At 59.9% G+C, this 50,667-nt stretch carries 36 protein-coding genes (1 of these 36 cut by a window edge); 8 read left to right on the top strand and 28 right to left on the bottom strand.

What is annotated here, in order from left to right:
- Nucleotides 1-159: 159 nt before the first annotated feature.
- The 3 genes from DW189_RS11245 to asnS form a co-directional block, all read right to left on the bottom strand.
- Nucleotides 160-768: a hypothetical protein gene (locus DW189_RS11245; RefSeq protein WP_117508199.1), complete on the bottom strand. Its 609-nt coding sequence runs from the start codon at nt 766-768 to the stop codon at nt 160-162.
- A 126-nt stretch (nt 769-894) separates the two neighbouring features.
- Nucleotides 895-2,316: an RNA polymerase factor sigma-54 gene (gene rpoN, locus DW189_RS11240; protein WP_087401013.1), complete on the bottom strand. Its 1,422-nt coding sequence runs from the start codon at nt 2,314-2,316 to the stop codon at nt 895-897.
- 182 nt (nt 2,317-2,498) lie between these two features.
- Nucleotides 2,499-3,887 carry an asparagine--tRNA ligase gene (asnS, locus tag DW189_RS11235; RefSeq protein ID WP_022332467.1) on the bottom strand — a complete coding sequence of 463 codons (1,389 nt, stop codon included), beginning with the start codon at nt 3,885-3,887 and terminating at the stop codon, nt 2,499-2,501.
- 116 nt (nt 3,888-4,003) lie between these two features.
- Here asnS and DW189_RS11230 point away from each other — a divergent pair, with 116 nt between their 5' ends.
- The 8 genes from DW189_RS11230 (at nt 4,004) to DW189_RS11195 (ending at nt 13,663) form a co-directional block, all read left to right on the top strand.
- A complete protein-coding gene (locus DW189_RS11230; RefSeq protein ID WP_117508197.1) occupies nt 4,004-5,365 on the top strand; it encodes a glycoside hydrolase family 2 TIM barrel-domain containing protein in 1,362 nt (453 codons plus the stop codon).
- A 3-nt stretch (nt 5,366-5,368) separates the two neighbouring features.
- A complete protein-coding gene (rlmH, locus tag DW189_RS11225; protein ID WP_055211372.1) occupies nt 5,369-5,842 on the top strand; it encodes a 23S rRNA (pseudouridine(1915)-N(3))-methyltransferase RlmH in 474 nt (157 codons plus the stop codon).
- Between the two features lie 4 nt (nt 5,843-5,846).
- Nucleotides 5,847-6,434, top strand: coding sequence for a helix-turn-helix transcriptional regulator (locus tag DW189_RS11220; protein ID WP_022332470.1), 588 nt, complete (start codon nt 5,847-5,849; stop codon nt 6,432-6,434).
- Nucleotides 6,435-6,508: 74 nt separating this feature from the next.
- Complete coding sequence (locus DW189_RS11215; RefSeq protein WP_390613258.1) at nt 6,509-8,938, top strand: TonB-dependent receptor; 2,430 nt, start codon at nt 6,509-6,511, stop codon at nt 8,936-8,938.
- Between the two features lie 13 nt (nt 8,939-8,951).
- Nucleotides 8,952-9,464, top strand: a complete 513-nt coding sequence (locus DW189_RS11210; RefSeq protein WP_117508195.1) for a hypothetical protein — start codon at nt 8,952-8,954, stop codon at nt 9,462-9,464.
- 24 nt (nt 9,465-9,488) lie between these two features.
- Nucleotides 9,489-10,343: a carboxylating nicotinate-nucleotide diphosphorylase gene (nadC, locus tag DW189_RS11205; RefSeq protein ID WP_117508193.1), complete on the top strand. Its 855-nt coding sequence runs from the start codon at nt 9,489-9,491 to the stop codon at nt 10,341-10,343.
- Nucleotides 10,344-10,389: 46 nt separating this feature from the next.
- Entirely contained in the window at nt 10,390-12,288 is a 1,899-nt protein-coding gene (locus DW189_RS11200) for an LTA synthase family protein (protein ID WP_117508191.1), read from the top strand.
- The gene (locus tag DW189_RS11195; RefSeq protein ID WP_117508189.1) at nt 12,281-13,663 is read left to right on the top strand and encodes a GNAT family N-acetyltransferase; all 1,383 of its coding nucleotides are present in this window, start codon (nt 12,281-12,283) and stop codon (nt 13,661-13,663) included. The genes DW189_RS11200 and DW189_RS11195 overlap by 8 nt, the downstream gene beginning before the upstream one ends.
- 109 nt (nt 13,664-13,772) lie before the next feature.
- Here the strand turns inward: DW189_RS11195 and DW189_RS11190 are convergent, their stop codons facing one another.
- The 25 genes from DW189_RS11190 to pyrB all read right to left on the bottom strand — a co-directional run.
- A complete protein-coding gene (locus DW189_RS11190) occupies nt 13,773-14,624 on the bottom strand; it encodes a fimbrillin family protein (RefSeq protein WP_117508188.1) in 852 nt (283 codons plus the stop codon).
- Nucleotides 14,625-15,105: 481 nt separating this feature from the next.
- Nucleotides 15,106-15,960 carry a bifunctional methylenetetrahydrofolate dehydrogenase/methenyltetrahydrofolate cyclohydrolase FolD gene (folD, locus tag DW189_RS11185; protein WP_117508186.1) on the bottom strand — a complete coding sequence of 285 codons (855 nt, stop codon included), beginning with the start codon at nt 15,958-15,960 and terminating at the stop codon, nt 15,106-15,108.
- 14 nt (nt 15,961-15,974) lie between these two features.
- Entirely contained in the window at nt 15,975-17,222 is a 1,248-nt protein-coding gene (gene purD / locus DW189_RS11180; RefSeq protein WP_117508184.1) for a phosphoribosylamine--glycine ligase, read from the bottom strand.
- Between the two features lie 270 nt (nt 17,223-17,492).
- Nucleotides 17,493-19,022, bottom strand: coding sequence for a bifunctional phosphoribosylaminoimidazolecarboxamide formyltransferase/IMP cyclohydrolase (gene purH / locus DW189_RS11170; protein WP_117508180.1), 1,530 nt, complete (start codon nt 19,020-19,022; stop codon nt 17,493-17,495).
- Nucleotides 19,023-19,029: 7 nt separating this feature from the next.
- On the bottom strand, nt 19,030-19,593 hold the full coding sequence (gene purN, locus DW189_RS11165; protein WP_055202500.1) for a phosphoribosylglycinamide formyltransferase: 564 nt from the start codon (nt 19,591-19,593) through the stop codon (nt 19,030-19,032).
- Between the two features lie 4 nt (nt 19,594-19,597).
- Nucleotides 19,598-20,623, bottom strand: coding sequence for a phosphoribosylformylglycinamidine cyclo-ligase (gene purM / locus DW189_RS11160; protein ID WP_117508178.1), 1,026 nt, complete (start codon nt 20,621-20,623; stop codon nt 19,598-19,600).
- A gap of 22 nt (nt 20,624-20,645) precedes the next feature.
- The gene (gene purF, locus DW189_RS11155; protein WP_018695107.1) at nt 20,646-22,067 is read right to left on the bottom strand and encodes an amidophosphoribosyltransferase; all 1,422 of its coding nucleotides are present in this window, start codon (nt 22,065-22,067) and stop codon (nt 20,646-20,648) included.
- Entirely contained in the window at nt 22,067-22,783 is a 717-nt protein-coding gene (gene purC / locus DW189_RS11150) for a phosphoribosylaminoimidazolesuccinocarboxamide synthase (protein ID WP_022332483.1), read from the bottom strand. The genes purF and purC overlap by 1 nt, the downstream gene beginning before the upstream one ends.
- A 30-nt stretch (nt 22,784-22,813) precedes the next feature.
- A complete protein-coding gene (locus tag DW189_RS11145; protein ID WP_117508176.1) occupies nt 22,814-26,521 on the bottom strand; it encodes a phosphoribosylformylglycinamidine synthase in 3,708 nt (1,235 codons plus the stop codon).
- Between the two features lie 16 nt (nt 26,522-26,537).
- A complete protein-coding gene (purK, locus tag DW189_RS11140) occupies nt 26,538-27,644 on the bottom strand; it encodes a 5-(carboxyamino)imidazole ribonucleotide synthase (protein WP_117508174.1) in 1,107 nt (368 codons plus the stop codon).
- Nucleotides 27,645-27,663: 19 nt separating this feature from the next.
- Nucleotides 27,664-28,131 carry a 5-(carboxyamino)imidazole ribonucleotide mutase gene (purE, locus tag DW189_RS11135; RefSeq protein WP_018695103.1) on the bottom strand — a complete coding sequence of 156 codons (468 nt, stop codon included), beginning with the start codon at nt 28,129-28,131 and terminating at the stop codon, nt 27,664-27,666.
- Nucleotides 28,132-28,536: 405 nt separating this feature from the next.
- On the bottom strand, nt 28,537-30,855 hold the full coding sequence (locus tag DW189_RS11130; RefSeq protein WP_117508172.1) for a GH92 family glycosyl hydrolase: 2,319 nt from the start codon (nt 30,853-30,855) through the stop codon (nt 28,537-28,539).
- 13 nt (nt 30,856-30,868) lie between these two features.
- On the bottom strand, nt 30,869-33,097 hold the full coding sequence (locus tag DW189_RS11125) for a GH92 family glycosyl hydrolase (RefSeq protein ID WP_117508170.1): 2,229 nt from the start codon (nt 33,095-33,097) through the stop codon (nt 30,869-30,871).
- Nucleotides 33,098-33,114: 17 nt separating this feature from the next.
- Nucleotides 33,115-35,388, bottom strand: coding sequence for a GH92 family glycosyl hydrolase (locus DW189_RS11120; RefSeq protein ID WP_117508168.1), 2,274 nt, complete (start codon nt 35,386-35,388; stop codon nt 33,115-33,117).
- Nucleotides 35,388-36,395 (bottom strand): glycoside hydrolase family 130 protein, encoded by a 1,008-nt coding sequence (locus tag DW189_RS11115; protein ID WP_117508166.1) that lies wholly within the window; start codon nt 36,393-36,395, stop codon nt 35,388-35,390. The genes DW189_RS11120 and DW189_RS11115 overlap by 1 nt, the downstream gene beginning before the upstream one ends.
- 1 nt (nt 36,396) lies before the next feature.
- Complete coding sequence (locus DW189_RS11110; RefSeq protein ID WP_117508164.1) at nt 36,397-37,698, bottom strand: MFS transporter; 1,302 nt, start codon at nt 37,696-37,698, stop codon at nt 36,397-36,399.
- 224 nt (nt 37,699-37,922) lie between these two features.
- On the bottom strand, nt 37,923-39,413 hold the full coding sequence (locus DW189_RS11105; protein WP_117508162.1) for a BACON domain-containing protein: 1,491 nt from the start codon (nt 39,411-39,413) through the stop codon (nt 37,923-37,925).
- Between the two features lie 81 nt (nt 39,414-39,494).
- A complete protein-coding gene (locus DW189_RS11100) occupies nt 39,495-40,946 on the bottom strand; it encodes a BT_3987 domain-containing protein (RefSeq protein WP_117508160.1) in 1,452 nt (483 codons plus the stop codon).
- Nucleotides 40,947-40,973: 27 nt separating this feature from the next.
- Entirely contained in the window at nt 40,974-42,149 is a 1,176-nt protein-coding gene (locus DW189_RS11095) for a DUF1735 and LamG domain-containing protein (RefSeq protein WP_117508158.1), read from the bottom strand.
- An 8-nt stretch (nt 42,150-42,157) separates the two neighbouring features.
- A complete protein-coding gene (locus tag DW189_RS11090) occupies nt 42,158-43,300 on the bottom strand; it encodes a glycoside hydrolase family 18 (protein ID WP_117508156.1) in 1,143 nt (380 codons plus the stop codon).
- 25 nt (nt 43,301-43,325) lie between these two features.
- A complete protein-coding gene (locus tag DW189_RS11085) occupies nt 43,326-44,927 on the bottom strand; it encodes a RagB/SusD family nutrient uptake outer membrane protein (protein WP_117508154.1) in 1,602 nt (533 codons plus the stop codon).
- A gap of 14 nt (nt 44,928-44,941) precedes the next feature.
- Nucleotides 44,942-48,322: a SusC/RagA family TonB-linked outer membrane protein gene (locus DW189_RS11080; RefSeq protein ID WP_117508152.1), complete on the bottom strand. Its 3,381-nt coding sequence runs from the start codon at nt 48,320-48,322 to the stop codon at nt 44,942-44,944.
- Nucleotides 48,323-48,485: 163 nt separating this feature from the next.
- Nucleotides 48,486-49,424 carry a FecR family protein gene (locus DW189_RS11075; protein WP_117508151.1) on the bottom strand — a complete coding sequence of 313 codons (939 nt, stop codon included), beginning with the start codon at nt 49,422-49,424 and terminating at the stop codon, nt 48,486-48,488.
- Nucleotides 49,425-49,518: 94 nt separating this feature from the next.
- Nucleotides 49,519-50,094: an RNA polymerase sigma-70 factor gene (locus tag DW189_RS11070; protein ID WP_117508149.1), complete on the bottom strand. Its 576-nt coding sequence runs from the start codon at nt 50,092-50,094 to the stop codon at nt 49,519-49,521.
- 250 nt (nt 50,095-50,344) lie between these two features.
- A protein-coding gene (pyrB, locus tag DW189_RS11065; RefSeq protein ID WP_117508147.1) for an aspartate carbamoyltransferase crosses the window boundary here: on the bottom strand, nt 50,345-50,667 show its end. It continues 763 nt past the right edge of the window; 323 of the gene's 1,086 nt are visible here — the last part of the coding sequence; its start codon lies beyond the right edge, outside the window; the stop codon is at nt 50,345-50,347.

The following is a 50,667-nucleotide window of genomic DNA, read 5'->3' as shown; positions in this document are numbered from 1 at the left end:
GATTATCTTTTGCTTTACACTTTTTTATACCTCTGTTTTTTATCCCCGGAACTCTCTTGGAAGCCCGGGATTTTTTATTGTCCGTGCGCGAAGGGTATCGTGCCGAGGAGGGATTCGTGCGGAGACCCGCACCGGAAGCATATCCGGCCCGAAAACGGATTACAGGAACAGCACAGCCAGCGTCGCGACGGCAAAGCCGCCGCAGAAACCCGCAAGCACCTGCGATCCGTTATGGCAGCCCAGGTAAAGGCGTGCGGAGGCCAGTGCACCCGCACAGAGAATGGCGACCATCAGCGGCACCATCATGTTGCCTACGCCCGCAACGTTCATCACCACCAGCAGCGCCACGGCAGCGCCCATGGCCGTAAGGTGCAGGCTGATCTTCCAGTAGAACGACACGACGAAGCAGAGCACTTCGCAGCACGCCGCAGCGATCATGAACTTGCGCAGGAAGATCGCCGACGGGATCTTGGCGATGGTGATGGCGCAAAGCACGTAGCAGACGGCCCCGACCAGCAGCGGCAGCAGCCGCTCGCGCCGGTTGTCCACCTTAAAGTCGGAAATGCGTCCCAATGAGCGCAGCACGCCCAACGCCAGCAGGGGGATGATCATCGCATAGAGCACGACAACCCACAGCAGGTAGAACTTCACATTGGCGGGATAATGCGCGAAAACGGTGAGCGTCAGCAACACGACGATCAGGTAGAGGGGCAGCAGGAACGGGTGCAGCACCCACGATATTCCGTTCGAAAGTTTCTTATACATCATTCAAATTTATCACGGCCTCCCGCCCCGCAGCTGTCCGGCAATTGTCCATCCGGCGGGAAGGCATATTTCCGGCAGCACGGCCGCCCGGTAAAAGGGCGTACGCGAAGCCGCCGGGTCAAAACTTCGCTATATCTGTTTGCGGAGCCGGGCGACGGGAATGCCCAGCATCTCGCGGTATTTGGCCACCGTGCGCCGGGCGATGCGGTAACCCTTGCCGTTGAGGATGTCCATCAGCGTCTCGTCCGTCAGCGGATGGCGCTTATCCTCGTCGTCGATACACTCCTGCAGGATATTCTTGATCTCGTAACTCGACACTTCCTCGCCGCTGTCGGTCTGCATCGCCTCCGAGAAGAGCGACTTCAGCAGGATGATGCCGAACTGCGTCTGCACGTACTTGCTGTTCACCACGCGCGAGATGGTCGACACATCCAGCCCCGTGCGGTCGGCGATGTCCTTGAGGATCATCGGCCGCAGTTTCGACTTGTCGCCGTCCTTGAAATATTCCTGCTGGTAGTCCAGGATGGTCTGCATTGTACGCATAAGCGTATCGTGGCGCTGTTTGATGGCCGAGATGAACCATTTGGCCGAGTCGATCTTGTTCTTCACGAACTGGATCGCCTCCTTGTCCTTCTCGCGGACAAGGCCGTCGGCACCGACCATTTCGCGGATCATGTCCATATAGCGGCGGTTGACGCGCACCTCGGGGACGTTATACGAATTGAGCGACAGCTGGAAATGCCCGTCCTGATAGTCGAGGATGAAGTCGGGGATGATGTAGGGCGTCGTGTCGGTTCCGCCCTCGGCATAGAGGTTGCCGGGCTTGGGCGACAGGTGCCTGATCTCGGCGATGGCCTCGCGGAAATCGTCCTCGGAAACCTGCAGGCGCGACATCAGTTTTTCGTAATGCTTCTTGACGAACTCGTCGAAATAGGCAGTCAGTATCTTGCGCGCCAGCCGGCGGGGGCGCGAATTGATAGGGATCTGCGCCATTTGCAGCAACAGGCACTCCTGGAGATTGCGGGCGCCTATGCCGGCGGGTTCCAGTTCATGGATGATGCCGAGCAGTTTCTCCAGCTCCTCGGCCGAGGTCTCGATCCCGACCGTGAAGGCGATGTCGTCGGCCACGGACTCCAGGTCGCGGCGCAGGTAACCGTCCTCGTCGATGCTCCCGACCAGGTATACGGCCAGTTTCATCTCGCGCTCGGAAAGGTTGCGGAACCCCAGCTGCTCGATCAGGTACTCCTGCAACGAGCGGCCCTCGGTCAGGAAGACCGGGCGCTGCTTGTCGTCCTTCGAGTAGTTATTGATACGGCTTTTATAGGAAGGGGTGTCGTCTTCACGCAAATATTCGTCGACCGAAATCTGCTGGGGCTGTTCCTCGTCCTCGGCAGCACGATCCTCTTCCTCCAGCACGATATTGTCTTCGATCTCCTGTTTGATGCGCTGTTCGAGCTGCACGGTGGGCAACTCCAAGAGCTTGATCATCTGAATCTGCTGGGGCGAAAGCTTCTGCTGAAGCGACAGTACCTGTTTCTGATTAATAGCCATACTTTTTCCAAATTAAGAATTAAAGGATTCTGAATTTGGTTTCTTCTTCGGGGTTAATATACAACACAAACGGCCGCAACCGGAAAATCGTATGGGGAAGAGCGATTTCGGGGGTTCGCCGCACGGCCCGGACAGGTAAATATCCGGGTTATGCGCCGGTACGAAACAGCCTTCCCGGGCGGTTAAAATTCGGCGTTCTTCGGCGTGCGCGGGAAAGGCTGCACGTCACGGATGTTGGTCATGCCCGTCACGAAAAGCAGCAACCGGTCGAAGCCCAGGCCGAAGCCCGAGTGCGGGGCCGAACCCCAGCGGCGGGTATCGAGATACCACCAGAGTTCCCGTTCGTTCATACCGAGCTCCCGCACCCTTGCACGAAGCTTGCCATAATCGGCCTCGCGCTCCGAACCGCCGATGATTTCGCCGATTCCGGGGAATAATACGTCCATGGCGCGTACCGTCTTGCCGTCGTCGTTCTGCTTCATGTAGAAGGCCTTGATATCCTTGGGGTAGTTGATCAGGATGACCGGGCGCTTGAAATGCTCCTCCACGAGGTAACGCTCGTGCTCGGACTGCAGGTCGCACCCCCAGTCGCAGGGGAATTCGAACTTGCGGCCCGAAGCCTTCAGGATCTCGACGCCTTCGGTGTAATCGAGGCGCTTGAAATCGTTGTGCAGCACGAAGTTCAAACGTTCCAGCAACCCCTTGTCCCACATCTTGTTCATGAACTCGAGGTCTTCGGCACAGTTGTCCAGCGCATATTGGATCAGATACTTGAGGAAATCCTCGGCCAGTTCCATGTTGTCCTCCAGTTCGTAGAAGGCAGCCTCGGGCTCGATCATCCAGAACTCCGACGCATGGCGCGGGGTGTTCGAGTTCTCGGCGCGGAACGTGGGGCCGAACGTATAGATACGTCCCAGCGAGAGGGCTCCCAGTTCGCCTTCGAGCTGGCCCGAGACGGTCAGGTTGCACGACTTGCCGAAGAAATCCTGCGCATAGTCGACCTTGCCCTCATCGGTCTTGGGGACATCGTTCAGGTCGAGGGTCGTCACCTGGAACATGGCGCCTGCGCCCTCGCAGTCCGAAGCCGTGATGAGCGGCGTATGGAAATAATAGAAGCCCTGTTTGTTGAAATACTCGTGGATGGCATACGCCATGGCGTGGCGGATGCGCAACACGGCACCGAAGGTATTGGTTCGCGGACGCAGGTAGGCAATTTCGCGCAGGAACTCCAGCGAGTGCCCCTTCTTCTGGAGGGGATAGGTTTCGGGGTCGGCCGTGCCGTACACCTCGATCTTCGCGGCCTGCACCTCGACCCGCTGCCCCGACCCGAGCGATTCGACGAGCCGTCCGTCGACGCGGATGCAGGCGCCCGTGGTAATCGGCTTGAGCTGCTCCTCGTCGAATTTCGAAAGGTCGACGACCACCTGTATGTTCGCAACGCACGATCCGTCGTTCAGGGCGATGAACGCCACGTTCTTGTTTCCGCGCTTGGTGCGCACCCATCCCTTGACGACAATGTCGGTGTCCACGACGCCCGACTTCAGAATTTCTACGATTCTCTGCGTTTTCATATGATCAATTTTATCTATGCCTTTAACGGCTCTTTTTCCATCTTACAAAGATACCCATTATTTGCGATTTGGCAAAAAAAAAGTACCTTTGCCTAACCTATATTAAGAACACACGCATGAAACGTACGATACTGCTGACGGCGGCCATCCTCTGCGCCGCAGGCGCCCGGGCGCAGGAGGCATACGACCTGCTGATCCCCGAACCCGAAACCCCGGTAGCGCTCCGCCCCGTCGAAGGGGGCCGCATTTACCGCACGGAGGTCATTCCCTACGACAAGCGCCATGACGCCGATGCCCGCAACTTAGCGGGCGCCGACGCATATATGGCCTACACGCCCGAACCGTTCGCCGCATCGGGCGACGCGGTTGCCGTCGGGCAGGTGGTCGAAATACCCTACGTGTGGACGGACGGGGTCGTCTACCTGCATCTGGAAAACATAGGCACGGCCTACACCCTCACGGTCAACGACAGCAAGGTGGCCGAAGTCGAAGACCCTTCGACGCCCGCCGAATTCGCATTGACGCCCTACATCCGCGAAGGCAAGAACGCCATCGCGCTGACGCTGCGCCGCAGTGCCGCCGACCGGATCAACGCCGTCCCCGCCTCGCGCAAGGCTTTCGAGAACTGTTACCTTTACACGCAGACCAAACGTTCGATCCGCGATTTCGAGATCGCGCTCGTGCCCGACTCGACACGCAAATTCGGCGTGCTGGAGCTGGCGATCGTCGCGCAGAACGGTTTCAACTACGACGAACCCGTGACCGTAGGCTACGACATCTACTCGCCGCAGGGCAAGCTGCTCGAGTTCAACATGCAGGAGGTCACGATTCCCGGACGTTCGACCGACACCGTGCGCTTCACGCCCTTCATCTACGGCACCAACGCCAACAAGTGGGAGCCGGGCGCCAAGAACCCGCCGCTCTACAAGGTGATGCTCTTCACGCGCCGCGACGGGGCTTACCGCGAATACATGCCGCTGAAGATCGGCTTCGGCAAGACGGAGCTCGTCGACGGGCGCCTCACGCGCTTCGGCAAGGAGCTGAAACTGGTCAAGGCCGGGTACAACGCCGCTGCCGACCGCAAGACGACCCTCGCGGAGCTGAAAACGCTCAAGGCCAAGGGCAATAATACGATATGCCCCGACTATCCGCAGCCGGGGTGGTTCTATGACCTGTGCGACGAGCTGGGGCTTTACGTCATCGACTGCGCCAACATCAACGCACCCGAAAAGCGTGACGACCGGAAGGTCGGCGGCACGCCGTCGAACGACCCGTCGCTGGCGGACGAATACCTCGAACGCGTGAAGGCGATGTACTACCGTTCGCGCAACCATTCGTGCGTCATCGCATTCGCGCTGGGCGGCGAATCGGGCAACGGATACAACATGTACAAAGCCTATGAGTGGCTCAAGTCGGTGGAGAAGTCGCGCCCGGTGATCTGTGCGGATGCCGACGGCGAGTGGAATTCGGATTTGTAGGCAATGACCGTCGAACTGATCGTCATAGGTAAAACCGATTCGAAGGAGGTCGCAGCGCTGGTCGAGATGTACGCCCGGCGTGTGAATTTTTACTGCAAGTTCGCGGTCACGGCCCTGCCCGACGTCCGAAACACCAGGAACCTCACGGTAAAACAACAGCGTACGGCCGAAGGCGAGGCCATCCTGCGCCAGACAACGGACGGCGACTACGTCGTACTGCTCGACGAGCGGGGCGAGGAGATGCGCTCGGTGGAATTCGCCTACTGGCTTCAGAAACGGATGAACAGCGGCGTGAAACGCCTGGTACTGGTGATCGGCGGCCCCTACGGATTCTCGGACGAGGTTTACAGGCGCGCCGATGCGAAACTGTCGCTCTCGCGCATGACCTTCTCGCACCAGATCGTGCGGGCGATCTTCGCCGAACAGATATACCGCGCCTTCACCATCCTCAACAACGAACCCTACCACCACGAATAGACCGATGCAGCAGCGCCCCGCCATAGCCGTCGTAGCCCCCAACGTCCTGATGGGCGTCGGGCTGAAAGCCATCCTGGAAAAGATCATCCCGATGGCCGACGTGGAGCTTTTCGGCGATTTCGAAACATTCGCGCAAGCAACCCCGGAACGGTTCTTCCACTTCTTCGTCGCGGCACAGCTGTTCGTCACGCACAGTTCGTATTTCCGCCCGCTGCGCCACAAGACGATCCTGCTTTGCAACGGGCAGCCGCAGCCGGCCTATGCGGACATGCACAGAATCGACGTCTGCACCAGCGAAGAGACCGTCGTACGCGATATCCTGCGTATGCACCACGGGGCGCACCACCACGAGCACGACATCGCAGGCGCCGCTCACCCCGCAATCGCACAGCTCTCGGGACGCGAGGCCGAGGTACTGGCCCTCATCGCCCGGGGCTATATGAACAAGGAGATCGCCGACCGCCTGCAAATCGGGCTGACGACGGTCATCTCCCACCGCCGCAACATCATGGAAAAGCTGGGCATTCGCTCGGTGGCCGGGCTGGCAATCTACGCCATGACGGCCGGATATGTCGCGGGCGACGAACTCTGAGCGCCTCCTCACAAATTAGGATTGCAGCTTCCGAAATAATTCCGTTACTTTGCAGCTGAATTAAACGTCTTATCGTGCACCTCAAACAACTGTTCATAGCACTCCTGCTGCTGCCGCTCCTTTCGGCCGCCGCGGGAAGGCATTCGTCTGCGCCACTCCCGGCAGCGGGAACCGCGGCGGGACATGCGGCCGCCGGAGAACGGACGCAGACCGGAGAAATCACTGCGGCCGCAAGGCTGGACGGGAACGGCGGACAGGCGGAAACGGAAGGGGGCACGGCAACCGGGGAGTTTGCGAACGCGGGCGAGGCCGACCCCGCGGGCGTCGACACGGTGATCGTGGTGGACAAGGTACAGGTAACGGCCATCAAACAGGGCATGGTGCTGCGCTCGCAGCCCGTGGCGGCAGCCATCGTCGGCAGCCGCGCCATCGAACGGGGGCATGTCGACGCCCTGAAAAACCTCTCGCAGAACGTCCCCAACTTCTACGTCCCCGACTACGGGTCGCGCATGACCTCGTCGATCTACGTCCGCGGGCTCGGGGCGCGGATCGACCAGCCTGTCATGGGGCTCAACATCGACAACGTCCCGGTGCTGAATAAGGACAATTACGACATGGAGCTGGCCGACGCCGAGCGCATCGAAGTGCTGCGGGGGCCGCAGTCGACGCTCTACGGACGCAACACGATGGGCGGGGTCATCAACGTCTACACGCTCTCGCCGCTCGCGTACGAGGGTATCCGCCTGAGCGCCGAATACGGCAGCGGCGACAGCTACCGGTTCAGGGCTTCGTCCTATTACAGGATAAACCCCGACCTGGGCATGGCCGTGACGGGCTATTACACGCATACGGGCGGGTTCTTCGAGAACCTCGCAACAGGCGAGAAATGCGACTGGGAGCGGATGGGCGGCGGACGCTGGAAGGCGCAGTGGCGCAACCGTGCGGGGCTGCGGATCGACAATACGCTGTCGTTCTCGGTGCTCGAACAGGGCGGGTATCCCTATGCCTATGCCGGCGAAGAGATCGTGCACGACGGGCAGACGGTCATCCGCCCGGGCGAGATCCGCTACAACGACCCGTGCTCCTACCGCCGCACGACCCTCAGCGACGGGCTCACGGTGCGCTACGACGCCGGCAGTTTCTCGGTGGCCTCGATCACCAGCTACCAGTATTCCGACGACGAGATGATCCTCGACCAGGATTTCCTGCCCCTTTCGTATTTCACGCTCAAACAGGCGCGTACGGAACACGCCCTCACCGAGGACATCGTATTCCGCTCGCACGAGCAGGGGGCGTACCGCTGGCTGCTGGGCGCATTCGGATTCTACCGCCACGGCACGATGAACGCCCCGGTGCATTTCAAGCAGACCGGCATCGAGGAGCTGATCCTCAAGAACGCCAACGAACACGACCCGCAATACACCTACGACGCATGGGACAACGACGAGCTGCTGCTGGGCAGCCGCTTCCGCAACCCCTCGGCAGGCGGGGCGCTCTATCACGAATCGAACTACACGGCCGGGCGCTGGCGCTTCACCGCGGGCCTGCGCTTCGACTACGAACACACCCGCCTGCGCTACCGCAGCTCCACGCAGACCGGCTACACGGCGACCAACCGCGTGAGCGGCACGACGGGGCACTACCCCCTGTCGATCGACATCCGCAATACGCTCAAGCGGAATTTCACCGAAGTACTGCCGAAATTTTCGGTGCTCTATGCCTTCGACGAGATCCACAACCTCTACGTTTCGGTGGCCAAAGGGTACAAGGCCGGCGGGTTCAACACGCAGATGTTCTCCGACGTACTCCAGCAGAAGATGATGAACGAAATGGGGTTCGGGACGGTCTACGACGCGGATAAAGTCGTGAGCTACGAACCCGAATACAGTTGGAACTACGAATTGGGCGGGCACTTTTCGTGCATGGAAGGCGCCGTGCGGGGCGATTTCGCACTCTTCTACATCGACTGCCGCGACCAGCAGCTCACGATCTTCCCCGAGGGGACGACTACCGGGCGCATGATGACCAATGCCGGACGCACGCGCAGCTTCGGCGGCGAGTTGTCGCTGCAGGTATCGCCGTGGCAGAACCTCGACATCAATGCGGCCTATGGATACACAAATGCCAAATTCGTCCGTTATAACGACGGGAAAACCGATTACAAGGGCAACTACCTGCCCTACGCGCCGCAGCATACGCTGTCCGCAAATGGGGCGTGGACGATCCCCACGGGGGTGCAGTGGCTCGGAAATATCGTCCTGCAGGCCGGTGTCCGCTGCGCGGGGCGCATCTGGTGGAACGAGGAGAATTCGCTCTCGCAGCCCTTTTATGCGCTGGTCGAAGCCTCCCTGCGTTTCGAACAGAAACACTATTCGGTCGACATATGGGGGCGCAACCTCGCGGACGCGGGTTACAACGTATTTTATTTCAAGTCCATCGGCAACGAATTCGTACAGCGCGGACGTCCCAGGACATTCGGCATAACACTGAATATTAACCTATAACGACAATAAAACAATGAAAAAACTCCTTATCCTGCTCGCCCTCGCGGCCTGTGCGGCATGCAACACCGAAGACGACAACGATAACCGGCAGACAGCCACTTTCGGGGGCACGCTCACCATTACCAGCAACCAGACCCCGTCGGCGACACCCTTTGTGACAAACAACATAAGTTTCGAACTTACGGAAGACAACAGCGGCCTATTCAAGCTCACGATGTACAACGTGCGTTTCGCGCAGTCCATGCCGATGTCACTCAATATCGTTATCCCCGAACTGAAATACGAGGACTCGGACGGCGACGGCATCTACGAACTGACGAGCACGGCCGATCCGATCATCCCCTACATCGGCGGCAAACCGTATTACAACCCGCAAACCGGCAAGGGATTCGCAATCCCGATGTTCACCGGCAGGCTCGCCAACGGCGGCCTGGAGGTGATCTTCACCTGCCGCAACGCGCAGATTCCCGTGGGCGACGAGACACTCGACCACAAGGCCGTGTACAAGGGAACGATTCTTTTGTAACTTTGCACCGAAAAACGTAACGATATGAAGGCAGAATACAAACCATTCGTAGACGAGCTCATCGAGCTCTGCATCAAGGAGGACATCGGCGACGGCGACCACACGTCGCTCTCGTGCATCCCCTCCGACGAACACGGCCGCATGCGCCTGCTGTGCAAGCAGGAGGGAATCATCGCCGGCATCGAGATCGCGCAGGTCGTATTCCACCGTCTCGACCCGGAGATGGAATTCGAGCAGGTACTCAGCGACGGCGACCGCGTGAAGCCCGGCGACGTGGCGTTCTACGTCTCGGGATGCCTGCGCTCGCTGCTGCAGGCCGAACGCATCATCCTCAACATCATGCAGCGCATGAGCGGCGTGGCTACGCAGACCGCCGTTTACGTCGACCGCCTCGCAGGGCTGCATACCCGGGTGCTCGACACGCGCAAGACCACGCCCGGCATGCGCGTGCTGGACAAGATGGCCGTGAAGATCGGCGGCGGCGAGAACCACCGCATGGGACTTTTCGACATGATCCTGCTGAAGGACAACCACATCGACTTCGCGGGCGGCATCCGCAAAGCCATCCACGGCGCCCGCGAGTACCTCCAGGCCAAGGGCAAGGATATTCCCATCGAGTGCGAAGTACGCTCGCTGGAGGACATCGACGAGGTGTTCGCCGCGGGCGGCGTCGACCGCATCATGTTCGACAATTTCACGCCTGCGATGACCCGCGAGGCCGTGAAGAAGGTCGCAGGCCGCTGCGAGACCGAGTCGAGCGGCGGCATCACGCTCTCGACGATGCGCGACTACGCCGAATGCGGCGTCGACTTCATCTCGGTCGGTGCCCTGACACACCAGATCAAGTCGCTCGACATGTCGCTCAAGGCCTGCGAATAATCAGGACGCGCTGTCGTCACAGAATCGTCCGGACAACGGTTAATCCATGAAACGCCTGCTCCATACCCCGCTGGCCCTGTTGCTGCGGCGCATCGCACTGCTCTACGCGGTACTGATGCTCTGCCGCGTGGTTTTCTATCTCTACAACGCGCAGTTGCTGGGGACGATCGGCCGGGGTGAGCTGTGGCAGCTGCTCGCCGGGGCGCTCAAGTTCGACACGGCATCGGTCGTCTATGCCAACGGGATATTCGTCCTGCTGGCGTTGCTGCCCCTGCATGTGCGCGAACGCGGCTGGTACCGCAAACTGATGTACTGGTACTACGTCGCAGTGAACGCCGTGCTGGTCGTGGCTGTCAACATGTCCGACTGCGTCTATTTCCGGTACACGCAGAAACGGTTCACCGCCGATGAAATCTTCTTTGCCGACAACAGCAATTCGGTGCAGCTCGTCGGTAAGTTCATGGCTGAAAACTGGTACCTGGTACTCGTCGCCGCAGCCCTCGTGGCGCTGCTGGCATGGGGTTACGGCCGCAAGGTGCGCGAGGAAAGCCTGCTGAGCCGCGGCTGGGCCTACTACGTCGGAAGTACGGTGATCTTCACCGCAGGTGCAGGGCTCTCGATCGCAGGCATGCGCGGCGGCATGACCCGCATGACACGACCGATCACCCTTTCGAACGCCACCCTCTATACCGACGACAGCGGCAAGGCGAACCTCATCCTGAGCAACCCGTTCTGCATCCTGCGGACGATCGGCAGCGCGGGAAGCGTCAATTACAAAAAATATTTCACCCCCGAAGAGCTGCCGCAGCATTTCACGCCCGTACACCAGCCCGCGGACAGCGCGGCGGTGAACCTGACAGGGCGCAACGTCATGGTCTTCATCATGGAGAGCATGTCGGCCGAGCATTCGGCCTACCTGATGCCGGAGGTTTATGCCGGGCGGGAAACCAAGGGCTTCACGCCGTTCCTCGACTCGCTGATGCGCGGCGGACTCTGTTTCAAACGCATGTATGCCAACGGCACGCGCTCGATACAGGCCATGCCCTCGGTGCTGGGCAGCATCCCTTCGTTCCGGACGCCGTTCGTACTGATGCCGCAATCGCTCGGTGAAAGCCGGCAGTTGCCGGCCATGCTCCGCGACCAGGGTTATTCGACGGCATTCTTCTGCGGCTCGGAATACGGCTCGATGGGATTCGGGGCTTACGCCCGCTCGGCAGGCGTCGAACGGCTCGTCAGCCGCGAGGACTACGAGGCGAAGTACGGCAAAGGCGATTTCGACGGGTACTGGGGCATTTGGGACGAACCGTTCCTGCAATTCACCGGCGAGGAGCTCTCCCGGATGCCGGAACCTTTCTTCGCCACGCTGTTCACCCTCTCGTCGCACCACCCGTTCGTCGTCCCGGCACAATACGAAGACAAACTCCCGGACGGATACACGAAGATACACAAGGGCGTGGCCTACGACGACAACGCCTTCCGGCTCTTCTTCGAGCGTTTCGGAAGCGAAGAATGGTTCCGCCGCACGCTCTTCGTATTCGTAGCCGACCATGTGTCCTCCGAAAAATTCGCCGCCCAAACCCGCAGCTATCCGGGCAACTACCATATCATCGGCTTCATGTATACCCCCGACGGCGCCTTGCGGGGCGAGGTCAGCGAGGTCGTGCAGCAGCTCGACATCATGCCCACGCTCCTGGGGCTGCTGGGCAACAGGGAGCCCTATTTCGCATTCGGGCGCGACGTGCTGAACGAACCGCAGCGACCGCAATGGTCGGTGAGCTGGGACGGGGCGTTCCAGGCCGTGACGAACGACGGCACGATCCGGTTCGACGACGCGCAGGAGACACCGGCGGCGGGTGCCGGGGACTCCCTCCTGCAGGACTTCCGCGCCCTTGTCCAGCAATACTATTCCCACGCAGAAAAAAAGAGTTACATCGTCCATGATTGAATTCAAACCCGTGCGCCTCGAGGATAAACAGACCATCGAGCGCTATACCATGCCCTCGGGCATCTATAACTGCGACCTCGCATTCGCCAACATGTACTGCTGGCAGGCGATGTATCGCAGTGCCTGGGCCGAGATCGACGGCTTCCTGGTGATCCGCTTCCAGATCGGGGGCGGGGAGAAGATCGGGTACATGCAACCCGTCGGCGAAGGGGATTTCGCCCGGATCATCCCCGCCCTGCGCGAAGACGCCCATGCGCACGGCCAGCGGCTGCGCATCATCGGCCTTACGGACGAGGGGCGCGAGATGGTTCGCAACATGCACGCCGGGCTGTTCGCGTTCGAATCCGACCGCGGGATGGAAGATTACGTTTACAACGCCGACGACCTGCGCAACCTCACGGGACGCAGGTACCAGCCCAAACGCAACCATATCAACCGTTTCATGGCGGAGTACCCCGATTTCCGGTACGAGCAACTCACGCGCGAGCGGTTCGGGGAGTGCATGCAGCTCGAACGCGAATGGCGCCGGGCCCACGAAGGGCACACCTCGGAGCTGTGCGCCGAACAGCGGGCCATGCAGCGGGCTTTCGAACATTTCGAAGAACTGGAAATGCTCGGCGGCTGTATCTACGTAGGCGACAGGCTGATCGCGTTCACATACGGTTCGGCGGTCAACGACCATACGTTCGACACGCATGTCGAGAAGGCGGACACCGACTACGACGGCGCCTTCACGATCATCAACAAACTCTTCGCACAGCACCTTCCCGCGCGTTTCACGATGATAAACCGCGAGGAAGACCTCGGGATCGACGGGTTGCGCCAGTCGAAGCTCTCCTACCACCCCGCCGTCATCCAGCACAAATATGCGGCCATCCACCTGCACCCGGACGAAATCGCCTGCAAGGAGCTGTGGACGGCTGCGTTCGGCGACGACGAACAGTTCGTCGACTCGTTCCTGATGCGCTATTACAGCCGCCGCAGGATGCTGACGGCCGAATGCGAAGGGCGTACGGCGGCCATGCTCCACCTTGTGCCGTTCGAGAGCGAGCTGGGACGGTCGACCTACATCTACGGCGTAGCGACAGCGCCCGAATTCCGCCGCCGGGGACTGGCCGGCAAGCTGATGCGCGAAGCGATGCGGCTCATCGGCGAGCAGGGCGACGAGGCGGCCTTCCTGATCCCGAGCGAGGAGTGGCTGCACGGGTTCTATGCAAAATACGGCTTCGAAGGCGCTGTCCCGGTGACATTCTCATCGCAAGACGGCTTCGATTTCGGGACGGGCAACGCCTCGAAAGACAGGGCCATGGTCTGGCGGCGAGCCCCCGGGGCTCCGCTGCCCGAGGCACTGCACTGCACTTACGCCAAGAGGTAGCATCGCCCTGCTGCGCCGCAACGCAAGGTGCGATATCGCATCCACGACAGGAAAGCCGCAGACTTTACAGTCTGCGGCTTTCCGTTTTGCATATCGTCACCCAAAGTCGTTAAGATATGGTTCCGCCGTCCACCTTGGTCGTAGTCCAGGGGACTTCTTTCACCGAAGATATCACGGCCTCCTGACCGACAACCGTCAACGTAATTTCGTACTCCACGCCAGCCAGCAGCGACGGCATGGTATCGGCCTTAATGTTTGCTGTGAATTCTTTGCCGTCGATCGTGCAGGTCACGGCAATGGTAGGCTGACCGGCCATAGGTACTACAAGCGCCTTTTCGCCGGCGGCCAGGGTAAGCGTCCCCGTCGCCGTTCCGACCGGATCCACCTTGCCGTCTACCATGTTAAGCGTGCCGGTCGCATAGATTCCACCGGTAATCTGTACCTGGGTGAGATTGGCAGCACCTGTGTATCCATTGCCGGCCGTTGCCAGAAATGAGAGTTTGGAATAGGCGTGCCCCATCTCAATGGCGACAGCTCCCGCATTGGCAGCATTGACAGACTGGTGCTGGTAGATCAAATCCTGTGCGGCCGCATCCTTTTGCGCCGTCAGCGTATATTCAGCACCACTCGCGGAGGTAGTCACGGCCAAAGCCGCAGGCGCCCATGCCACCAGCGTACCGCCCGTACGATCCACCAAAATAGGATCGCCCTCGACAGTCCATGCATCGGCACTATATTTCACCAGTTTCGTTGCAGCGGTAACGCCGGGAATAAAAACATTGAAATCGGCTGCGTACGGTTTCGCCTCGGCACGCGTAACGACATCGAGTGTCGTCACACCTACGAAATGTACAGGCGCGATTTCAGGCTGGGGGGGGGTAACTTCGTCCTGTTTATCGCAAGAACAGAAAACGGCCGAAGCCATGGCTGCAGCGGCAGCGGCATAGTAAAAAAGTTTCATTTAGATAGTTTATTAAATTGTTATACATTTTTTGGACGGCCTGCAACCCGCTCAAACGAATTCAACCGACAGCCCCAATTATCCTCTCTTACAGAACGAAATCATTTACACAACACATAATTGTTTACTTCGCAACACACAATTTCGCTCTTTAATGACATTCAAAGTTAAATAAAAACCATCACATTGTACCATATGAACCGCAGAAGCATACATAAAAAGCATTTTTGTATACCATATCGAGCTACTTAATATAGCTCGTGGGCGGATATGATTACAGCTTCCTAAAAATCGACGGGAAAGGCGCCTGAACCCGGCAAAATACCGGACATGCATTGCTCGAAGCAGGCCGCAGAAAAACCGCCCCCCCCAACGGCAAAGGCCGGAAAAAGGCAAGGCACTAAAAAACCCGAAGTTTTCACTTCGGGTTTTGCGGGGGAGAGCCCGGAGGCGAACAACGCCCGGGTCAGGCGATTCGGGGCTATTTCCGTGCGATACGCCGCAGGAAGCACTCGATCGTATTCTCCATCAGGCAGCAGATCGTCATCGGCCCCACGCCGCCGGGAACAGGGGTGATGATCGACGCCTTGGGCTCGATAGCAGCGAAATCGACGTCACCGCACAGCTTGCCGGTTTCGGGATCGCGGTTGACCCCCACGTCGATCACCACGGCACCGTCACGCACCATATCCGCCGTTACGAACTTCGGGCGGCCGATCGCCACGACCAGGATGTCGGCGCGGCGCGTCACCTCGCCCAGGTTACGCGTACGGCTGTGCGCCATGGTCACGGTGGCATTGGCATCCAACAACAATTTCGAGACGGGAAGCCCGACGATATTGCTGCGGCCGATCACCACGGCCTCCTTGCCGGCGATCTCCACGCCCGCAGCCCGCAGCATTTTGAGGATACCTTTCGGCGTACAGGGCAGCGTACAGGGCTGTTTCTGCCACAAAGCCGCCACATTGAGGGGATGGAAGCCGTCGACATCCTTCTCCTTGTCGATCGCGGCGATCACCTTGTCCTCGTCGATATGCTTGGGCAGGGGCAGCTGCACCAGGATTCCGTCGACGCCTTCGTCGGCATTCAGGTCGGCGATGATGCCGAGCAACTCGGCCTCGGAGACCGACTCCGGCTTACGGATCGTCGTATTGCGGATGCCGACCTCGGCCGAGGCCTTGGCCTTGCCCGTCACATAGGAGACGCTGCCCGGGTCTTCGCCCACGAGGATTACGACCAGATGCGGCACGCGTCCGTATTTCGCGCCGAAGGCAGCCACTTCGGCGGCCATTTCGGCCTTGAGTTTTGCTGAGAGTTCTTTTCCGCTGATAACCATACCTTAATATATAACTATTTTTCAAATGCCCAATGTCCGATGTCGGTGCGATGGAAGAGGTTGTCGCATTCGATGCGTGCGACATCCCGCAGCGCATTGGCGTGCGCCTCGGCGAGCGTGGCTCCTTTGCCCACGACGAACAGCACGCGGCCGCCCGAGGTGAGGATGCGGCTGCCGTCGGCCTTAGTCCCCATGTGGTAAAGGGCGCCTTCCACCCGGTCGAGCCCCCTGATCTCGCAGCCCTTTTCATAGTCTCCGGGATAGCCTTTCGAGGCGAGCACGATGCCGAGCGTGGCGAAATCGTGCCATACGAGCTGCGTATCGCCGCCGTCGGCCACAGCGCAGAAGATATCCACGATGTCGCTTTTCAGGCGCGGCAGCACGACCTCGGTTTCGGGGTCGCCGAAACGGGCGTTGAATTCGATGACCTTGATCCCTTGCGGGGTCTTCATCAGGCCGCCGTAAAGCACGCCTTCGAACGGGCAGCCCTCGGCGACCATCGCGTCGGCGGTCGGTTGCAACACCTTCTCGAGCGCATAGCGTTCATCCTCGGCCGTGATGAACGGCAGGGGCGAATATGCGCCCATACCGCCCGTATTGGGCCCCTTGTCGCCGTCGAATGCCCGCTTGTGATCCTGCGCCAGCACCATCGGCCATACCTTATGCCCGGAGACGAAGCACATGAACGAAAATTCAGGCCCCGTGAGGAAATCCTCGACGACGACCTTGCCCGCGCCGAATTTGTCGTCGAGCAACATGTCCTTCAGGGCGGCATCGGCCTCCTCCATCGTCTCGGCGATCACCACGCCCTTGCCCGCGGCCAGCCCGTCGTATTTCAGCACGGCAGGCAGCGGACGCGAAGCGACATAGTCCATCGCCGCGGCATAATCGGTGAAGGCCCGGTAACCGGCCGTCGGAATGGCGTATTTGGCCATCAGGTCTTTGGCGAACTCCTTGCTCGACTCGATACGCGCGGCAGCCTTCGTAGGGCCGAAAGCCCGCAGCCCGGCGGCCTTGAACGCATCGACCACACCCGCCGCCAACGCCACCTCGGGGCCGACGACCGTAAGACCGATGCCGTTCTGCGCCGCAAAATCGCGCAGCCGCTCCACCTCCGTCTCGCGGATAGCCACGCACTCGGCCTGCGCCGCAATACCCGCATTGCCGGGGGCGCAAAATATCTTCTCCACCCGGGGCGAGCGCGACAGCGCATCCACAATTGCATGTTCACGGCCACCGCCGCCAATAACCAAAACTTTCATACGAATACGAATTAACAGTTTTCACCGCCGTTATGCCGCCGGACGATGTATGCACGGCCTGCCGCCGCTCACAAGTCCGGCACTCTCCCCAAGCCCCTCCCTCGGGAGAGGCTTGTCGCAGCGGCAAAAGTTTTTATTTATACCGTCCGATTTCCGATCGCCACGGAAGCGGATTTCACCTTGGCGAAGTCCGCTCCGGGCGGGAAACAGGATGCTGTGCCCCGCCCGAAGCGGGCACGGTGAGGCGAAAGGTGCCGCGATAATCGAAAATCAATGTTTGAAATGGCGCTCGCCCGTGAATACCATGGCGATGCCCTTCTCGTCGGCCTTCCGGATCGAGTCCTCGTCACGTACCGAACCGCCCGGCTGCACGATGGCCGTCACGCCGTATTCGGCAGCCAGCGTCACGCAGTCGTCGAAGGGGAAGAAGCCGTCCGAAGCCAGCACCAGCCCTTCGGTGACGCCGGCGGCATGCGCCTGCCGGAGGGCGATCTCGGCCGAGCCGATGCGGTTCATCTGCCCGGCGCCCACGCCCAACGTACGGCCGTCCCTGACGGCGACGATGGCGTTCGACTTGACGTGCTTGACGATATGCCAGCCGAAATTCAGGTCGTCCATCTGTGCCGCGGCAGGTTTTGCCTTCGTCACGCACATATCGGCCGTGACGGTTTTCGTCACCACGTCAAGCTCCTGCACCAGCAGGCCGCCATTGACGCTGACATATTGCTTGGGGTCGACGGCCCCCTGCTGCATATCAACCTCCAGCAGCCGCAGGTTTTTCTTCGTACAGAGCACTTCGAGCGCCCCTTCGTCGAATTTCGGCGCCATGATGATCTCGAGGAAAATCGATTTCATCAACACGGCCGCCTCGCGCGTTACGGTGCGGTTCGTGGCGACGATACCCCCGAAGATCGACACCTTGTCGGCCTCGTAAGCCTTCGTCCAGGCATCCACGACATCCTTGCCGACGGCAGCACCACAGGGATTCATGTGTTTGAGCCCCACGCAGAACGGCTCATCGAACTCGCGGACGATACACAGCGCGGCATTGGCATCCTGGATATTGTTGTACGACAACTCCTTGCCGTTGAGCTGGCGGGCAAAAGCCAGCGAATAAGGCACCTCTTTCTCCTCACGGTAGAACTTGGCCGACTGGTGGGGGTTCTCCCCGTAGCGCAGCGACTGCACGAGGTCGAATTCAAGGAACAGCTTCTCGTTAAGCCCGGCCTGTGCACGCATATAGGCCGCGATCATCGCATCGTACTCAGCCGTATGGGTGTATGCTTTGGCCGAAAGTTTCAGGCGCGTAGCCTTTTCGGTATTGCCGGCAGTGCGGATCTCGTTCAAAATCAAGTCATAGTCCGCAGGGTCGCAGACCACCGTGACGTCGGCCCAGTTCTTGGCGGCCGAACGCAGCATCGAAGGGCCGCCGATGTCGATGTTCTCGATGGCGTCCTCCATCTTCACATCGGGTTTGGCAATGGTCTGGCGGAACGGGTAGAGGTTCACACAGACCATGTCGATAAATTCGATATTGTTATCTTTCAGGGCTTTCAGGTGTTCGGGATCGTCGCGTCGCGCCAGCAGGCCGCCGTGCACGTTGGGGTGCAGGGTCTTGACGCGGCCGTCGCAGATCTCGGGAAAGCCCGTCACGTCGCTGATGTTGATTACTTCCACCCCGCTGTCGGCCAGCAGTTTCATCGTGCCGCCCGTGGCGATCACCTCCCAACCCAGGGCACGCAGGCCCTTGGCGAAATCAACGACACCCGTTTTGTCGCTGACACTGATTAATGCACGCATATCGTTATTATTCCTTTAATAATTTATTTATCGTTTCTATATAAAGCGGATATTCCACCGCATGGATCCGGGCTTCCAGCTCGGCGATGTCGTCGCCGTCGTATCCGAACGCCCGCTGGGAGATGATCTTCCCGCCGTCGAGCGTCGCATCGACATAATGGATCGTCACACCGAAGACCTTGACGCCGTATTCCAGCGCCTGTTCGATGGCATGTGCCCCGCGGAATGCCGGCAGCAGCGAAGGGTGGATGTTGACGATCCGTCCGCCGTAAGCCCCCAGCAGCACGTCGCCGACGATACGCATGTACCCCGCCAAGCAGACCAGCTCCACGCCGGCTTGGTCGAGCCGCCGCACGATCTCGCGCTCGTAGTCGGCCTTCGAGGCATACTCTTTCGGGGCGAATACGAATGCCTCGACCCCGTGCCCCGCAGCCCGCTGCACAACCCCGGCGCCGGGTTTGTCGCAGACCATCAGCACCACCCGGGCCGGGATCTCCCCCCGCTCGCAAGCCGTGGCGATGGCCTCGAAGTTCGTGCCGCTGCCGCTGGCAAAGACCGCAAGGCGTCGCACGGCCTTAGCGGATTACGACACCCTCGGTGTCCGTGACGCGTCCGATGACGGCCGCCTTCTCGCCCTGCTCCGCAAGGATGGCGATGGCTTTCCCCGCCTGCGATGCATCGAGGGCGATGACCATGCCGATGCCCATGTTGAAGATGTTGAACATCTCGCGGTGGGCCACCTTGCCGTATTTCTCGAGGAAGCGGAACACGGGCAGGATCTCCCAAGTGCCCTCCTCGATCTCGAGCCCCTGTCCTTCGTGCAGAATGCGGGGGATATTTTCGTCGAACCCTCCGCCCGTGATATGGCTGATGCCGTGTACGTCGCAGCTGCGGATCACTTCGAGCACCTGCTTCACGTAGATCTTCGTCGGGGTGAGCAGCACTTCGCCCAGCAGTTTGTTCGACAACTCGGGATAGACCTTGTGCAGATCCAGGCAGTTATCCGCAAGAATCTTACGCACGAGGCTGAAGCCGTTGGAGTGCACGCCGCTCGAGGCGATGCCCACCAGCACATCGCCGGCCCTGACCTTCGATCCGTCGATGAGCTTCGATTTCTCGACCACGCCGACCGTGAAACCGGCGATGTCGTACTCGCCCTCGGAGTACATGCCCGGCATTTCGGCCGTCTCGCCGCCGACCAGCGCACAACCCGCCTGGCGGCAGCCGTCGGCAACACCGCTCACGATGGCCTCGATCTTCTGGGGTTCGTTATGGCCTACGGCGACATAGTCGAGGAACACCAGCGGCTCGGCACCCTGCGCCAGCACGTCGTTGACGCACATGGCCACGGCATCGACGCCGATCGTGTCGTGCTTGTCCATCTCGAACGCCAGCTTGAGCTTCGTGCCCACGCCGTCGGTACCGCTCACCAGCACCGGCTCCTTCACGTTCAGCGCCGAGAGGTCGAACATGCCTCCGAATGCACCGATATTGCCCATCACGCCCAGGCGCGAGGTCGATGCCACGTGTTTCTTGATGCGCCGCACCACTTCGTATCCGGCCTCGAGGTTCACGCCGGCCTTCTCATAACTCTGTGCCATTATAATCTTCCTTTAACAGTCCTTAACATTTTACGTCTTTGTTCACCTCATCGACCGACTGGTACAACGCCGTGGGATAGTGCCCCGTGAAGCAGGCCATGCACAAATCCTTGCGGTTCCCCGCCCTGAGCAGTGCCCCGGGCGACAGGAACGCCAGCGAATCGGCGCATATCTCCGCCCGGACACCGTCCACCTCCTTGCGCGCCGAGATCAGCTCGTCGCGGGTCGAGGTATCCACCCCGTAGAAGCAGGGGTGCGTCATCGGGGGACTGGCAATGCGCACGTGCACCTCGGTGGCCCCCGCCTCCTTGAGCATCGTGACGATGCGGCGCGAGGTCGTACCGCGCACGATCGAATCGTCGACCAGCACCACGCGCTTGCCCTTGACGATCGTCCGCACGGCCGAGAGCTTCATGCGCACCCCTTTCTCGCGCAGCTCCTGCGAAGGCTGGATGAACGTACGGCCGATGTACTTGTTCTTGATAAGCCCCATTTCATACGGCAGGCCGCTCGCCTCGGCATAGCCCATCGCGGCGCTGAGGCTCGAGTCGGGAACCCCGACCACGATGTCCGCCTCGGCAGGCGCCTCGCCGAAGAGCAGGCGCCCCGACTCCTTGCGGTAGGCATGGACGTTGCACCCTTCGATGTCGCTGTCGGGACGTGCAAAGTAGATATACTCCATCGAGCACATCTCGCAACGCTTATACTGCGAGAAATCGCGGCTCCGGATGCCCTCGCTGTCGATCGTGACGATCTCGCCCGGCTCGACGTCGCGGACGAACTCCGCACCCAGCACGTCGAAGGCACAGGTTTCGCTCGACACGACATAACCGTCGCCCAGCCGGCCGATCGACAGCGGCCGCAGGCCGTATTTGTCACGGCAGGCATAGATGCGGTTGGCGGTCATGATCAGGAATGCAAAAGCCCCCTCGATCATATTCAGTGCGTCGATGATCGAATAGATGCGCGGACGGTCGTGGTATTTGGTCTCCTTCTTGATCAGGTGCGCCAGGATCTCGCTGTCCGAGGTCGACTGGAAGAGGCTCCCCTTGTTCTCGAGATAAATTCGCAACAACGCCGAATTGACGATATTACCGTTGTGCGCCAGCGCGAAATCGCCCGTGTTGTGGCGGAAAAGGAACGGTTGCACGTTCTCGATGCCACCACCGCCGGCGGTGGTATAGCGCACATGCCCGATGGCCATGTCGCCCTTGAGCGTCGAGAGCTTTTCCTCGTCGAACACCTCGGTGACCAGGCCGCCGCCCTTGATGCGGCGGAACGTCGCGTCCCGGTCGACGGTCACGATACCGGCACCCTCCTGTCCGCGGTGCTGCAAGGCATGCAGGCCATAATAGGTCAGCGACGCAGCGTCCTTGACTCCGAAGACGCCGAACACCCCGCACTCCTCATGCAACTCGCGGTCGCTAATCTGCCCCATCACCATTACCCGACGATTTTCTGCAAACGTGCCAAAATCTCCTCGTAAGCCTCGCGCACCTTGCCCAGGTCACGACGGAAACGATCTTTGTCGAGTTTCTCGTTGGTCGTCATGTCCCACAGACGGCAGGTATCGGGCGACACTTCGTCGGCGAGCACGATCTCCCCGTCCGACGTGCGGCCGAACTCGATCTTGAAGTCCACGAGTTTGATGTTCATCTTGGCAAAAAGGTTGCGCAGGATCTCGTTGATACGCGAGGTCATGGCGTAGATCAGTTCGAGTTCCTCGTAGGTCACGGCACCCAATGCCACAGCGTGGTGGTCGTTGATCAGCGGGTCGCCCAGCTCGTCCTTCTTGTAGCAGATGTCGTAGATGACGTTCGACGGCTGCGTCCCCTCCTCGATGCCGAGGCGCTGGGCCATCGAACCGGCGATAACATTGCGCACAATCACCTCCAGCGGGATGATCGTCACCCGGCGGCACACCTGATCGCGGTCGTTGATCGTCTCGATATAGTGGGTCTTGACACCCGACTTCTGAAGCTCCTTGAAAATCAGGGTCGAGATGGCGTTGTTCAGCACGCCCTTGTTTTCGATCGTGGCTTTCTTGATGTTGTTGAAAGCCGTTGCCGCATCCTTGTAGTGGATGATGATCTTGTCGGGATCGTCGGTGCGGAAAACCTGTTTTGCCTTGCCTTCGTAGAGCATTTCGAGCTGTTTCATGGTGTTTGTGAGTTTAAGTTTTATGTTGTACTAATTTTTGCGGAAATAGTCGACGGCATTGCGGAACAGCGACTGCTCCTTCTCGCCTGCAATATTTTTGAAAAGGTTTTTCTCGTAACGCTCCGTATGCCCCATCTTGCCGAGGATCTGGCCGTCACGCGACACCAGGCCCTCGATGGCATACGACGAACCGTTGGGGTTGTACGGCGCCTCGGCCGTCGCACGCCCTTCGGGATCGACATACTGGAAGGCCACCTGCCCGTTGGCGAACAGCTCCCGGGCAAGTTCTTCGCTCACGACGAACTTGCCTTCGCCGTGGCTGACAGCGATCGAGTGGATGTCGCCCAGACCAAAGCCCGCAAGCCACGGGGAGTTGAGCGTCGAGACGCGCGTCGAGACGATCTGCGAAATATGGCGGTTGATGTCGTTGCGGAACAGCGTCGGCGAATCCTTGGTCACCATGCCCAGGCGGCCGTAAGGCAGCAGGCCGGATTTGACGAGCGCCTGAAAACCGTTGCAGATGCCGAGGATCAGCCCGCCGCGGTCGAGCAACGCATGGATTTCATCGCGTATATCCTTATTGTTGAGTACGTTGACGATAAACTTAGCGCTGCCGTCGGGTTCGTCGCCCGACGAGAAGCCGCCGCTCAGCACGAAGATATGGGCGCGGCGGATATGTTCCTTCATTTCGCGGATCGAACGCAGGATGTCGTCGCCCCCGAGGTTACACAACACGCTCATTTCGACCTCGGCCCCGGCCTTGCGGAATGCCTTGGCCGTGTCGTAGTCGCAGTTGGTGCCCGGGAACACGGGGATATAGACCAGCGGATGTTCGACGGCTTCGCCCCGATAGGCGAAAGTCCGGGGTGCGGGCTCCGAAGTCATCACCCCGGCATGGTTCTCCCCCTTGTCGGGGTAAACGGCCGCGAATTTCTCGGTATTGGCCTTGTAGAGGGCGTCGAGCGGCATTTTCACGCCGTTGACGGTCAACGCCCCATCGGCTGCGGTCATACCCAGCAGCCCGGCCGCAGGATGGGTCAGTTCGACAGCGCTCTCGACAAGGATCGAACCATAGGCGTATCCGAAGAGTTCCGCCTCGTCCATCTCCACCTCGGCGCCGATGCGGTTGCCGAAAGCCATCTTGGCAAGACCTTCGGCGACACCTCCGAAGCCCACCGACCATGCGGCGAGGATATTGCCGCGTTCGATATTTTCGCTGACAAAGCCGAAGTTGTCCTTCAGCTGCGCCGTGTCGGGCATATGGTTCTCCCTGGGCGTATGGCGCACCAGGTAGATACGGTTGCCGGCCTTCTTGAAATCGGTCGAAATGACCGTCCCGGCATTCACCGTCGTGATGCCGAAGGCCATCAGCATGGGCGGAACGTTGATATGCTGGAACGTGCCCGACATCGAGTCCTTGCCGCCGATCGAGGGCAGGCCCAGTTCGACCTGCATCTTCAGCGCACCGAGCAGGGCACCCAGCGGCTTGCCCCACGAGCGGGGATCGCGGGTCATGCGTTCGAAATATTCCTGGTATGAGTAACGCATCCTGTCATAACGCGCGCCCGCAGCCACGACCTTGGCAGCAGCTTCGACGACGGCATACGCAGCACCGTGGTAAGGGCTCCACGAGGCCAGGTAGGGATTGTAGCCGAAGGCCATGATGCTGGCCGTGTCGGTGTAACCGTCGGTCGGGAGTTTCTGCACCGACACCTGCGTTTCGCTGCCCTGCGTGCGGCCGCCGAACGGCATCAGCACAGTGGAACGGCCGATCGTCGAATCGAACATCTCGATCAGGCCGCGCTGCGAGACGACATTGTTGTCGCGCAGGTTCTCCTCGAAGCGTTCGGCAAACGTCGCGCCCTCGACCTCGCGGGCAAAGGGATCGCGGTTCTCCACCTCGCCGATCATGGCTTCGGCATAGTGCTTCGCCCCGGCGCTGTCGATGAATTCACGCGCGAGGTCTACGACTTTGCGCCCTTTGTTGAACATCCGCATACGGGCCGTATCCGTCACGTCGGCCACCTCGACCGCCTCGATATTCTCCTCGCGGCAGTAGCCCATGAATTCGGCGACGTCCTTCGCCTCGACGACCACGGCCATACGCTCCTGCGACTCGCTGATCGCCAGTTCCGTGGAATTCAGGCCGCTGTACTTGGTCTTCACACGGTCGAGGTAGATGTCCAGCCCGTCGGCCAGCTCGCCGATGGCGACGCTGACGCCGCCTGCACCGAAGTCGTTCGATTTCTTGATGAGCCGCGTCACCTCGGGGCGGCGGAACAGGCGTTCGAGTTTGCGCTCCTCGGGGGCATTGCCCTTCTGCACCTCGCTGCCGCAGGTTTCGAGCGACTTGGTATTGTGCTCTTTCGACGAACCCGTGGCGCCGCCGATACCGTCACGCCCCGTGCGGCCACCCAGCATGACGATCTTGTCGCCCGGGACGGGTTTTTCGCGGCGGACGTTTTCAGCCTTCACGGCACCGACCACGGCACCAACTTCGAGGCGCTTGGCCACATAGTCGTCGTGGTAAATCTCGCGCACATGGGTCGTTGCCAGCCCGATCTGATTGCCGTAACTGGAGTAGCCCGCGGCGGCCTTCTTCGAAATGACGCTCTGCGGGAGCTTGCCTTCGAGCGTATCGCCCACCTTCTGGTAGATATTGCCGGCACCCGTTACGCGCATGGCCTGGTAGACGTAGCTGCGCCCCGACAACGGGTCGCGGATAGCGCCGCCCAGACAGGTCGAAGCGCCGCCGAACGGCTCGATCTCGGTCGGGTGGTTATGGGTTTCGTTCTTGAATTGCAGGAGCCACTTCTCGGTCGCCCCGTCGACATCGACATCTACGTATACCGAGCAGGCGTTGTTCTCGTCGCTCACTTCCAGGTCGTCCAGCAGCCCTTTCTTGCGCAGGTAGCGGGCGCCGATGGTCGCCATGTCCATCAGGCAGATGCTCTTGTGCTCGCGCCCCAGTTCGCGGCGGATGCGCAGGTAGAGGGCCAGCGAATCCTCGATCTCGTCCTTTACGAACGATTCCTCGACCGTGATGCCCTCCAGCTCGGTGGTGAAGGTCGTATGGCGGCAGTGGTCGCTCCAATAGGTGTCGAGGATGCGCAGCTCGGTCTCATAGGGATCGCGCCCCTCGGCACGGAAATATTTCACCACCTCGCGCAGGTCGTCGGCATTCATCGCCAGCCCGTACCGCTTGCAGCAGGGTTCTAGTTCGGCGTCGGTCATCTTGGTGAAGCCTTCCAGCACGGCGACGGGCTTCACCTCGGCCTGTTCCATGTCGGTCAGCACGTCCAGATTCTTCTCGCGCGACTCGACCGCGTTGATATAGTAATGGCGGATGCGCGCCAGATCTTCGTCGGAAACGGCATCGTCGAACAGCAACAGCTTCGACGAGCGGATGCGCACCTGGGCCGACGGGTCGATCAGCCGCACGCAGTCGACGGCCGACGCGGCACGTTGGTCGAACTGGCCGGGGAGGTACTCCACGGCGATGTATTTCCGTCCCGCCAGGTCGCACGAATCGGTCACGCTGTCGGTTACCACTTCGCCAAAGACGCTGTAACGGCTCTTTTCGAGCAGCTCTCGGCTGAACCCGAACAGGTCGTAGACGTTGAGCAACCGCAGGCTGCGGATGTCCAGGTTCAGATTGGTGTTCAGCTCCCGGCGCAGGCTGTCGGCCTCGACCCGGAAACGGGGATGTTTCTCAACAAAAATCCGGTAGTTTTCCATGTTATTTCGTTTGCACTTATTTTACGAATCTGTCGGCCCACGCGGCACCGTATTCCCCGGCGTCCATCCCGACGAAGGTGATATGCCCCATCTTGCGCTTCGGACGGCTCTCGGTCTTGCCGTAAAGGTGGACATGGACACCCGGGCGGTTTTCGGCGGCGACTCTCTCGGCCGCTTCGAGATCCTGCCCCAAAATGTTCTTCATCACGGTCGGCGCCACGAGCCGCGGCTCCTGCAACGGTTCGCCCAGCAGGAAGCGCACCAGTTCGCGGAACTGGTTGGTCGTGCACCCCTCGATGGTATAGTGCCCCGAATTGTGGGGCCGCGGCGCCATTTCGTTGAAATAGAACTCCCCGTCGCGGATGAAGAACTCGATGGCGAGGATCCCGCGGTAGCGGCAGGATTTCATGAACCGCTCGCCGGCCGCAGCCATGCGGCTGCGCAGGCCGTCGTCGATCCCCTCGGCGGGGACGAAGCACAGGTCGAGGATGCCGTCGCGGTGGACGTTCCGCCCGATGGGGAAATGGATGACGCGCTCCCCGTCCGAGACCATCACGATGCTGGCTTCGAAATCGAACGGCACGAACGCCTCCAGAATGCAGGGTACGGAGAGCATCGGCAGCGCACGCGGCACGTCGGCCTCGCCCTTCAACACCAATTGCCCGTGGCCGTCGTATCCCAGCGTACGGGTCTTGAGCACCGCCGGGAATCCTATCTCGGCCAAGGCGGCACGCAGCGACGCCTCGTCGTCCACGGCGGCGTACAGGGGCGTCCGCAGCCCGTTGGCGCGGGCATTGTCCTTCTCGCGCAGGCGATCCTGCGAATCGTAGAGCGGGCGGAAACCCTGCGGGATGTTGTATTTCTTTTCCAGCGGGATCAGCACGCTGCCCGGGACGTTTTCGAATTCGTAGGTCACCACATCGCTGCGGCGGCAAAGCTCTTCGAGCGCCGCGGCATCGTCATACGCCGCCACGATGTGCCCGTCGCTCAGCGCGAACGCGGGGGCGTCGGGCGCAGGGTCGAGGCACAGCGTGCGCGCCCCGAGCAGGTGCGCCTGCTCGACGATCATCAGCCCCAGCTGACCGCCGCCGATGATACCGATCGTTTTCGTTTTCTCTGCCATAGCCGCCTCCCCTGCCGGATTAAAGTTCTGCCGCCAGTACGTCGGCGGTCTGTTTCGCACGGAACGCTTCGAGCCGGGCAGCCAGCTCCGCATCCTGCAGAGCGAGGATCGACACGGCTATCAGCGCCGCGTTCTTCGCCCCGTTGATGGCCGTCGTCGCCACCGGAACGCCCGCAGGCATCTGCACGATCGAAAGCAGCGAATCCAGCCCGTTCAGGGCACGCGACTTCACGGGGACGCCCACCACGGGCAGCGTGGTCATCGAGGCCACCATGCCCGGCAGATGCGCGGCACCGCCCGCACCGGCGATAATCACCCCGATACCGCGGCTTTTGGCCGTCTTGGCATATTCGCACAGCAGGTCAGGGGTACGGTGGGCGCTCACCACACGCTTTTCGAAATCGACACCGAATTGTCCGAGCATGGCGACGGCATCGGCCATCACCTCATAATCGCTCACCGAGCCCATAATAACACCGACCTTCATACCTTTGGTTTTAAGTTTGAAAAAAAGACAGACCGCCACGACACGTATGTCATGGCGGTCTGGTATCTATCTGCGTATTCCGCTCCCGGACACCTGCTGCCCTTGCATCTGCGTACTCCGATCCTGCTGTCGGCACGACGACGAATAGAACGCAGCGGCCTGGCCCTGCTGTTTCTTACGTTCGCGTTGGTCGATTCTGTCGGTAGATGTCATGGGGAGGTGTTCGGATTAACCTAACAATTGTCAAAACAACGCTACAAAAGTAGCGCTTTTCAGCCGATTTACAAAATCCCCGGGCATATTCTATTGACAAATTATCGACATTTCGGGATTCCGGCAAAAACAAAAAATCCGCCGCAGCCGGAACCGGCCGCGGCGGATTGACATCGGTTCAACCCGTCCGTGCTATTCGCGGCTGAACGAGTAAGGGGCATCCCCGGGCTCCGTACCCCGCGTGTAATCGGGGTCGGGACGCATCGAGAAGCGGACGCCGGCACCCTTCACGAGGTCGGAATGGCGCAGGAAATTATGCGTATAGGATTTCCCGTCGAACTGCACGGCTCCGATATAACGGTTCTCGGGGCTGTTGTCCGGCGCTTCGAGCACGATCTTATTCCCGTTTTCGAGGTTCACGACGGCCTTGCGGAACAGCGGCGAACCGACGACGTATTCGTCCGAAGCCGGGCAGACGGGATAGAACCCCAGGGCGGAGAAGACATACCAGGCCGAAGTCTGGCCGTTGTCCTCGTCACCGCAATAGCCGTCGGGGCGGGCCGAGTAGAGGCGATCCATCACCTCGCGCGCCCAGTACTGGGCTTTCCACGGGGCACCCGCATAATTATAGAGGTAGATCATGTGCTGCGCAGGCTGGTTGCCGTGGGCGTAGTTGCCCATGTCGGCCACCTGCATCTCGGTGATCTCGTGGATGCGGAATCCGTAGTAGCTGTCGTCGTAGATCGGCGGCACGACGAATACCGAGTCGAGCATCTGGACGAACTGCTCCCGGCCGCCCATCAGGTCGACGAGCCCCTCGACGTCGTGGAATACCGACCACGTATAATGCCACGAGTTACCCTCGGTGAAGGCGTCGCCCCACTTGTAGGGGCTGAACGGCGCCTGGAACTTGCCGTCCCTGAGGCGGCCGCGCATCAGGCGGGTCTCGGGGTCGAAGACATTGCGGTAGTTCCGGGCACGCGCCGCCCACTTGTCCAGTTCGGCCTGGGGACGGTTCAGTTTCCTGGCGACCTGGAGGATACACCAGTCGTCGTAGGCATATTCGAGCGTGCGGGCCACGTTCTCGGGAATGTTCACGTCGTAAGGGATATATCCCAGCTCGTTGTAGTACTCGTGTCCCCAGCGTCCGGTCGACGCAACGGTCGGGTGCACGTGCTCCGTGGCGTACACCATCGCATCGTAGAGCACCCCGAGGTCTTTGTCGTTCGTGCCCTTCACCACGGCATCGGCCACGACCGAAGCGGAATTGTTGCCCACCATGCAGCCGCGGTGCCCGGGCGACGCCCATTCGGGCAGGAAACCGCTCTCGCGGGCGGCGTTGGCGAGTCCCTGCTGGATTTCGGCGTTCACGGAGGGGTAAACGAGGTTCAGCAGCGGGAAAAGGCTGCGGAAGGTGTCCCAGAACCCGGTGTCGGTATACATGTAGCCGGGAAGCACCTCGCCGTTGTAGGGGCTGTAATGCACGACCTCGCCCTTGTCGGTCACCTCGTAGAACTTACGCGGGAAGAGCACCGACCGGTAGAGGCACGAATAGAACGTACGGTACTGGTCGTCCGTACCGCCCTCGACCTCGATGCGTCCCAGCACATCGTCCCAGCGCGCCTGCGCCTTGGACTTCACCGTTTCGAAATCGTCGCTGCCCAGTTCCCGGAGGTTCTGCAGCGCCTGTTCGGGAGAAATGAACGACGACGCCACGCTGGCGCATATCTGCTGGCCGCGGCGGGTCGCGAAATGCACCTTGGCCACGGCATGTTCGCCCGTGACGGACTTCTGCCCTTCGGGATAGAGCAGGTTGCTGCCGGGTTTGTATCCGTCCGGGGCATCGGTCAGCTCGATGGCGCTGAACGGCGTATCGAAGCGCACGACGAACCAGTTGCGGAAATTCTCCGGCACACCGCCGCTGTTGCGCGTGGTATAACCGACGATCGTACGGTCGTCGACCATCCCGACCTGCGAACCGCGGTCGAAGGCGTCGATCACTACACCCGACTCCTTCGAGTCGGGGAAGGTGAAGCGCATCATCGCGGCGCGGTCGGTCGGCGTGATCTCCACGCGGATGTCGTGGTCGGCGAGGTAAGTCTTATAGTAATAGGGTTTGGCCACTTCGGACTGGTGCGAAAACCAGCTGGCGCGCGACTCCTCGTCTAATTTGTCCTCCCCGCGCACGGGCATGAGCGAGAACTGGCCGTAATCGTTGATCCACGGCGAAGGCTGGTGGGTCTGCTTGAACCCCCGCACCTGGTGCGCCCCGTAGGCATATGCCCAGCCATCGCCCATCTTGCCGGTCTGGGGCGTCCAGAAATTCATGCCCCACGGCAAGGCGATGGCCGGATAGGTATTGCCCGTCGAGAGCGAAAAATCCGACTGCGTACCGACCAGCGCCGAAACGTACTCCGAAGGACGGAGGCGCTGCTCCCCGGCCGAAGGACATGTGCACGAAGCGAGTGCGGCGGCGCAGAGGGCGGCAAATGCGATATATCCTTTTTTCATGGCCTTCCGATGTTTAGAGTTCATACCACACTGCGGGTTCGGCACCCATCTCGAATTCGAGCACACCGCCCGCGGCGATGTCGTCGAAGGCAATATAGGGCTTGGTGTAGGGTTTGCCGTTGAGCTTCACCGCCTGGATGTATTTGTTCGCGGCGGAGTTGTTATGCGCCGTGACGGTCAGCACGCCGTCGCGGACACGCACCTCGGCCCGGTCGAACAGGGGCGAGCCGAAGAAATAGCGGCCCCCGGCGGGTTCGACCTGGTAGAAACCCAGCGACGAGAGGACGTACCATGCCGACATCTGCCCCACGTCCTCATTGCCCGAAAGCCCGTCGGGCTGGTCGTGGTAGAGCGTCGTCAGTATCTCGCGCACCTTGTCGGCGGTCTTCCACGGCTGACCGATCATCGTGTAGAGGTAGACGACGTGGTGGCTGGGTTCGTTGCCGTGGGCGTACTGACCGATCAGGCCCGAGATGTCGGGCGAGGCGGCTCCCTCGAGCACGGAGCTGACGACGAAGAGCGAGTCGAGTTTCCCGGTGAAGGCTTCCTTGCCGCCGAAACAGCCGATCAGCCCCTCGACGTCGTGCGGCACGAGCCAGGTGTACTGCCATGCGTTGCCCTCGCAGTAGTCGTCCTCGCGGTGGGTCGAGGCGAAGGGATTGAACGGCGTGCGGAATCTGCCTTTTGAATCGAGGCCGCGCATGAAGCGGGTCTGCGGATCGAAGAAATGGCGGTAGGATTTGCTTCGTTCGAGGAAATAGTCGTAATCCGCGGTCTTGCCCAGCTCTTTGGCGACCTGTGCCACGGCCCAGTCGGCGAGGGCGTACTCCATGTCGTAAGCCACCGCCTCGTTGAAGAGGTCGCAGGGGATATAGCCGTATTTCATGCGCAGATCCATACCCCGCTCGCCGAGCATCGCCGACTGCTTGAGCGCCTCATAGGCCTGCTCCCTGTCGAAGCCGCCGTAGCCTTTGAGCACGGCGTCGGCCAGGGCCGGGATACCGGGATTGCCGACCATGCAGTCGGTTTCGTTGCCCATCAGGTGCCATACGGGAAGCTTGCCCTGCTGCCGGTAGATATGGAGCATCGTATTGGCGATGTCGGGCATCTTCTCGGGGTGGAGGAGCGTCATGAGGGGCTGGGCGGCGCGGTAGGTGTCCCACAGCGAGAAAGTCGTATAGTTCACGAACGGCGCGGCGCGGTAGATCTTGCCGTCGGAACCGCGGTAGTCGCCGTTCACGTCGCAGAATTCGGACGGGGCGACCATCGTGTGGTAAAGCGCCGTATAGAAAATGCGGCGCGCGGCGTCGTCCGAAGTCTCGATGCGCACCTTTTGCAACTCGGCGTCCCACGCCCGGTCGGCGGCTGCGGCCGTCGCTTCGAAGTCCCAGCCGGGAAGCTCGGCCTGCATGTTCAGGCGTGCATTCTCGATGCTCACGGGCGAAATGGCGACCTTGACATAGATCGTCTCTCCGGCCGAAGTGTCGAAACCGACCCGGCCGTAAAGGCGCTCCGCCCTGAAGCTGTCGCCTTCGCGCAGGCCGCCGCCCTCGCCGCCCTCGTAAATGGCCAGCGACTTGAAGGGTTTGGAGAATTCGGCCGTGAAATAGACCCGCTGGTCTTTCGCCCAGCCCGTCGAGTAGCGGTAGCCGCTGATCGTATGGTCGTCGGCACGCTCGATGAAGGTTTCGGTCGGGGCATCCCAGCAGCCGCCGTTCTCAAGGTCGAAGACCACGGCGGCATCGGCCGATGCCGGGAAGGTGTATTTGTGCAGGCCGACGCGCTTGGTGGCGGTCAGCTCCACGTCGATGCCGTAGCGGTCGAGCCGCGTGGCGTAATAGCCCGGGCGGGCCTTTTCATTGGCGTGGCTGAAATACGACCACATGCCCGACTGGGGGTCGTCCTCCGTGCCGCGGGCATAGGTCACCTGCCCCACGACGGGCATCACCGTGACGTCGAACAGGTCGCCGATACCGGTGCCGTTCAGGTGTGTGTGGCTGAAACCGATGACCGTCGTGTCGGAAATGTGGTAGCCCGACGTCCAGTCCCACGACTGCGGGATGCTCGTGGGGCCGAGCTGTACGGCGCCGAACGGGACGTTGGCGCCCATGAATACATGGCCGTGGCCGCCCGTGCCGATACGCATGTCGACATACTGCGTCAGCGAATCCGTACGGGGTGCCTGCGAGCAGGCCGCCAGAAGCAGGCCTGCGCCGAGAGCTGAGAGAGATTTTAAATTCATAGGGACATATGTTGTTTTTATTTGCGTTCGGGTTGCAATCCGAAAACCAGCCGGCCGCCGCCCACCAGTTCGCCATGCGAAATGCGGTATTTCTTCAGCGGCCTGCCGCCGAGGGTCATCGAGCCGATGTAGAGGTCGCCGGCTCCGGAGCGTTCCGTTTCTATAACGAGCTCCCCGGCCGGATAGTATTTCGGGTCGAGCGTAACGGTCACCTTGTCGAAAACGGGCGATGTAAGCGTATAGTAAGGCTCCCCCGGGCAGTCCGGGTAGAGGCCCATCATCGAGAAGACCGCCCACGCCGACATGGTGCCCGTGTCGTCGTTGCCGGGGATGCCGTCGGGGGCTGTCGTAAAGTACCTGTCCAGCAAACGCCGCACCTCGCGCTGCGTACGCCACTCCTCGCCCCGGAAATAGCTGAACAGGTAAGGATAGGCGATGTCGGGTTCGTTCGCCGGGTCGTACAGCCCCTGGTCGAAGACCATCTGCAGCTTGTCGATGAATCGGCGCCTGCCGCCCATCAGCCGGGCCAGTCCGGCCACGTCGTGCGGGACATAGAACGTATAGTTCCAGGCCGAACCTTCGTGGAAGCCGGGGACGGGTTCGAAATTCTCGCCCTGGCGCGGGTCGAAGGGCGTGAGGAACTTACCCTCCCTGGTAATCGGACGGAACGTGCCCGACTCGGTGCTGTAATAGTTCTTATAGCCGAGCGAGCGGGCGCGGAACAGCGCCGCGTCGTCTTTTTTGCCGAGCGAGTCGGCCAGCAGCGACAGCGCGTGGTCGGCGATATAGTATTCCAGGGCGTGCGACACGGAGTTGTCGCCCGAAAGGTCGCGGGCGTAGAAGCCCAGCGGCACATAGCCTTTTTCGATGTAGGGGTCGATGTCGGGGCGCATCCTGTTCCGCGCGCCCGGCGTCGTGGCCGACTTGCGCATCGCCTCGTAGGCGGCGTCCATATCGAAATCGCGCAGCCCCTTCATCCAGGTATCGACGATCACGGGGATCGACGGGTCGCCCTCCATGGTGAAGGTTTCACGGCCGTAAAGTTCCCACTTGGGGAGCCAGCCCCACTCCCGGTACATGCCGACCATCGAGCGCACCATCTCCAGTTGGCGTTCGGGGTAGACCAGCGTCAGCAGCTGGTGCAGGTTGCGGTAAGTATCCCACAGCGAGAAGACCGTATAGCGGTTGCCCTCGGCCGTGCGGATCTCGGAACTCTCCATCGCGGGGTATTCGCCGTTGACGTCGCTCAGCACGTTGGGGTGGATCAGCGCATGGTAAAGCCCCGTATAGAAGACCTTCTTCTGCGCTTCGGTACCGCCCTCGACGCGGATGCGCCCCAAGTCGTCGTTCCACGTGCGGCGTGCGGCCGCACGGATATCGTCGAACGAGCGCCCCTGCTGCTCGGCTTCGAGGTTCAGGCGGGCGTTCTCGGCCGACACGAACGAAACGCCCATGCGCACCTCGACCTGCTCGCCCGGCTGCATGTCGTAGGAGAACCACACGCCGACGTCGTCGCCGGCAATGTCCTTGCCGTATTGCGTATAGAGCTTGTAGTTGCCGGCGTCCTTGTCCCACTCGGCTTCGACGCCGTATTTCGGGGGTTGCTTCTTCCAGAAGCCGGTAGCCGCGGGGCGTTTCGAGACGCGCATCACGAAATAGACCGGGAACACCGCCTGCGGGTTGTAGCAGAACGTGCCCAGCAGTTTCATGCCCTCGACCTCGGTGTCGCTCACGCGGCGCACCCAGGCTCCCGACTCGTTGGTAAGCCCCTCGCCCAGGTTTAACAGAATATGTCCCGTACCCTCCGGAAAGGTATAGCGCTCGGCCGACGTGCGCGGCGTGGCCGTCACCTCGGTGCGGATACCGTACTTGGTCAGCAGGTTCGAATAATAGCCCGGCGAGGCCGTCTGGCCGGTATATGCGCTGCCGTAGTTGCGGTAATCGACGTCCAGCGCACCCGCCGTCGGCATTACCAGCAGCGAGCCCAGCTCGGGGCATCCCACGCCGCTCAGGGTGACGTGTGCAAAGCCCGTGAAGAACTTGTTGCGGTACTCATAGGGTGCCGACCACCACCGGGCGTCCTTATCGTAGAGGTTCTCGTCGGAGCCCATCACATTGAACGGCACCACCGACATCATCCCGTTGGGGCATACGGCGCCGGGGTTGGTCGTCCCGAAATTGGTCGTCCCGATGAACGGGTCGACCCAATCGGCAGGCTCCTGCGCACGCAGCGGCGCGCAGAGGATGACTGCGGCGAGCGCCGCAACGGGAAGCGTTCGTCGCAGCGGCATCAGCGTATATTGTTTTTGCGGGTGAAGTCGATGATCTCCGGGATATAACCGAAAGCAAGCCCCGTAACCGTGTCCGCACACCCGTAGTAGACCGCAACGCGCCCCGTCGCGGGGTCGTGCAGCGCCGCGCAGGGGAACGTCACGTTCGGCACGTCGCCCGTGCACTCGTAGATTTCACGCGGCGAGATCAGGTACGGGCCGCTGCGGGCGATGACTTTCCACGGCTCATCCAGGTCGAGCAAGGCCGAGCCGAACGCATAGACGTAGCCGTTGCACGAACGGAGCACCCCGTGGTAGAACAACAGCCACCCTTCGCTGGTCTCGATGGGCACGGGCCCCGCGCCGATCTTCATGCACTGCCACGCCGAAACCTCGAACGCCGCGGGCGACATCACGTGGCGGTGGCGTCCCCAGAACTCCATGTCGGGCGACTCGGAATAGAAAATGTCGCCGAACGCCGTATGCCCGTTGTCGCTCGGACGCGAAAGCATCGCGAATTTCCCGCCGATCTTGCGGGGGAACAGCACGCCGTTGCGGTTGAACGGGATGAAGGCATTTTCCAGCTGGTGGAACGTCTCGAAATCCTCCGTCCACGCCACGCCGATCGTCGGGCCGTGGTAACCGTTGCACCACGTCACGTAGTATTTGTCCCCGATCTTGGCCACACGCGGGTCGTAACCGTAGACCCATTGGCCGATTTCGGCGTCGCCGCCCACCAGTTTGAAGTCCTCCTCGCGGATGTCCCAGTCGATGCCGTCCACCGAGAAGCCCGCGTGGATGCGCATGCGACGGTTGGTGTCGTCGCAGCGGAACACGCCCGCATAATTATACTTGCCCTTCTTGAACGGAACGACCGCCGAATTGAAAATGCTGTTCGAGGTCGAAAGCGCGTCGCGCCCGATGATCGGGTTGGCAGAATAGCGCCACATAACCTCCTTGCTCCCCGCGGGACGCTCTTCCCACGGCATATCCGGCAGTGCCGGGCCCATTATTTTCAGATTGCTCATGTTATTTGGTTGTTGGTTTATCATCATAGGTGAACGGTACGAACCAGGTCATCACAAAGGCGGGGATCGTCGCCAGCATGACCACGATGAAGAAGACGCCGTAGCCCTTCCAGTCGCTCAGGTAACCCGAAACGGCGCCGGTGAGCATCACCGAAAGGTTCATGATGCCCGAGGCGAAAGCGTAGTGCGCCATCTGGTGCCGACCCGGGGCCACCTGCTGCATCATGAAGAGCGTAAGTCCCACGAACCCGAACCCGTAGCCGAAATACTCCACGACGATGCCGCCGCCCACGAGCCACATCGACTGCGGCTGGAACCATGCCAGCAGCGCATAGACCGCGAACGGAAGGTTGAAAATGCAGCACAGCGTGAAGAGCGAGCGCCTCAGTCCGCGGTGGGCGATATAGTAGCCCGCGAGCAGCGATCCCAAAAGGAATGCCCCGGCGCCGAACGTGCCGTAGTACAACCCGATCTGCTGGTTGGTAAGCCCCAGCCCTCCGGCCGCGGTATCCGCCTTGAGGAACAACGGCACGATCTTCATCACGAAGCCCTCGCCCAGGCGGTAGAAGACGATGAAGGCGATGTAATACCAGATATGCTTTTTCGTGAAGAACGCCGCGATCACCTCCTTCAGGCTGCGCAGCCCTTCCCGCAGCGAATGTCCGTCAGCCGCACTTCCGCCCGACGGCAACTCGCGGCTGTGGTAAATACCCAGCAGGACGAGCAGGCCGCAAAGGATCGCCAGCACCACCGTCCACGACTGCACATAGGCATCGAAGGTCGCCGCCCCGGAATCGCTGAAACGCTTGCTGAGCCAGCCCGCGAACCAGACCAGGCCGCCCGTGGCGACTAGTTTCGCAAGGTTGTAGAACGCCCCCTGCCAGCCGATATACCGCGCCTGATCCCCGGTCGAAAGCTCCGACATGTAAACGCCGTCGGCCGCGATGTCGTGCGTGGCGCCACTGAAGGCCACCACCGCGAAGACCCCCACCGTGACGGCGAAGAAATGGGGCATATGCAGCGCCAGCGCAGCAAGGCCGAACAACACGCCGCTCAGGAGCTGCGTCGTGACGACGAAGAATTTTTTGGTGCGGAAAATTTCCAGGAAGGGGCTCCACAGGAATTTGATCGTCCACGGCCACATGATCAGCGACGTCCAGAACGCGATCCGGGTATCGGATATCCCCAGATCCTTGAACATGACGGCCGAGACCATGTTCAGCACGACGAACGGAAGCCCCATCGCAAAATAGACCGTAGGCACCCATGCCAGCGGCGAAGTTTTTTTCAGATTTTCAGACATCGGGTCTTCTCCGGTTTTAGGTTAGGGATGCACAAAGATAATAAAATCTTTCCGCACACGGTCGGTATTCCGGGCGGTAATCATCTTTGCATCCGTAAAGTAATACAATTTCGGGCGCCGGATTACTAAACGGGCCGGCGATTTAATTCCCCGGGAAAGAAGACCGTGCAGCCGGCGGGTCTTGCGGCTCGCGACTGCACGGTCGTTTTCACGTGCGCATCGATTTATTTGTAGACGATCTCCGCGCCGGCGGTGTAGGTCAGATTCGGAATCACCTGTCCCTGCTTCAGGTAGATGGTTTTGAGCACACCTGCGTTACGTTGCGCATTGAGCGTCTCGAGCGCCGGGCAGCCCGACACGTCGATCGTGGCAAGCACGTCGGTCGGATCCCACCAACCGCCGCCTCCGGAGAAGGGCACTTTCAGTGTCTTCAGGTGTGTGCCCGACACGGTCAGCGACGAGGGAACGATGTAATCCCAAGAATTACCTGAGTGGTACAAGGCCGAGAAATTCAGCTCCTCGACGGCATTGTCGCCGAGCGCGATCTCGGACAGGCCGTTATAGTCGATATTCAGCGAGCTGACCTTCGTGAGTTTGCTGATATCGAACTTGCTCAGTTTGTTGTTGTACACGTCGATCTTTTCGAGGTTGGCGAATATCTCGATGCCCTCGAGCGAGAGGATCGGATCGTCCCAATAACCCGGCCGATAGGTGAACTCGGTCGCGTTCAGCCCGTCCTCGGTCACCACGCATAGGCCGCCGCTGAGTTCCAGCAGCCAGTTCAGGCTTACAAGTTTACTCCGGAATACATTGTCGGGAATGCTAACCACGACCGCGTCGGGATCCTTCTGGACGATGGAAACCACTTTCGTGATACCCGCCCCGCTGATCGTGATCTTACCGCTGCGCGATACGGTCGCGGGGTCAAGGTGGAATCGGAGCGTCTTGGTCACCAGGCCGCGCGTCTCGGGAACCTGTGTGATCCAATCGCCGGCAATAGCCACCTGATAGGTCACATTCGATTCGACGTCGATGGAAATCGTGCGTTCCGCAAGGTCGAACATCAGGCTGCCGTCTCCGGTATTGATGGCGTCGATCTGGCGCTGGGTCAGCGGAATATCGACCGACTGCCCCATGCCCGAAACCGTGACCACGGTCGAACGGTCATCGTAATCCGGGTTCTTGGCGACGGTAAAATTCAAGACCGTGTTGCCGAAAGCGTCGTTGCGCCCGACATACGTGACCCAATCCCCGCCGCCGTCGGAAAACGCGACGGCCAATTCCGGAATGTTCGTATGCAGTTTGACCTGGATATCGGTGCTCAATGCTTCGACAGTCATATTCTCCTCGGAAAGAAGGGTCAGCGAATAGCCCGCTTCCGAAACGATTTTCAGGGGAGCGACAGCCGATCCCGTAAAGAACTTGAAGGTCGCTTCACGGCTCTCTTCGCTTGTATTCGGATCGATCGTGAAGGTTACCACATCGCCGCTCTTCCCGGCTTCGACCGAAGGATGCACCCAGTCGCAAACACCTGCGAGCCGCCAGTCACCCGAACTGGTTACGGTCACCTGCGTCGTCGTCCCGTCAGGCCCGGCGGGGATGGCATCGGGGGTAATGGATATCGTGGCCCGGGAAAGGTCGTCCGCCGTATCGTCGTCGGAACAGGCGCTGAGCGCACAGGCCACCGCTACAAACGCTATAAATATCTTTTTCATAAAATCTACGTTGTTTTAGGTTCTCAATCGAACTGCATCCCCGCAGCGGTCGTGCTGCGGGGAGTACAGCACACAATCGGATTAAGGCAGTTTATAACGCGTCGCGTCGTTCTTTTTGTAATAATACTCGGGCATCAGCAGCTCCTCGTCATAGAGGCCCCGGGCAACGGACTGGCACCGGCCCACCTGGAACCGATAGTCGTCGAAATCGTTTACCAGCGAAGTGGTATGCCCCAGTGCGAAGAACATATAGTAACCATAACCGGCCTCTTTCTTCGAACGAGCCGTAGATTCGCTCGAATCGCCCGACCCCCGGTTCAGCTCGATCGACATGCCGGAACACTGCTTGCGGGTCATGCCCTGCATCGGTGCTGCCGTTCCGCCGTAATCGGCAACGGCATAGTCGACGAACATACCCGGTTCGATCCCGTCGACAGAGGGGATACCGCTGCCGATGGCTCCCAGGTAGTAGACCATGACGGTTTTATCGGGCATGGCCTTCTTGGTTTCATAGAGCAGCCGGGAAGCGGCAGCCGATGACCACGGCGCAAACCAGGGATTGCTCAGGTCGGGAGAATTCGAATACTCGTCGTCGAAACCGACGCCGTCGAGATTATAGGCGTCGCAATAAGCCGCCAGCTCCTTGGCGAACTCACGGCAGCCCATATCGGACAACTGCGCCACGCCGGCGGCATCGTGGTTGCCCAGGATACCGAGGATCACCTTCATGCCCCGCTTGCGCAGCGGCTGCAGGAACTGTTCGTTGTTGTCCAGCAGGAACTGCACGTTGGGATTATTGAGCACATAGACCCGTCCCGTCTCCGCATTGTAATTGATATTGGCCGAGAAGAGGATGATATCGTCGAAGAAGAGCTTGCCGCTGTCCTTGAGCACGAATTCCAGCGCATTGAGCGGATTGGTGTCGTTGACCTCGAAATAGCACACGTTCCTCACGGCGTCGGGGCCCTTGTAAGCGTCGCCCTGGGCACGCAGGTCTTTCACCAGATAGACCGCATGCTGCGCCTTTTCCGAGAGTGTGATGCCCTCGGTCGAGGAGGTCGCCCTGAGCGGAAGCAGATAGGTCACCCCTTCCTGCAATTCGCTGGCGGCTGCCAGGGTGACGCCCACCCCGACCGAACGGATCTCGTCCGGGGCCAGCAGCAGCTTGCCCTCGCGTTCGATGGTGACATCGGCCGCGGGGAAGAGCTGGAACTCCGTCCCGTGCTCGGCATTATAAGTTTCCAGATAAGCGGGATCTACCTCGATCTTCACGTCGACACCCTTCTGGGGCGCTTTCGTAAGGCGGAAGAAGACCTCGGTCTGGTATTTGTCCGAGCGCAGTTCGATCACCGACTCGTTCTTGTTCGACGTCACGTCGAGCAACATGCCGTCGACGCGCTTCACGGCGTCGTATGCCCCTTCGTCGACAGGCTTGCCGCCCTCAATGTCGTCGGTGCAGGCCGTGAATGCCAGGCCACCCAACATCAGCGCAAGCGGAAGGAAGCTGTATTTCAGATATTTCTTGGTGTTCATAATCGTTTCAGGTTAAAGGTTAGCAGATTATTTACCCAGCTCGGGAAGCGATACATTCACCCACTTCAACTCCTTCTCGACGGTAAGATCGTTCCCGTAGGAGGTCTGGTCTTTGATGGTCTTGCCGGCTCCCTCGTCGAATTTCCAGTAGGCCACCAGTCCGTCGGAAGCCGCGGCCACCTGGTAGAAATGGTCGGGGGCATTGATCTCCTCCGGGGTCAGCGCCTTGTTCCAGATACGCACTTCCGAGATCTGGCCGTCGAAATAACGGTCGCTGGCATACGAGTAACCGATCCAGAAGCAACGGGGCTTGCCGTCCGATTCGTCGGAATGCTTCACGCCGAAATTCACGGACGAGGTACCGACGTTGCCGCTGCACTTCTCCGCACCGTCGAGGTATACCTTCACGCTTCCCGACTCGAATGTCACGGCCACATGGTACCAGCGGCCGGCATCGAGCTTGAGATCCGAATTGGTCAGGTTCCTCGACGAAGCGATCTGAATCTGGTTGGGATCCACGCCCGAATCGCCGATACGCACCAGGAACTTGCCCTCGATACCCATGATCGTGGAGATCTGGTTCTTGAACGCATTGCCGTTGATCAGCGCCTCGAGCGTGAAGGTACGCATGTTGGTTACGGGCGAGGCATCCTTCCAGTCGGGCCAAGCACGGTTCTCGGTAATACCGGCCACGACGTTGATCAGCGCGGCACCCTTGAAGATATAGTAAACACTGCGGGCACTGGGCAGCACGTCGATACCCGACACCGAACGGATCGTCACGGGCAGCACATAGCGCTCGTTCTTGTCCAGCAGGTTCACGTCGACGAACCTGATCGTCACGGGAACGCTCGCCACGCTTCCGGCCTGTATCCTGGTCTTCGTCTCATCGAACTGGTAGAACTCCTCGGAGAGCAGCTTCACGTCCTCGTCGTAGTAAGCCTGGCGGTAGTGGTCGAACAACTCGGGCGCGGCGGCGAACTCGATCGAAATGTCCTGCCCGACGGGCTTGGCGATACCGGCCGTGATTTCACGCTCATAGGAGGGATTCGCAGCCTTGATAAGCATCTCGTCGGTGAAATTCGTCGCCGAGATGAAAAGTTTATTGTCGTAATGCTGCCTGGAAAGATCCTCGTTTTTGCAGCCTGCCAGGGCAACGGCGGCAAGAGCCGCGACAGCAATATTTAACTTGTTGAGTTTCATAGGTCGCATTAGTTTTTAGGTGCGGGATTCAGGATGTCGACCGCCTCCCGGATGTTTTTATAAACCAAAGTCAGGTTGAAATAGTCGTTCTGCGCGTTGGCGATGGAGATACCCAGTTTCTCATAGCCCGACGCCGGGCTTACGACCCACTGGGCAGCGCCCTTGGTGGCACGCACACGCGTCTTGCCGTCGGCCTCGTAGCCGGAGAAATAACCGCTCTCATCGCTCAGGTCGGTGAGCGACGGGGTCGTCACGCCGATGACGAACCGGTCGGTCGGGACATCTTCCACGGCGGCCATCAGCACGGCGAACGACATCTTGTCGGCCGAAGTTGCGGTCAATGCGGGGATGACGATATAATCGCATTCGCCCAGGACGGACTTGTCGATGAGGTTCTGCGGGTTACCCTGGAAGACCAGCACTTTGCCGGAGTTGGCCTCGTTCCAGGTCTTCACGTTCGAGAAGAACGCCTCCTGGCGTGCGGCATACTGCGCTTTTTCCTCTTCCTGCATAGCCTGCGGGGCACGGCCGGTATAGTTCACCTGGACACCGTCGTAACCATATTTGGCACACAGGTTCAGCTGACTGACGGTCTGCTGCCTGCAGAACTCCAGGAAACGGAGCTCCAGCTCCTCCTCGGGGGTCGGTTCGCCCTCGCCGCCGCCTTCGCCGCCTTCGTCCTGGGTCGCCTCGGGGGTGCTGGGATTCGCGGGTTCTTCGGGTTTGTTGGCCTCCTCATCCGCGAGGACTTTCTCCCAGAGTTTCTCGATCGCATTATAGTCGATGTTGTAGATCACCCGGGTGCCCTTCTCGCGTACCTTGGCGAATTCACCGGCCAGGGTCGGATGCAGGTTGTCGGGATTCATCAGGCAGATGATGTCCACGCTGTCGGGCATCGTCGTCAGGTGCTCGTTGCGCTGGGCCGGAGCCGAGGTGGTATTGTCCATCGAGACGAGGACGACCTTGTGCTCGCCCGCCTTGTAATCCCGGAGCGCCTTCAGGTACTGCTTGTAGAGCTCGGGATTCTGCTCCTCAAGCGTAGGATAGTTGATGTCGAGGCTTTCGGTCTCCGTCCAGTCGCTGCACGCCGCAAAAGAGAGGACTGCAACGGCTACGGCCGGGAACAGAAATTTCTTGATATTTCGTTTCATAATCGTTTAGCGTTCGGGTTGGTTATTATTTGATCGCGGGGTTGCAATCCCACCACATACGGGTCGCCATGTTGTCGGCACCCTTCAGAAGCGACGAAACCGCATTGTTGACGTTCACGTTGTTGGTCGTGTATTCGTCTGCCGGATAAGGCATACGGCGCGCCCCGAGTTCGGAATCGACGACCCCGAGGCTCTTGTTTCCATCCTCGGTGGCAGGCATCAGACGGGGATAACCCGTGCGGCGGTAGTCGGCCCATGCCTCGTTGCCCAGCTGCCAGTTGGCGATCCACTTCTGCGTGATGATGCGCTCCTGCATCTGGGCCGGAGTAGCCCCTTCATCCCATGCGATCGTAATATCGGACAACTCCTGCGCATAAGAATTCGAGTTCGCAGGATCGGCATAGAGCTGCGGTTTGCCCGTGGTATTGGCCAGGTAAGTGTCGGCACCCGACACACCCCACTCCTCGAACGAGAGGCGGATGCCTTCGTCATAGAAGTCCTTGGCCTCGCCGGAGCCCATGTTGAACCCGAAGACACCCTTCGCCTCGGCCTTCAGGAAAGCCACCTCGGCAGCATTCATCCACGTGACGGGCGAGGAGATCGAGATATTGACGCCGGAGTACTTGCGGCCAACGGATGCCAGAGGCGGAATCACGATTCCGCGGCGGATGCCGACATAGGTTTGACCGGGCCACTCCGACTGCGTGAAATATTTCTCGCGGCGGGGGTCTGAATAACCGTTCATGTAGCAGATGATGTCGGCTGCGGCATGCGTATCGCCGCCCGTCATGCAGTCTGCGGGCTTGTTGTAGTTGACTGCCACGTAAATGGGGTTGCCGTCGGCACCGAACGACGTCAGCCTGGCGTTGTCGGCATTCGACGTGATGACGCCCACCTCGCTGTTCACGGCCGATTCGGCCATCTCGCGGGCTTTAGCCTCGTTCGCATAGACGATACGCATCGCCAGGCGCAGTTTGAGCGAATTGGCGAGCTTGCACCACTTCTCGGCGCTGCCGCCGTAGATATAGTCGGCTTTTGCGGAAATAGCATCCGTGCGGTGCTCGGTAAGCACCTTGATCGCGGCATCCAGCTCTTCGAAAAACTTGTCGTAAACCTTCTCCTGCGAATCGTACGGCACCTGAATCTGGCCGTTCTCGCCGATCATCGAATAGGGGATCGGGCCGTAGGTGTCGGTCACGCGGTGCATGGCCGCTACCTTGATGATGTCGGCGATCGCCAGTACGATGGGGTCGTCGGTCACCTTCTTCAGCTCGCGCAGGTTCGAGTAAAGCACCGGGATCGTCCTGTCGCTATACATGAAAACGTTCGTCCAGTCGTCCGTCGGATTGTAATTCATGATCGTACGGGTAAAGCCACCCGTCGTGGAATAATACCCACCCATGGGGCCGCCCAGCAGCACATCGGTAAACTGCGCCGTATTGACGTCGGTCGATACGACGGTGCTCGCGAGCGAGGTCAGCGCCGAGCCGATGATATAGCCGTCGGTCTGCATGTCGTCCTCGGAGGGCTCGTAAGGATTGGTATTTATATCGAGGTAGTTGGCGGTGCAGGCCGTACCGACAAGTACCAACGCAGCCAAAGCCGGTTTTAATATATTGAATTTCATAGTCATCGTGCAGATTAGAATTTAAGTCTGAGGTTGAACCCGATATTACGCGTCGAAGGCGACATGAAATAGTCGATGCCCTGGTAGTAGCTGTTCACCGTCGCAACGGTCTCGGGATCGTAGGGAGCCTTGTTGTAGATCATCCACAGGTTGCGCCCCACGAGCGACAAGGTAATTTCGCAGATGTCGCCCAGCTTTTTCTTCGGGATCGTATAGCCGATCGAAGCCTCCTGCAGGCGCACGTTGGTGGCAGAATAGGTATAGTACTGCGGAACGGAGTTACCGCTGCCGATGGCCGTGTACCATTTGTTGGCATCCACCAGGTCGCCGCCGTTGATCATCACGCCGCCGGCATCGCGCGCTACGGCCGAAACCTCGGAAACACCGTAGTAGTCGAGCATGGCCTGCGTACGCGAGAATACCACGCCGCCCAGGCGGGCCGAAACCATGAAGCCGAAGTTGAAGTTACGCCAGCGGAAGTCGTTGCGCCATGCCATGTTGGCATCGGGAAGCACGCTACCCAGCTTGATGTAGCTGTTGACGTCGGTGATCGACTCGGAAGCGATCTCGCCCTTCTCGTTGATATAGACGGCGCCGTTGCTGTCGCGTTTGAGGTCGATGCGCGAATAGAAGTCGCCCAGCGTACCGCCCTCACGAAGGATGAAGCGGGCATCGGCAAGACCTCCCATATCGAGCTGATCGACCGAGAAGTGCTCGCCGGTCTCGGGGTTGACCACATCGTCGGCAAGCGAAAGAATCTTGTTCTTGTTCGCCGACAGCGTGTAGTTCGAATCCCACGAGAATTTGCCCCACGTATTGCTGTAACCCAGTGCGACCTCGAAACCGCGGTTGCGGACGTTACCCGACTGAATGGTCAGTTTGGAGGAACCCGAACCGGTCGAGATATTCGGCTCGAAGGTCTGATCCTGCGTCTTGGTGTTATAGTAAGTGAAGTCGAGGTTGAAGTGGCGCAGGAAGCGCATCGTCAGACCGACCTCGAACGACTTGGTGCGCTCGGGCTTGAGGTTGTAAATCGGGAACCGGGTCTGGGTGCTCCAGTTCAGGCCGCTCTCGTTCCAGCTGTAACGCGGGTTGGCGAGGTAACGCTCGAAAGCCACACCCACCGATGCGTACGACGCACGGAGTTTGACGTAGGAGAGGTTCTTCGGCATCTCGGGGATGAGCTGCGACAGCACGACCGAAGCACCGACCGAGGGATAGAAAAACGAGCTCTTCACCGAATGCTCGCCGGCCAGCTGCGAAGGCCAGTCGTTACGGCCGGTCAGCGTGAGGAAGTAGGTGTTCTTAAAGCCGATCTCAACCGAGGCGAAGATCGACTGGGTCTGCTCGCGCCACCCTTCCTGCAGCCGCTTGGTCTTGGAGGTGTTGCTCAGGTTCTGCACGCTGAACACGTTGGCCAGCAGAGGTTTTTCGTCGGTGATCTCACCGTCGGGAATCGGGCCGCGCACCTTCATGGCGTCGTAGCGCATGTCCGAGATCGAAGCACCGGCATTGGCTTGCAGCGACCAGTCCTCGCCAAAAGTCTTGTTGATATTGACCAGCACGTCGCCGTAGACCTGCTTGTCCTTGGTCTTCGTGATGCCGTAGAGGCCGTTTTTCGAACCCTCGGTCAACTGCGTGAAGGTCGAAGCATAGAATTTTTCCGTATAGTCGTTGTTGCTGTTGTCGATGCGGAGACGGCCGGAAACATTGAGCCAGTCGAGCACGTCGTACGAGAGTGCAGCGTTCAGCATGTAACGGTCTTTGTTGTTTTCGCGCAGGTTGCGGTAGTTGATCCAATAGGGGTTCTGCATCGTCATGCCGGCATCGCCTACGGGCCAGTACTGGGTATAGAGGCGGCGGGCGGGATCGTAACGCTCGTACATTTCGATATCGGCCCAGTCGTTGCCGCGCGGGTAGACGTAAGCGCCGACCAGCGGGTTGTTGTAGGTACCCTGGTTGGTCATGTTGCGGTCTTTCTGCATCACATAGCTGGCACCCACGTCGAGTTTCAGCTTGTCACCGAGGAACGAGGTGGTATTGCGGAACGTAAAATTGTAACGGTCGTAGCCGTTGTTGGGAATTACTCCGCGCGAGTTGACCGCCGCGGCCGAGAAATAGGTTTGGTTCTTCTCGGTACCCGTCGAGAGCGAGACGCTCTCGGTACCCGTTACGCCGGTTTGGAAATAGTCATCGCGCGGGCTGTACCCCATATAGTTGGAGCTGTTCAGGCGATTGCCCCAGCTGCGGACGATCGAACCTTCGCTCGAATTGAGATCGCCCGTACCGTAACGGTTCTGAAACTCGGGAAGGACGAACGGCGACATCACCTCGGTGTTGCTCGATACGGTCACCGAAGTGTAGCCCGCCTTGCCGCGCTTGGTCGTGACGACGATGGCACCGTTGGCGGCATCCGAACCGTAGAGTGCCGCAGCGGCCGCACCGTTCAGCACCGACATCGACTCGATGTCCTCGGGGTTGATATCGGCGATGGGATCGGTCGTACCCTGCGAGGCGAACTCCGTGCCGCCGTCGCGGGCCGTCGTGAACATCGGCACGCCGTCGATTACGTAGAGGGCGTTCGAAGTCTGCGAAATCGACTTCTGACCACGCATGACGACCCTCGATGCGCTGCCGACGCCACCGGACGACGAGTTGATCGTCACACCGGCGACCTTGCCGCTGAGCGAGTTGATGAAGTTGACGTCCTTGTTGGCCACGATGTCCTCGGAGTTGACCTGCTGCACGTTGTACGACAGCGCCTTTTCCGAGCGTTTGATACCGAGGGCAGTAACCACGACCGCGTCCACATCCACCGCCGACTCCCGGAGCGTAAAGGTGATGTTGGTGCGGCTGCCTACGGTCTGTGCGATCGGTTCGTAGCCTAAATAATTGATTTCTAATACGGCGTCAGCCGAGGGGGGGGGAACTTGCAGCGAGAAATCGCCGTCCACGCCGGTACTCGTACCGATCGTAGTCCCCTTGACAATGACCGCAGCGCCGATCACCGGCATACCGGAAGCATCGACGACCTTGCCCGTCACGGTGACAGGCTGGCCGGGCTGTGCGGCCGGGGCTTTCTGCGAGAGTACGATCGACGTATTCTCGACGGCATAAGCGATATCGGAAGATTGGAAAAGCGTATTGAGCACATTGTTCAGCGGCGTGTCCTTCACATCGATCGACACGCGGCACGCCACGTCCACATTCTTGTCGTAAACGAACAGGTAGGTGGTTTGCTTTTCGATTGCACTGAGCACCTGCTCAAGGGGAGCGTCCGAAACCCGGAGGGTTACCGGTACGGACTGCGCACTTGCCGTGCCCGCGAAAAGGCAGCATACAAGTGTCAAAACAGGCAAGAGAAACCTAACTCTCGCTTGGTTTTTCATTTTCATACGTTGGTCAGTTAATTAGGTTATTGGTTTTTCCCGGATCCCCTGCCCTGCTCGGGGGAGGGGTTTAAAGGCGCTGTCCGGGGCACGCCTCGTCATTCGTCTAAGGTCAGGGGCAATTTTTCACATAAATCTGGGCTTAGGTACTACAATCAGGTTAGGTTGGTCAGTGTATATAAATCATGTCTTTCAATTCGTTGCGCGTATACTGGAAATCGGCGCTCTGCTGCAAAACCCACAGGGCATGGTCGATACCCTCGGAGATACGGATCTTCCCGGTGAAAAGGTTGGTCGGCATATCCTGGCGCTGCACCTCGATCTTCACGCCGTAATATTTCTCGAACTCATCGAGCAAATCCCCGAACGAAGCGTCGCGGAAGGCAATCAGCCCCTCGCGCCACAGGAACCCTTCGTGTTCGGGTATCCGCCCCAGGATCAGCCGTCCGTTGAGGTGCGTCACCTGTTCGCGCGGATGCAGCTCGACCTGGTTGTTCGAATTGAAGCGATCCGTCACGCGCACCTTACCCTCGACGAGCGAGGCGACGAACTCCCCGTCTTCCGAGCGGGCCTTGACGTTGAATTTCGTACCCAGCACCTCCACGTCGCAGGCATAGGTCTCGACGACGAAAGGATGCTTCCGGTCATGCGACACATCGAAAAACGCTTCGCCCTTGAGCTGCACCTTACGCTCGCGCCCGATGAAGAAGGTCGGGTAATGCAGTTCGGAAAGCGCGTTCATGCAGACTTTCGTGCCGTCGGGCAGCTGCACGTCGATATGCTGGCCTGCCGGGACGGTGATCGTATTGCCCGTCAACAGGAACTTGTCATACATCCGCGAGACGTAGATGCCCCCCGCTCCCGCAACGACCAGGATGACCGCAGCGTATTTGAGGACTTCGCGTGTCCAGCGCGGCAGGGTCAAAACCTTCGGCTTGCGTGTCGTGCGTCCGGGGTCGGCCAGCATCAGCATCGAATCGAACAAACGGCGCTCGGCAAGCAGTTCCTTGCGGTTGGCCGGATCACGGTCGATCCAGTCGAGGACTTGTTTTTCCTCTTCTACGGACGCGCGCCCGTCAAAAAACCGGTGTAGTAATTCTTTTTCCATGACATAGAGATAACACCCCAGCCGGGGAAATCCCTGAAAAAAATCGCACTTTTTTCAGGGAAAGCCCGGGTGAAGCAAGTTAAACGAATGATTATCAATTGATATAAAACCAGAAAATAAAATAAGCCAGGTAATCTTTGAGCACCACACGCAGGATTTTCATCGCCTTCGAGACTTCGAACTCGACGCTCTTGACCGTAACGCCCATTTCGGCGGCGATCTCCTTATAGCTTTTGCCGTCGAAGCGGCTGCGGATAAAGATCGTGCGGGTCTTTTCCGGAAGTCTGTCCAGCGTCTCGTTCACCAGCCGCCGCGCCTCCTCGCTGAACAGTTCCTCGGGGTTGCAGGCTTCGAGGGTCGAAATGCGGGTTCGGAGCATGCGCGCACCGTGGGAGTGGATATCCTCGGCGGCACGCAGGCGGACGCCCTGCGAACGCAGATGGTTCAGGCATTTGTTCTTGACGATCGTGAGCGCGTAGGGAGGGAAGGCGGAGGCGGAAAGCATGTCGCGTTTTTCCCAGGCGGCCATAAAGCTCTCCATGACGATATCCTCGGCCGTGGCTGCATCGGAGACATAAGTGCCCGCGAAACGGATAAACCGTTGTTGGTACTCCCCGAACAGGCGGTTGAACGCCTTCAGATCCAGAATCGTCTCGGATTGCAACTCCATACACTCATTCATTTAAACAAATATAAGGAAAGTGTGCAATATCCGCGCCCTAAAAACGCAAAAAATAAACGGCCATACCCGCCAGCGCCAAACTCCGGGTAGGGCAACGCAACAGAATTTATTCCATAAATCCCTGCCATTTATATAATAACACCCCAGCGCGGGAAATCCCTGACAAAAAACCGTTTTTTCCGCACCGGACATAAAAAAAGCTCCTCAAAGGGAGCTTTCAGCCCGAATTGCCAGCCCGTTACCTGGCTTTGGCCTCGCAGTAGGCGCAGCGGCAGGTGCCGTCGGCCGTGCGGTAGAACAATTGGTCGACATCCTCCGTCGCGGAGATGCAACGGCGGTTGGAACACTCCATCTCGTTGACCACATACTCGCCGTTGAAAACCGGAGTCCGTTCGAACGGTTTGTTCCGGTCAGCCCAGCGGAGCAGGGTCAGGATCAGTGCCATACGCACGAACTTACCGTTCTCGACCTGCCGGAAATAGGCCGCGCGGGAATCGTTGTCCACGGCACGCGTGATCTCGTTCACGCGCGGCAGCGGATGCAGGATGATCATATCCTTCT

Origin of the sequence: Alistipes sp. AM16-43 (assembly GCF_003435745.1) — a bacterium.
Taxonomy (GTDB): domain Bacteria; phylum Bacteroidota; class Bacteroidia; order Bacteroidales; family Rikenellaceae; genus Alistipes; species Alistipes onderdonkii.
Note: the sequence above shows the minus strand (reverse complement) of the source record. Positions and strands in the feature narration are given on the sequence as shown.

Excerpts from the sequence above, each read along its gene's own strand:
- DW189_RS11245 (WP_117508199.1), bottom strand. The coding sequence starts at position 768 with ATGATGTATAAGAAACTTTCGAACGGAATATCGTGGGTGCTGCACCCG.
- rpoN (WP_087401013.1), bottom strand. The coding sequence starts at position 2,316 with ATGGCTATTAATCAGAAACAGGTACTGTCGCTTCAGCAGAAGCTTTCG.
- asnS (WP_022332467.1), bottom strand. The coding sequence starts at position 3,887 with ATGAAAACGCAGAGAATCGTAGAAATTCTGAAGTCGGGCGTCGTGGAC.
- DW189_RS11230 (WP_117508197.1), top strand. The coding sequence starts at position 4,004 with ATGAAACGTACGATACTGCTGACGGCGGCCATCCTCTGCGCCGCAGGC.
- rlmH (WP_055211372.1), top strand. The coding sequence starts at position 5,369 with ATGACCGTCGAACTGATCGTCATAGGTAAAACCGATTCGAAGGAGGTC.
- DW189_RS11220 (WP_022332470.1), top strand. The coding sequence starts at position 5,847 with ATGCAGCAGCGCCCCGCCATAGCCGTCGTAGCCCCCAACGTCCTGATG.
- DW189_RS11210 (WP_117508195.1), top strand. The coding sequence starts at position 8,952 with ATGAAAAAACTCCTTATCCTGCTCGCCCTCGCGGCCTGTGCGGCATGC.
- nadC (WP_117508193.1), top strand. The coding sequence starts at position 9,489 with ATGAAGGCAGAATACAAACCATTCGTAGACGAGCTCATCGAGCTCTGC.
- DW189_RS11200 (WP_117508191.1), top strand. The coding sequence starts at position 10,390 with ATGAAACGCCTGCTCCATACCCCGCTGGCCCTGTTGCTGCGGCGCATC.
- DW189_RS11195 (WP_117508189.1), top strand. The coding sequence starts at position 12,281 with ATGATTGAATTCAAACCCGTGCGCCTCGAGGATAAACAGACCATCGAG.
- DW189_RS11190 (WP_117508188.1), bottom strand. The coding sequence starts at position 14,624 with ATGAAACTTTTTTACTATGCCGCTGCCGCTGCAGCCATGGCTTCGGCC.
- folD (WP_117508186.1), bottom strand. The coding sequence starts at position 15,960 with ATGGTTATCAGCGGAAAAGAACTCTCAGCAAAACTCAAGGCCGAAATG.
- purD (WP_117508184.1), bottom strand. The coding sequence starts at position 17,222 with ATGAAAGTTTTGGTTATTGGCGGCGGTGGCCGTGAACATGCAATTGTG.
- purH (WP_117508180.1), bottom strand. The coding sequence starts at position 19,022 with ATGCGTGCATTAATCAGTGTCAGCGACAAAACGGGTGTCGTTGATTTC.
- purM (WP_117508178.1), bottom strand. The coding sequence starts at position 20,623 with ATGGCACAGAGTTATGAGAAGGCCGGCGTGAACCTCGAGGCCGGATAC.
- purF (WP_018695107.1), bottom strand. The coding sequence starts at position 22,067 with ATGGTGATGGGGCAGATTAGCGACCGCGAGTTGCATGAGGAGTGCGGG.
- purC (WP_022332483.1), bottom strand. The coding sequence starts at position 22,783 with ATGAAACAGCTCGAAATGCTCTACGAAGGCAAGGCAAAACAGGTTTTC.
- DW189_RS11145 (WP_117508176.1), bottom strand. The coding sequence starts at position 26,521 with ATGGAAAACTACCGGATTTTTGTTGAGAAACATCCCCGTTTCCGGGTC.
- purK (WP_117508174.1), bottom strand. The coding sequence starts at position 27,644 with ATGGCAGAGAAAACGAAAACGATCGGTATCATCGGCGGCGGTCAGCTG.
- purE (WP_018695103.1), bottom strand. The coding sequence starts at position 28,131 with ATGAAGGTCGGTGTTATTATGGGCTCGGTGAGCGATTATGAGGTGATG.
- DW189_RS11130 (WP_117508172.1), bottom strand. The coding sequence starts at position 30,855 with ATGAAAAAAGGATATATCGCATTTGCCGCCCTCTGCGCCGCCGCACTC.
- DW189_RS11125 (WP_117508170.1), bottom strand. The coding sequence starts at position 33,097 with ATGAATTTAAAATCTCTCTCAGCTCTCGGCGCAGGCCTGCTTCTGGCG.
- DW189_RS11120 (WP_117508168.1), bottom strand. The coding sequence starts at position 35,388 with ATGCCGCTGCGACGAACGCTTCCCGTTGCGGCGCTCGCCGCAGTCATC.
- DW189_RS11115 (WP_117508166.1), bottom strand. The coding sequence starts at position 36,395 with ATGAGCAATCTGAAAATAATGGGCCCGGCACTGCCGGATATGCCGTGG.
- DW189_RS11110 (WP_117508164.1), bottom strand. The coding sequence starts at position 37,698 with ATGTCTGAAAATCTGAAAAAAACTTCGCCGCTGGCATGGGTGCCTACG.
- DW189_RS11105 (WP_117508162.1), bottom strand. The coding sequence starts at position 39,413 with ATGAAAAAGATATTTATAGCGTTTGTAGCGGTGGCCTGTGCGCTCAGC.
- DW189_RS11100 (WP_117508160.1), bottom strand. The coding sequence starts at position 40,946 with ATGAACACCAAGAAATATCTGAAATACAGCTTCCTTCCGCTTGCGCTG.
- DW189_RS11095 (WP_117508158.1), bottom strand. The coding sequence starts at position 42,149 with ATGAAACTCAACAAGTTAAATATTGCTGTCGCGGCTCTTGCCGCCGTT.
- DW189_RS11090 (WP_117508156.1), bottom strand. The coding sequence starts at position 43,300 with ATGAAACGAAATATCAAGAAATTTCTGTTCCCGGCCGTAGCCGTTGCA.
- DW189_RS11085 (WP_117508154.1), bottom strand. The coding sequence starts at position 44,927 with ATGAAATTCAATATATTAAAACCGGCTTTGGCTGCGTTGGTACTTGTC.
- DW189_RS11080 (WP_117508152.1), bottom strand. The coding sequence starts at position 48,322 with ATGAAAATGAAAAACCAAGCGAGAGTTAGGTTTCTCTTGCCTGTTTTG.
- DW189_RS11075 (WP_117508151.1), bottom strand. The coding sequence starts at position 49,424 with ATGGAAAAAGAATTACTACACCGGTTTTTTGACGGGCGCGCGTCCGTA.
- DW189_RS11070 (WP_117508149.1), bottom strand. The coding sequence starts at position 50,094 with ATGGAGTTGCAATCCGAGACGATTCTGGATCTGAAGGCGTTCAACCGC.